55 protein-coding genes and 1 pseudogene are annotated in these 54,279 nt (G+C 69.3%); 24 read left to right on the top strand and 32 right to left on the bottom strand.

From position 1 onward, the window contains the following. Nucleotides 1-245: 245 nt before the first annotated feature. From A5622_RS15960 to hemE, 4 genes are read right to left on the bottom strand one after another with little or no spacing between them, the layout of a single operon-like run. Entirely contained in the window at nt 246-995 is a 750-nt protein-coding gene (locus A5622_RS15960) for a class I SAM-dependent methyltransferase (RefSeq protein WP_066879823.1), read from the bottom strand. A 49-nt stretch (nt 996-1,044) separates the two neighbouring features. Then, a complete protein-coding gene (hemQ, locus tag A5622_RS15955) occupies nt 1,045-1,740 on the bottom strand; it encodes a hydrogen peroxide-dependent heme synthase (protein ID WP_066860656.1) in 696 nt (231 codons plus the stop codon). Nucleotides 1,741-1,745: 5 nt separating this feature from the next. Continuing rightward, nucleotides 1,746-3,122, bottom strand: coding sequence for a protoporphyrinogen oxidase (locus A5622_RS15950; protein ID WP_066879801.1), 1,377 nt, complete (start codon nt 3,120-3,122; stop codon nt 1,746-1,748). After that, nucleotides 3,119-4,168 (bottom strand): uroporphyrinogen decarboxylase, encoded by a 1,050-nt coding sequence (hemE, locus tag A5622_RS15945; protein WP_066879798.1) that lies wholly within the window; start codon nt 4,166-4,168, stop codon nt 3,119-3,121. The genes A5622_RS15950 and hemE overlap by 4 nt, the downstream gene beginning before the upstream one ends. A 52-nt stretch (nt 4,169-4,220) precedes the next feature. Here hemE and A5622_RS15940 point away from each other — a divergent pair, with 52 nt between their 5' ends. The 3 genes from A5622_RS15940 to A5622_RS15930 all read left to right on the top strand — a co-directional run bounded on the left by A5622_RS15940 (nt 4,221) and on the right by A5622_RS15930 (nt 7,074). After that, a complete protein-coding gene (locus A5622_RS15940) occupies nt 4,221-5,015 on the top strand; it encodes an enoyl-CoA hydratase/isomerase family protein (RefSeq protein WP_066879821.1) in 795 nt (264 codons plus the stop codon). 132 nt (nt 5,016-5,147) lie between these two features. Beyond that, nucleotides 5,148-5,771 (top strand): DUF3000 domain-containing protein, encoded by a 624-nt coding sequence (locus A5622_RS15935; RefSeq protein ID WP_082972678.1) that lies wholly within the window; start codon nt 5,148-5,150, stop codon nt 5,769-5,771. A gap of 1 nt (nt 5,772) precedes the next feature. Next, nucleotides 5,773-7,074: a ribonuclease D gene (locus A5622_RS15930; protein WP_066879795.1), complete on the top strand. Its 1,302-nt coding sequence runs from the start codon at nt 5,773-5,775 to the stop codon at nt 7,072-7,074. Between the two features lie 52 nt (nt 7,075-7,126). On the opposite strand, the gene dxs is transcribed toward A5622_RS15930, so the two are convergent. The 4 genes from dxs to A5622_RS15910 form a co-directional block, all read right to left on the bottom strand. Then, nucleotides 7,127-9,052: a 1-deoxy-D-xylulose-5-phosphate synthase gene (gene dxs, locus A5622_RS15925; protein WP_066879793.1), complete on the bottom strand. Its 1,926-nt coding sequence runs from the start codon at nt 9,050-9,052 to the stop codon at nt 7,127-7,129. Nucleotides 9,053-9,105: 53 nt separating this feature from the next. Beyond that, on the bottom strand, nt 9,106-10,578 hold the full coding sequence (locus A5622_RS15920) for a cation:proton antiporter (protein WP_066879790.1): 1,473 nt from the start codon (nt 10,576-10,578) through the stop codon (nt 9,106-9,108). 231 nt (nt 10,579-10,809) lie between these two features. Beyond that, nucleotides 10,810-11,997 (bottom strand): class I SAM-dependent RNA methyltransferase, encoded by a 1,188-nt coding sequence (locus A5622_RS15915; RefSeq protein ID WP_066879787.1) that lies wholly within the window; start codon nt 11,995-11,997, stop codon nt 10,810-10,812. A 41-nt stretch (nt 11,998-12,038) separates the two neighbouring features. Continuing rightward, nucleotides 12,039-14,033: an APC family permease gene (locus tag A5622_RS15910; protein WP_066860676.1), complete on the bottom strand. Its 1,995-nt coding sequence runs from the start codon at nt 14,031-14,033 to the stop codon at nt 12,039-12,041. Nucleotides 14,034-14,149: 116 nt separating this feature from the next. On the opposite strand from A5622_RS15910, the gene A5622_RS15905 reads away from it, so the two are divergent. Further along, nucleotides 14,150-14,815 (top strand): TrkA family potassium uptake protein, encoded by a 666-nt coding sequence (locus A5622_RS15905; RefSeq protein WP_156748749.1) that lies wholly within the window; start codon nt 14,150-14,152, stop codon nt 14,813-14,815. A gap of 37 nt (nt 14,816-14,852) precedes the next feature. Further along, nucleotides 14,853-15,527 (top strand): TrkA family potassium uptake protein, encoded by a 675-nt coding sequence (locus A5622_RS15900; RefSeq protein WP_066860680.1) that lies wholly within the window; start codon nt 14,853-14,855, stop codon nt 15,525-15,527. A 56-nt stretch (nt 15,528-15,583) separates the two neighbouring features. Here the strand turns inward: A5622_RS15900 and A5622_RS15895 are convergent, their stop codons facing one another. After that, complete coding sequence (locus A5622_RS15895) at nt 15,584-16,240, bottom strand: DUF3159 domain-containing protein (RefSeq protein WP_066879784.1); 657 nt, start codon at nt 16,238-16,240, stop codon at nt 15,584-15,586. A gap of 53 nt (nt 16,241-16,293) precedes the next feature. Further along, nucleotides 16,294-16,662, bottom strand: a complete 369-nt coding sequence (locus A5622_RS15890; RefSeq protein WP_066860686.1) for an OB-fold nucleic acid binding domain-containing protein — start codon at nt 16,660-16,662, stop codon at nt 16,294-16,296. Nucleotides 16,663-16,799: 137 nt separating this feature from the next. On the opposite strand from A5622_RS15890, the gene A5622_RS15885 reads away from it, so the two are divergent. Further along, complete coding sequence (locus A5622_RS15885; RefSeq protein WP_066879818.1) at nt 16,800-17,498, top strand: hypothetical protein; 699 nt, start codon at nt 16,800-16,802, stop codon at nt 17,496-17,498. A gap of 72 nt (nt 17,499-17,570) precedes the next feature. On the opposite strand, the gene A5622_RS15880 is transcribed toward A5622_RS15885, so the two are convergent. Together A5622_RS15880 and dut are read right to left on the bottom strand one after the other, a co-directional pair. Continuing rightward, a complete protein-coding gene (locus tag A5622_RS15880; protein ID WP_066879781.1) occupies nt 17,571-18,338 on the bottom strand; it encodes a DUF3710 domain-containing protein in 768 nt (255 codons plus the stop codon). Then, nucleotides 18,335-18,799, bottom strand: a complete 465-nt coding sequence (gene dut, locus A5622_RS15875) for a dUTP diphosphatase (RefSeq protein WP_066879778.1) — start codon at nt 18,797-18,799, stop codon at nt 18,335-18,337. Before dut ends, A5622_RS15880 begins: the two co-directional genes overlap by 4 nt. 25 nt (nt 18,800-18,824) lie before the next feature. Between dut and A5622_RS15870 the strand changes: the two genes are divergently transcribed. Beyond that, nucleotides 18,825-19,310 (top strand): DUF3093 domain-containing protein, encoded by a 486-nt coding sequence (locus A5622_RS15870; RefSeq protein WP_066860695.1) that lies wholly within the window; start codon nt 18,825-18,827, stop codon nt 19,308-19,310. A gap of 9 nt (nt 19,311-19,319) precedes the next feature. Here A5622_RS15870 and A5622_RS15865 read toward each other — a convergent pair whose 3' ends face one another. Further along, on the bottom strand, nt 19,320-19,622 hold the full coding sequence (locus A5622_RS15865) for a DUF4193 domain-containing protein (protein ID WP_036468275.1): 303 nt from the start codon (nt 19,620-19,622) through the stop codon (nt 19,320-19,322). A gap of 193 nt (nt 19,623-19,815) precedes the next feature. On the opposite strand from A5622_RS15865, the gene cei reads away from it, so the two are divergent. After that, nucleotides 19,816-20,466 (top strand): envelope integrity protein Cei, encoded by a 651-nt coding sequence (gene cei, locus A5622_RS15860; protein ID WP_066879774.1) that lies wholly within the window; start codon nt 19,816-19,818, stop codon nt 20,464-20,466. A gap of 9 nt (nt 20,467-20,475) precedes the next feature. Here the strand turns inward: cei and A5622_RS15855 are convergent, their stop codons facing one another. After that, nucleotides 20,476-21,351 carry an inositol monophosphatase family protein gene (locus A5622_RS15855; RefSeq protein WP_066879771.1) on the bottom strand — a complete coding sequence of 292 codons (876 nt, stop codon included), beginning with the start codon at nt 21,349-21,351 and terminating at the stop codon, nt 20,476-20,478. A gap of 102 nt (nt 21,352-21,453) precedes the next feature. Here A5622_RS15855 and ppgK point away from each other — a divergent pair, with 102 nt between their 5' ends. From ppgK to A5622_RS15840, 3 genes are all read left to right on the top strand, one after another. After that, entirely contained in the window at nt 21,454-22,263 is an 810-nt protein-coding gene (gene ppgK, locus A5622_RS15850; RefSeq protein ID WP_066860703.1) for a polyphosphate--glucose phosphotransferase, read from the top strand. 176 nt (nt 22,264-22,439) lie between these two features. Then, on the top strand, nt 22,440-23,969 hold the full coding sequence (locus A5622_RS15845) for an RNA polymerase sigma factor (protein ID WP_156749224.1): 1,530 nt from the start codon (nt 22,440-22,442) through the stop codon (nt 23,967-23,969). A gap of 125 nt (nt 23,970-24,094) precedes the next feature. Beyond that, nucleotides 24,095-24,502 carry a RidA family protein gene (locus A5622_RS15840; RefSeq protein ID WP_066879765.1) on the top strand — a complete coding sequence of 136 codons (408 nt, stop codon included), beginning with the start codon at nt 24,095-24,097 and terminating at the stop codon, nt 24,500-24,502. Here the strand turns inward: A5622_RS15840 and A5622_RS15835 are convergent. After that, a complete protein-coding gene (locus A5622_RS15835) occupies nt 24,457-24,816 on the bottom strand; it encodes a DUF952 domain-containing protein (protein WP_066879762.1) in 360 nt (119 codons plus the stop codon). The two genes, A5622_RS15840 and A5622_RS15835, sit on opposite strands and share 46 nt — an antisense overlap. A 131-nt stretch (nt 24,817-24,947) precedes the next feature. Between A5622_RS15835 and A5622_RS15830 the strand changes: the two genes are divergently transcribed. Both A5622_RS15830 and A5622_RS15825 read left to right on the top strand, forming a co-directional pair. Continuing rightward, nucleotides 24,948-25,133, top strand: a complete 186-nt coding sequence (locus tag A5622_RS15830; RefSeq protein WP_066879815.1) for a hypothetical protein — start codon at nt 24,948-24,950, stop codon at nt 25,131-25,133. A gap of 66 nt (nt 25,134-25,199) precedes the next feature. After that, nucleotides 25,200-26,204, top strand: coding sequence for a YihY/virulence factor BrkB family protein (locus A5622_RS15825; protein ID WP_066860718.1), 1,005 nt, complete (start codon nt 25,200-25,202; stop codon nt 26,202-26,204). A gap of 1 nt (nt 26,205) precedes the next feature. On the opposite strand, the gene A5622_RS15820 is transcribed toward A5622_RS15825, so the two are convergent. Then, the gene (locus A5622_RS15820; RefSeq protein ID WP_044485021.1) at nt 26,206-26,445 is read right to left on the bottom strand and encodes a DUF3039 domain-containing protein; all 240 of its coding nucleotides are present in this window, start codon (nt 26,443-26,445) and stop codon (nt 26,206-26,208) included. Between the two features lie 70 nt (nt 26,446-26,515). On the opposite strand from A5622_RS15820, the gene A5622_RS15815 reads away from it, so the two are divergent. The 3 genes from A5622_RS15815 (at nt 26,516) to A5622_RS15805 (ending at nt 28,907) form a co-directional block, all read left to right on the top strand. Further along, nucleotides 26,516-26,962 carry a DUF3099 domain-containing protein gene (locus A5622_RS15815; protein ID WP_156752975.1) on the top strand — a complete coding sequence of 149 codons (447 nt, stop codon included), beginning with the start codon at nt 26,516-26,518 and terminating at the stop codon, nt 26,960-26,962. Nucleotides 26,963-27,128: 166 nt separating this feature from the next. Continuing rightward, the gene (gene sigB / locus A5622_RS15810; RefSeq protein ID WP_007774892.1) at nt 27,129-28,088 is read left to right on the top strand and encodes a sigma-70 family RNA polymerase sigma factor SigB; all 960 of its coding nucleotides are present in this window, start codon (nt 27,129-27,131) and stop codon (nt 28,086-28,088) included. A gap of 129 nt (nt 28,089-28,217) precedes the next feature. After that, the gene (locus A5622_RS15805) at nt 28,218-28,907 is read left to right on the top strand and encodes a metal-dependent transcriptional regulator (protein WP_066860726.1); all 690 of its coding nucleotides are present in this window, start codon (nt 28,218-28,220) and stop codon (nt 28,905-28,907) included. Between the two features lie 34 nt (nt 28,908-28,941). On the opposite strand, the gene A5622_RS15800 is transcribed toward A5622_RS15805, so the two are convergent. Further along, nucleotides 28,942-30,000, bottom strand: coding sequence for a DUF4192 domain-containing protein (locus A5622_RS15800; protein WP_066879812.1), 1,059 nt, complete (start codon nt 29,998-30,000; stop codon nt 28,942-28,944). A 112-nt stretch (nt 30,001-30,112) separates the two neighbouring features. On the opposite strand from A5622_RS15800, the gene sthA reads away from it, so the two are divergent. Beyond that, complete coding sequence (sthA, locus tag A5622_RS15795; protein ID WP_066860729.1) at nt 30,113-31,528, top strand: Si-specific NAD(P)(+) transhydrogenase; 1,416 nt, start codon at nt 30,113-30,115, stop codon at nt 31,526-31,528. Between the two features lie 123 nt (nt 31,529-31,651). On the opposite strand, the gene A5622_RS15790 is transcribed toward sthA, so the two are convergent. Then, a complete protein-coding gene (locus tag A5622_RS15790; RefSeq protein WP_066860732.1) occupies nt 31,652-32,488 on the bottom strand; it encodes a serine protease in 837 nt (278 codons plus the stop codon). A 227-nt stretch (nt 32,489-32,715) separates the two neighbouring features. Between A5622_RS15790 and A5622_RS15785 the strand changes: the two genes are divergently transcribed. The 3 genes from A5622_RS15785 to A5622_RS15775 all read left to right on the top strand — a co-directional run bounded on the left by A5622_RS15785 (nt 32,716) and on the right by A5622_RS15775 (nt 35,512). Continuing rightward, a complete protein-coding gene (locus A5622_RS15785; RefSeq protein WP_066860735.1) occupies nt 32,716-33,687 on the top strand; it encodes a proteasome assembly chaperone family protein in 972 nt (323 codons plus the stop codon). A gap of 62 nt (nt 33,688-33,749) precedes the next feature. Beyond that, nucleotides 33,750-34,781 carry an alpha/beta fold hydrolase gene (locus A5622_RS15780; RefSeq protein WP_066879756.1) on the top strand — a complete coding sequence of 344 codons (1,032 nt, stop codon included), beginning with the start codon at nt 33,750-33,752 and terminating at the stop codon, nt 34,779-34,781. A 44-nt stretch (nt 34,782-34,825) separates the two neighbouring features. Beyond that, a complete protein-coding gene (locus A5622_RS15775) occupies nt 34,826-35,512 on the top strand; it encodes a PhzF family phenazine biosynthesis protein (RefSeq protein WP_066879754.1) in 687 nt (228 codons plus the stop codon). Nucleotides 35,513-35,534: 22 nt separating this feature from the next. Here A5622_RS15775 and A5622_RS15770 read toward each other — a convergent pair whose 3' ends face one another. The 3 genes from A5622_RS15770 to A5622_RS15760 form a co-directional block, all read right to left on the bottom strand. Beyond that, nucleotides 35,535-36,020 (bottom strand): peroxynitrite isomerase, encoded by a 486-nt coding sequence (locus A5622_RS15770; protein WP_066879751.1) that lies wholly within the window; start codon nt 36,018-36,020, stop codon nt 35,535-35,537. Between the two features lie 111 nt (nt 36,021-36,131). Next, nucleotides 36,132-36,596, bottom strand: coding sequence for a transcriptional regulator NrdR (gene nrdR / locus A5622_RS15765; protein ID WP_066860744.1), 465 nt, complete (start codon nt 36,594-36,596; stop codon nt 36,132-36,134). Between the two features lie 98 nt (nt 36,597-36,694). Beyond that, complete coding sequence (locus A5622_RS15760; protein ID WP_066860747.1) at nt 36,695-37,189, bottom strand: LysM peptidoglycan-binding domain-containing protein; 495 nt, start codon at nt 37,187-37,189, stop codon at nt 36,695-36,697. Nucleotides 37,190-37,482: 293 nt separating this feature from the next. Between A5622_RS15760 and lexA the strand changes: the two genes are divergently transcribed. Then, nucleotides 37,483-38,181, top strand: a complete 699-nt coding sequence (lexA, locus tag A5622_RS15755; protein ID WP_066860750.1) for a transcriptional repressor LexA — start codon at nt 37,483-37,485, stop codon at nt 38,179-38,181. 11 nt (nt 38,182-38,192) lie between these two features. Here the strand turns inward: lexA and A5622_RS15750 are convergent, their stop codons facing one another. The 7 genes from A5622_RS15750 to A5622_RS15720 all read right to left on the bottom strand — a co-directional run bounded on the left by A5622_RS15750 (nt 38,193) and on the right by A5622_RS15720 (nt 47,266). Continuing rightward, complete coding sequence (locus tag A5622_RS15750) at nt 38,193-40,394, bottom strand: LGFP repeat-containing protein (protein ID WP_066860753.1); 2,202 nt, start codon at nt 40,392-40,394, stop codon at nt 38,193-38,195. A 554-nt stretch (nt 40,395-40,948) separates the two neighbouring features. After that, nucleotides 40,949-42,109: an acyl-CoA dehydrogenase family protein gene (locus A5622_RS15745; protein WP_007774924.1), complete on the bottom strand. Its 1,161-nt coding sequence runs from the start codon at nt 42,107-42,109 to the stop codon at nt 40,949-40,951. Between the two features lie 146 nt (nt 42,110-42,255). Continuing rightward, nucleotides 42,256-43,695, bottom strand: coding sequence for a GTPase HflX (gene hflX, locus A5622_RS15740; protein WP_066879749.1), 1,440 nt, complete (start codon nt 43,693-43,695; stop codon nt 42,256-42,258). Between the two features lie 46 nt (nt 43,696-43,741). Continuing rightward, nucleotides 43,742-44,614: a diaminopimelate epimerase gene (gene dapF / locus A5622_RS15735; protein ID WP_066879809.1), complete on the bottom strand. Its 873-nt coding sequence runs from the start codon at nt 44,612-44,614 to the stop codon at nt 43,742-43,744. Nucleotides 44,615-44,618: 4 nt separating this feature from the next. Beyond that, complete coding sequence (gene miaA / locus A5622_RS15730) at nt 44,619-45,563, bottom strand: tRNA (adenosine(37)-N6)-dimethylallyltransferase MiaA (protein ID WP_066879807.1); 945 nt, start codon at nt 45,561-45,563, stop codon at nt 44,619-44,621. Between the two features lie 5 nt (nt 45,564-45,568). Then, nucleotides 45,569-46,261: a hypothetical protein gene (locus A5622_RS15725; RefSeq protein WP_066879745.1), complete on the bottom strand. Its 693-nt coding sequence runs from the start codon at nt 46,259-46,261 to the stop codon at nt 45,569-45,571. A 27-nt stretch (nt 46,262-46,288) separates the two neighbouring features. Further along, nucleotides 46,289-47,266 (bottom strand): DMT family transporter, encoded by a 978-nt coding sequence (locus A5622_RS15720; protein ID WP_066860762.1) that lies wholly within the window; start codon nt 47,264-47,266, stop codon nt 46,289-46,291. Nucleotides 47,267-47,856: 590 nt separating this feature from the next. Here A5622_RS15720 and A5622_RS15715 point away from each other — a divergent pair. After that, complete coding sequence (locus A5622_RS15715; protein ID WP_066860765.1) at nt 47,857-49,185, top strand: DUF349 domain-containing protein; 1,329 nt, start codon at nt 47,857-47,859, stop codon at nt 49,183-49,185. 5 nt (nt 49,186-49,190) lie between these two features. Here the strand turns inward: A5622_RS15715 and A5622_RS15710 are convergent, their stop codons facing one another. Genes A5622_RS15710 through recA form a run of 4 tightly spaced genes read right to left on the bottom strand, consistent with a single transcriptional unit; the run spans nt 49,191 to nt 52,918 of the window. Next, the gene (locus A5622_RS15710) at nt 49,191-49,811 is read right to left on the bottom strand and encodes a hypothetical protein (RefSeq protein ID WP_066879742.1); all 621 of its coding nucleotides are present in this window, start codon (nt 49,809-49,811) and stop codon (nt 49,191-49,193) included. Continuing rightward, nucleotides 49,808-51,319, bottom strand: coding sequence for a tRNA (N6-isopentenyl adenosine(37)-C2)-methylthiotransferase MiaB (gene miaB, locus A5622_RS15705; protein WP_197508027.1), 1,512 nt, complete (start codon nt 51,317-51,319; stop codon nt 49,808-49,810). The genes A5622_RS15710 and miaB overlap by 4 nt, the downstream gene beginning before the upstream one ends. Before the next feature lie 59 nt (nt 51,320-51,378). Beyond that, complete coding sequence (recX, locus tag A5622_RS15700) at nt 51,379-51,900, bottom strand: recombination regulator RecX (RefSeq protein WP_066879739.1); 522 nt, start codon at nt 51,898-51,900, stop codon at nt 51,379-51,381. After that, the gene (recA, locus tag A5622_RS15695; RefSeq protein WP_066860775.1) at nt 51,866-52,918 is read right to left on the bottom strand and encodes a recombinase RecA; all 1,053 of its coding nucleotides are present in this window, start codon (nt 52,916-52,918) and stop codon (nt 51,866-51,868) included. The genes recX and recA overlap by 35 nt, the downstream gene beginning before the upstream one ends. Before the next feature lie 231 nt (nt 52,919-53,149). Here recA and A5622_RS15690 point away from each other — a divergent pair. Together A5622_RS15690 and A5622_RS15685 are read left to right on the top strand one after the other, a co-directional pair. Continuing rightward, a pseudogene (locus A5622_RS15690) lies at nt 53,150-53,808 on the top strand ((2Fe-2S)-binding protein). A gap of 54 nt (nt 53,809-53,862) precedes the next feature. Beyond that, on the top strand, nt 53,863-54,279 hold a 417-nt coding region (locus A5622_RS15685; RefSeq protein ID WP_232002985.1), incomplete at its 3' end, for an NAD(P)H-dependent oxidoreductase.

Here is a 54,279-nt window from a genome sequence, read left to right as displayed (position 1 = left end):
CACCGCCCACCCGGACGACCATCCACCCCAGGTCGTCGAGCCTGCGTAGCCGGCTCTGGTCACGCGCGTACTGCTTGCGGTTCGTGCGATGGTGATCGCCGACGACAAGCCGGACGACGTTGTGGGCCGCGTGCGCCGTGCGCTCATCCGTCGCGGATATCGCGACACTTAACCAGTTGCGACGACACGCCGAAAAGGATCGCAGCAGGTTAAGTTTCGCGGCATGGGGAGGGCGCGGACGGGCGTCAGTCCACCCGGGTGGCGTGCACTTCCCAGAACGGGGCGTGCGCCCGTTGACCCTCGAGCCACGGCTCGATCACCCGGAAGCGCTCCAGCAGCTTCTCGGCCTGATCGGCGATGTCGGGGTTGCGTTGGGCCATCGCCTCGATGGACTCGACGCTGACGTTGACCCGATACGTGGTGGTGCCCAGATAGGTGATCTCCCAGCCGCCGTCCGGAAGCACGTCACGAAAGTCGTTCTCGGACAACGACCGCAGCATCTTGAAGCCATTGACGTTGTGTTCGCCGAACTCGTACATGTACAGCCGGGCACCGGGCTTGGTGGCGCGGTGCAGCGCCCGCACGTACGAACTGCGCAGCTCGGGCTCGGTGCTGAAGGTGTGGTAGAAGGCGCAGTCGACCACCGTGTCGAACCGGCCGTCGAACCCGTCCAGCTTGGTGGCGTCGGCCAGCTCGAAATTGACCGTCACACCGGCCTTTTGGGCGTTCTCGCGGGCGCGCTCGATGGCGGTCGCCGAGCCGTCGATGCCGGTCGCCGAAAACCCCTTGGACGCGTAGTAGATGGCGTGGTGGCCCGGTCCGGTCCCCGGGTCGAGCACCTCGCCCTTGACCGCCCCGAGCGCGACGAGCTGCTGGACCACCGGCTGCGGGCCGCCGATGTCCCACGGTGTGGCGGCCGGCAGGCCGTGCGACGTCCGCTGGTCGCGGTACATCTCCTCGAAACGGGTGGGGTCGGTGGGGTCGAACGTCGTCATGTGGCGCCACTCCTCATCGCTTCGCTCTGCATCGTCGCCGGCGCGGTTGTCATGGCAGCGCATTCACCAGCTGCTCGACGGGCACCCGGGGGCCGGTGAAAAACGGCGTCTCCTCGCGGGTGTGCCGGCGGGCGTCGGTGGCACGCAGCTCGCGCATCAGGTCGACGATGCGGTGCAGTTCGGGAGCCTCGAAGGCCAAAATCCACTCGTAGTCCCCGAGCGCGAAGGCCGGGACGGTGTTGGCGCGCACGTCCTTGTACTCGCGCGCGGCCATGCCGTGCTCGGCGAGCATGCGGCGGCGCTCGTCGTCGGGCAGCAGGTACCACTCATAGGACCGCACAAAGGGATACACGCAGATGTAGGCGCCGGGCTCCTCGCCGGCCAGAAACGCCGGGATGTGGCTCTTGTTGAATTCGGCCGGCCGATGCAGCGCCACGCTGCTCCACACCGGGGCGCTGACCCGCCCGAGCGCCGTCGTGCGCCGGAAGTCGGCGTAGGTGGCCTGCAGCGCCTCGACGCGCTCGGCGTGGGTCCAGATCATGAAGTCGGCGTCGGCCCGCAGACCCGCGACGTCGTAGAGGCCGCGCACCACGACGCCGCGCTCCTCCTGCTGCTTGAAGAACGTCGACGCCTCATCGATGACGTCGCCGCGCTGGTCGCCCAGCTCACCCGGCTCGACGGAGAACACCGAGAACATCAGGTAGCGGATCTGGGAATTGAGCGAGTCGTAGTCGAGCTTGGCCATGAAACCTATCGTGCCACTTGCGCGTCGAAGCCTCCGATGGCCCCGATCACCCGCTCCGCCGCGCGCCCGGCCGCGCCCACGCAGGCCGGCACGCCGATGCCGTCCAGGTAGCTGCCGGCCACCGCCAGCGTCGGGGGCAGCCCCGCGCGCACCTCGGCGACCAGCTCGGCGTGGCCGGGGCCGTACTGCGGCATCGCGTCGATCCAGCGCTGGATGCGGGCGTCGACGGGGTCGACGGTCAGCCCGAACACGGTGGCCAGGTCGCCCAGCGCCCAGCTCAGCAGCTCGTCGTCGGGGGTGTCCGCCGCGACGCGATCGCCGAACCGCCCGAACGACAGCCGCAACAGCTGCGCGTCGCCGCGGACCCCCCATTTGCGCGACGACAGCGTGATGGCCTTGGCCCGCAGCCGCTCACCGGTCGCCACCAGCACGCCCGAACACTGCGGGAACGCGGTGTCGCCGGGCACGGCCAGCGCCATCACCACCGACGAGGCGCTGGTGATGCGTCCGGCCGCGGCGGCGCTGCGGGGGGCGATCCCGGCCAGCAGGCGGGCACACTCCCCCGCCGGGACGGCCAGGATCACCGCGTCGGCGGGCCAGCGAGTGCCGGCGTCGTCGACCACCGCCCAGCCGGCGGCGGCGGGCTCCAGCCGCGAGACCGCGGCGCGCACCCGGCGCGGGCGACCGCGCGCCACGAGCTCGTCGATCAGCACCTGGTAGCCGCCCTCGAGCGCCCCGAACACCGGCGCGCCGGTGGCCGGCGGCAGCGCCTGCCGGACGGCGTCGGTCAGGCTGGTCGCGCCGCGGTCCAGGGCCGCCGCGAGCGTCGGGGCCGCCGCGCGCAGCCCGATGGTGGCCGACGAGCCCGCATACACCCCGCTCAGCAGGGGATCCACCGACCGCGACACCACCTGGTCGCCGAACCGCTCGCCCACCAGGTCGGCCACCGCAGGGTCGCTGCCCGCCCGCCACGCCAGCGGGTGGCTGGGTTCGGCCTCGACGCGGGCCACCGTGGCCTCGTCGACCAGTCCCGCCACTGAGGCCGCCGACGACGGGATCCCGACGACGGTGCCCACGGGCAGCGGCCGTAACTCCTGGCGGCTGTAGATCAGTGGGCGTGCGCCGGTCGAAACCCGCTGGCGCTCAGTCAGATTCAGCTCCGCGAGCAGCGCCGGCATTTCGGGGCGGCGCAGCACGAATGCCTCGGCGCCCAGATCCATCGGCTGTCCGCCGACCGGCTCGGTGCGCAGCACGCCGCCGAGCCGGTCACCCGGATCGAACAGCGTGATCGCCGCGCCGTCGCCGGCGGCCGCGCGCAGCCGATAGGCCGCCGTCAGGCCCGAAATACCACCCCCCACAACGCAATACGAGGGGGAACTCATAGGGAGTGGACCAGCGACACCAGGTCGGTCAGCACACCGGGATCGGTTTCGGGCAACACACCGTGGCCCAGGTTGAAGACGTGGCCCGCGGCGCCGGCATCGATGGCGCGCCGGCCGTCGTCCACCACCGCGCGCGCCGCGCGTTCCACCACCGGCCAGCCCGCCAACACCACCACCGGATCGAGGTTGCCCTGCAACGCCGTGCCGGGTTGGACGCGGGCGGCCGCATCGGGCAGCGAGGTTCGCCAATCGACGCCCACCACGTTCGCGCCGACCGACGACATCGCGCCCAGCAGTTCGGCGGTGCCGACCCCGAAGTGGGTCATCGGGACGCCGTAGTCGGCCAGGGCGGCGAACACCCGGGCGCTGTGCGGCTGCACGTAGGTGCGGTAGTTCGCCAGGGACAGCGCCCCGGCCCACGAGTCGAACACCTGAATGGCGTCCACCCCGGCCTCCAGCTGCACCCGCAAGAAACCCACCGTGATGTCGGTCAGCTTCTCCATCAGCGCATGCCAGGTGTCCGGCTCGGCCAGCATCATCGCCTTGGTGCGCGCATGGTTACGGCTCGGGCCGCCCTCGATCAGATAGGACGCCAGGGTGAACGGCGCGCCCGCGAAGCCGATCAGCGGGACGTTGCCCAGCGCGGACACCAGCAGCGACACCGCGTCGGAAACAGGCTGAACCCGTTGCCGCTCAAGCGGTTTGACGGCGGCAACGTCGGCAGCGGTGCGCACCGGTGACTCGATCACCGGCCCCACCCCGGCGACGATGTCCAGGTCGATGCCCGCCCCGAGCAATGGCACCACGATGTCGGAGAACAAGATCGCCGCGTCGACGTCGTGGCGGCGCACCGGCTGCAGGGTGATCTCGCAGACCAACTCGGCGTCGAAGCAGGCCGACAGCATGTCGGTCTGGGCCCGCAGCGCCCGGTATTCGGGCAGCGAGCGACCGGCCTGGCGCATGAACCACACCGGCACCCGGTTGGGTTTGCGCCCGCTCACGGCCGCCAGATACGGCGACTCGGGAAGGTCGCGGCGAGTACTCATCAGCCTCAATGCTGCCATGGGGGCCGATGGCCGGTTGCGTAACATCAACCCGATGCCAGTCAACTACGACGAGTTTCCAAGCCTGCGCCGCGAGCTCGGGGACAACGGGGTGCTGACCCTGGTGCTGGACTCCCCCGGCCTGAATTCGGTCGGCCCGCAGATGCACCGCGACCTCGCCGACATCTGGCCGGTGATCGACCGCGACCCGGCGGTGCGCGCCGTTCTGGTCCGCGGCGAGGGCAAGGCGTTCTCCTCCGGCGGCAGCTTCGACCTGATCGACGAGACCATCAACGACTACGAGGGCCGGCTCCGCATCATGCGCGAGGCCCGCGACCTGGTGCACAACATGATCAACTGCGACACCCCCGTCGTGTCGGCGATCCGCGGGCCGGCGGTGGGCGCGGGCCTGGTGGTGGCCCTGCTGGCCGACATCTCGGTGGCGGGTCGCACCGCGAAGCTGATCGACGGGCACACCAAGCTCGGCGTGGCGGCCGGCGACCACGCCGCGATCTGCTGGCCGCTGCTGGTCGGCATGGCCAAGGCCAAGTACTACCTGCTGACCTGCGAGACGCTGCTGGGCGAGGAGGCCGAGCGGATCGGGCTGGTGTCCACCTGCGTCGACGACGACGACGTGCTGTCCACCGCCAGCCGCATCGCCGAGAACCTGGCGCAGGGCGCACAGAACGCGATCCGGTGGACCAAGCGCAGCCTCAACCACTGGTATCGCATGATGGGCCCCACCTTCGAGACCTCGGTGGGCCTGGAATTCCTCAGTTTCGGCGGCCCCGACGTGCAGGAAGGCCTGGCGGCCCACCGCGAGAAACGTCCCGCGCGTTTTACCCGCTGAGCGCCGTCTGAGCTGCACATATAGCTTTGGTGGAGGCCCGGTAACGGCTTGGTCGCGGCGGGTTTGAAACGCGGCGCGCCTGTCGCGGCGTGTCGGGCTGTGGGTCTACCGTCGATCCCTGTGACCCGTGCCGTGACGACGCAGAACGGTCGGGATGGACAGGAGCGGCGCCAAGTGACCTCATCCGAACCGGCCCCCTTCCGCGAGGCGGTAGCGGCGATGAACGCCGTCGTCGTGCGGCCGGAGATCGAGTTGGGTCCCATCCGGCCGCCGCAACGCTTGGCTCCCCACAGCTACGCCCTGGGCGCCGAGGTCAAACATCCCGACCGCGACATCATTCCCGAACGGTCCGACGGCGACGCCTTCGGCCGGCTGATCCTGCTCTACGACCCCGAGGGGGCCGACGCGTGGGACGGCACCATCCGCATGGTCGCCTACATCCAGGCCGACCTCGACCCCAGTGAGGCGGTTGACCCGCTGCTGCCCGAAGTAGCGTGGAGTTGGCTAGTCGAGGCACTGGAGTCACGTATGGAACAAGTCGTCGCCCTGGGCGGCACCGTCACCGCCACCACATCGGTGCGCTACGGAGACATCTCCGGGCCGCCGCGCGCCCACCAGCTCGAGCTGCGCGCGTCGTGGACCGCGACCTCACCCGCGGTCGGCGGTCATGTCGAGGCGTTCTGCGAGGTGCTGGAGCACGCCGCGGGCCTACCACCCGCTGGAGTCACCGACCTGAGCTCACGGTCACGCGCCTAGCATGGGCGAACCGGCGGCCGACGGGCCGGGCAGCAGCGTGCCCGGCGACGCGGGCACCGACCCGGCGCCCACCCCGCTGCCGCGCCCTTCCGAAGGCGTCCCGCCGATCTCGGTGAGCGTCGGCGACATCGAGGCCGCCGCGCAGCGGCTGGACCGCGGGCACGGGCCGTTCGCGGTGGACGCCGAGCGGGCGTCGGGCTTCCGCTACTCCAACCGGGCCTACCTGATCCAGATCCGGCGGGCCGGCTCCGGCACGGTGCTCATCGATCCGGTGAGCCACGGCGCCGACCCGCGCCAGGCCCTGCGCGCGGTGGCCGAGGTGCTGGGCAGCGACGAATGGATCCTGCACTCCGCAGATCAGGACCTGCCGTGTCTGGCGGAGGTGGGCATGCGGCCGCCGGCGCTGTACGACACCGAACTCGCCGGACGGCTGGCCGGGTTCGACCGGGTAAACCTGGCCACCATGGTCGAGCGGCTGCTGGGCTTCGGGCTGGCCAAGGGCCACGGCGCGGCCGACTGGTCCAAACGGCCGCTGCCCGCCGAATGGCTCAACTACGCCGCGCTGGACGTCGAGCTGCTCATCGAGCTGCGCGCGGCGATCGCCGATGTGCTGGCCGAGCAGGGCAAAAGTGATTGGGCCGCACAGGAATTCGACTATCTGCGCGAGGTGGGTTCGAAAGATCCGAGCGCCGCCACGCGCCGGGACCGGTGGCGGCGGACGTCGGGCATCCATCGGGTGCGCGATCAGCGCGGCCTGGCCGCGGTGCGCGAACTGTGGTTGACCCGCGACCGGATCGCGCAGCGCCGCGACATCGCGCCGCGCCGCATCCTGCCCGACTCGGCCATCATCGACGCCGCCCTGGCCAACCCGACGACCGTCGAGGAACTGGTCGCGTTGCCCGTGTTCGGGGGGCGCAATCAGCGGCGCAGCGCCGCGACGTGGCTGGCGGCGCTGGATGAGGCCCGGCGCAACAAAAACCCGCCCACCGACAGCGAAGCGCCGAACGGCCCGCCGCCGCCGTCGCGGTGGAGCAGGCGCAAACCGGAGGCCGCCGCCCGGCTGGAGGCCGCGCGCTCGGCGCTGTCGGAGGTGTCCGGGCGGGTCCACGTCCCCACCGAGAACCTGGTGTCACCGGACCTGGTGCGACGGCTGTGCTGGGACTGGGCGCCCGCCCCCGATCCGCTCGACGCCGTCGAGAACTTTCTGCGCGCCGGCCAGGCCCGGCCGTGGCAGCGGGAATTGGTGGACCCGGTGCTGGCCAAGGCGCTGCAGGCGCCGGAAGGCACCGAGCCCGCTGAATAGTGGCGATCGCGAGCACGGCGCAGCCGGGCGAAGCGGGTCGCCACCATCGGCACTAGTCGAGGTGCTCGCGGATCTCCGCTTCGGCGACGCCGCTGCCCAGCGCGGCGACCCAGCCGGTGATGCGGCGGGCCACGTCCTGGTCGGTCAGCGCCAGATCGGACAGCAGCTCACCGCGGGAGGCCTGCTCGTAGAACTGCTGCGGCAGTCCGACGTCGCGACACGGGACGTCGATCTCCGCGCGGCGCAGGGCGGCCGACACCGCCGAGCCGACGCCGCCGTTGACTCCGTTGTCCTCGCACGTGACGACCAGCTTGTGCTGCTCCGCGAGCTCGAGAATGCTCGGCGACACCGGCAGCACCCAGCGCGGGTCGATGACCGTGACGCCGATCCCCTGGTCCTGTAGCCGCCTGGCCACCGCCAGCGCCATCGGCGCGAACGCGCCGACGCCGATCAGCAGCACGTCGTGGTTGCAGCCGCCGGCCGGGACCGCGAGCACGTCAACGCCCGAGGTGCCGGCGCCGCGACGCTCGATCGCCGGGATGTCCTCGCCCACATCGCCTTTCGGGAAGCGCAGCGCCGTGGGGCCGTCGTCGACGTCGAGCGCCTCACCGAGTTCCTCGCGCAACCGGGTGGCGTCCCGGGGTGCGGCCACCCGCATGCCGGGCACGATGCCCAGCATCGACAGGTCCCACATGCCGTTGTGGCTGGCGCCGTCCGCACCGGTGATGCCGGCCCGGTCGAGCACCATGGTGACGGGCAGCTTGTGCAGCGCCACGTCCATCATGATCTGGTCGAAGGCCCGGTTGAGGAACGTCGAATAGATGGCCACCACCGGGTGCATGCCGCCCATCGCCAGCCCGGCCGCCGACGTCATCGCGTGCTGCTCGGCGATGCCGACGTCGAACAGGCGGTCCGGGAACTGCTGCCCGAACGGGGTCAGCCCGGTCGGGCCGGGCATGGCCGCGGTGATGGCCACGATGTCGCGGCGCTTGTGGGCGTAGCCGATGAGCGCGTCGGAGAACGTCGCCGTCCAGCCGGGCCCGGCGATCTTGGTCGCCTGGCCGGTGACCGGGTCGATGACGCCGCAGGAATGCATCTGCTCGGCCTCGTCGTCCTCGGCCGGGGCGAAGCCCATCCCCTTGCGGGTCACCACGTGCACGATCACCGGGCGGCCGAAACCGCGGGCGTGCCGCAGCGCGGCCTCCACCGCGCGCTCGTCGTGGCCGTCGACCGGACCCACGTACTTCAGTCCCAGGTCGGTGAACAGCAGCTGCGGCGACAGCGAGTCCTTGATGCCGGCCTTGACGCTGTGCATCACGCGGTAGGCGAGCCTGCCGACCAGCGGCAGCGCGCGCAGCGCGTCGCGGCCCTTCTCCAGGGCCTGCTCGTAGGCCGGCTGCAGCCGCAGCGAAGCCAGATGATCGGCGACACCGCCGATCGTCGGGGCGTAGCTGCGGCCATTGTCGTTGACGACGATGATGACGGGCCGGCCGGAGGCGGCGATGTTGTTCAGCGCCTCCCAGCACATGCCACCGGTGAGCGCGCCGTCGCCGATCACAGCGACCACGTGCCGGTTGCGGTGTCCGCTCAGCTCGAAGGCCTTGGCCAGGCCGTCGGCGTAGGACAACGACGCGCTGGCGTGGCTGGACTCCACCCAGTCGTGCTCGCTCTCGGCGCGCGACGGATACCCGGACAGGCCGCCCTTCTTGCGCAGGCTTTCGAAGTCGTGGGCGCGCCCGGTCAGCATCTTGTGCACGTAGGCCTGATGGCCGGTGTCGAAGATGATCGGATCGTGGGGTGAGTCGAACACCCGGTGCAGGGCGAGCGTCAGCTCGACCACGCCCAGATTGGGCCCCAGGTGTCCCCCGGTGGCAGCAACCTTGTGAATCAGGAACTCGCGAATCTCGGCGGCCAGATCGCGAAGCTGATGCGCAGAAAGGTGCTGCAGATCAGCGGGCCCGCGGATCTGTTCCAGCATCCAGTCAGTCTACGCAGCGCTGTGGAGAACACTACTGACGAACGTGGCGACGTTCATCGCTGCTGCGCGGGGCCGAACAGTCCGGCGAGCGTGTCATGAAGGTCGGGGTCGGCCAGGATGACGACCTCGTCCCCGGCCTCCAGTTCGGTGTCGCCCCGCACCGGCACCAGGCCGGTCGCGCGGACCACGATGCTCACCCAGATGTCACCGACGCGGTCGCCGAGACCTTCGACCGTGGAACGCTCGGCGACGGAACCGGTCGCGACGCTGAAGCGATGAACCCCCTGCGGCTCGTCGGCGAGTCGCACACCTATCTGCCATGGCCGGGTCTCCACCGTGCGCATGGGCAGGTGCAACAACCTGGCGACACCAGGCACCGAGCTGCCCTGCACCAGCACCGAGACAACGACGACGACGACCACGATGCCGTAGAGGCGTTCGGCGTCGGCGACGTGAGCAGCGCGCAAGAACTCGCCCAGCAGGATGGGCACTGCGCCCTTGAGCCCGGCGAAAAGAACGAAGGCCCGTTCGTTTCGCCGCAATCGCACGGGAACCAAGCAGGAGCCCACCGCCAACGGCCGAATCAGCACGGTTAGGGCCACGGCGAGGACGAGCCCGCAACCCCACACATCAGGATGGGCAAGGACATTGAGATCGACGGTCAAACCCAGAATGGCGAACGCGACGATTTCCGCAAGACCCGCCAGGGCGGCGTGGAATCGCTTGATCTCCGGCTTGTAGGGTGCGCGGGCGTCGCCGATCACGATGCCGGCGACGAACACGGCCAGAAATCCCGAGCCATGCGCGAGCGTGGCAATGCCGTACAACATCAGGCAGGATGCCAGCGTTCGTAGCGAATAGAGACCTTCGCTCGGCAAGGCGACGCGACGCATGAAGACGAGCAGGACGCGACCGCCGAGCACCCCGACGGCCAGGCCGACCGCCATCTGTAGAGCGAATTGTGTTCCCACGCTGGCGAATCCGGCTGCACTGAGGCCACCGGCGGCGATCAGGCTGGACATCAAGGAGATGCCGACCGGATCATTGGCACCCGACTCGCCCTCCAGGATGGTGCCACTGCGGCCGCTGATCTCGCGTTTGCCCAAAACGGAGAAAACCACGGCCGGATCGGTCGGCGCCACGGCCGTGGCCACGAGCACCGCGGGAAACCAGCTGATTCCGCATACGTAGTGCAGCACCAGTGTCGCCCCTGCTGCGGTGAGGGCGGTGCCCACGACGCCCACCGACAGGATCGGGGCCGCCGCCGCGCGGAAGCGCGCCGGCCCGATATGCATGCCGCCGTCGAACAACACCAGCACGAGCGCGATGGTGATGACCCGTTCCACGACCCGCTCGGAGGGAGGCTGCACCGCGGGCACCGCGTGCACCGCGACGGCCGCTCCGACCAACACGAGTAATGGCACCGGGACCTTGACCCGCTCGGTTAGCCGATTCGCCAGCACCGCAACCAAACCGACCGCGCTGGAGAGCAACACCAACAGCGCGTAACGAACAGTCTCGTTCACGACGGCAGCAACCCGGTGAGCACGTCCCGCGCACACGTTCGACAAGACTCGACAGCCACGGCCCGTTCTTTGATGGTATGCACGCGGGCCTTTCGATCGATCGACAGTGTTCCTTCAAGACATCGCCGACCAGACTTCCCGGCACACCGCGACGCAGTCTAGCCGGTCGTGACACTCACCCGGGCGGCATTGCGGTGATGCGCCGGGAGGACCGTCGTCGCGACAGACTCCCTAGCGGGTCAGCAGCGCCACGCATTCGGTGTGATGGGTCAGCGGGAACGCGTCGAACACCCTGATCTTCTCCACGGTGTAACCGTGTTTGAGGTAGAGCCCGACGTCACGGGCGAACGATGCTGCCTCACAACCGATGTGCACAACGCGAGGGACGCCGGCGGCGGCCAGCAGGTCGATGACCTCGCGCCCGGCTCCCGCCCGCGGCGGATCCAGCACCGCCACATCGGCTTTCGCGGCGCGGTCTCGTTGCGCGGCCAGCGCGCGCCGCACCGAGTCGGTGACGATCTGCACCTGGGTCAGATCGGCCAGGGCGACCCGCGCGGCGCGGGTCGAGCCGCGCGAGGTGTCGACGCTGAGCACCCGCCCGGAGCGGCCCACGGCGTCGCCGAGCACGGCGGCGAAAACGCCTGCGCCGCCGTACAAATCCCACGCGCGCATCCCAGCGCCGAGCTGTGCCCAGTCGGCGATCAGGTCGCTGTAGACGCCCGCCGCGTCGCGGTGCGCCTGCCAGAAGGCGGTCACCGGCACCTGCCAGGTGCGCCCGGCCACCCGCTGCACCGCCTCGTAGCGCCCCTGGATCACCTTGGTCGCCGTGTGCCTGCCCTGCCGCAGCGTGCGCACGACGTGGCGGGTGCCGTCGTCGTCGACGGCCACGTGCAGCTGCGCCGCCGGCGGCCACTCGATGTCGTCCATCCCGTCGAGCATGCCGGGCGCCAGCTGCGCACAGCGCAGGTCGGTCACCAGGTCGTCGCTGTGATACCGGTGAAAGCCGGGTCGACGGTCGGGTCCGACGTCGAGCCGGACCCGGGTGCGCCACCCCGTCGGCGCCGAATCCGCCAAGGGCTCGGCCTCACCGCTCCAGCGATGCCCGCCCAGGCGCTCGAGCTGGTTGGCCACCACTTCGGCCTTGAGTGCGCGGGCGACCTCGGGCGCCGCGAACGCCAGGTCGCAACAGCCGGCACCGCCCACCCCGGCGATCGGGCACTGCGACGCGGTGCGCCCCGGCGCCGGCTCGAGGACCTCGAGAACCTCTGCGTGCCAATAGGATCCACGATCCGCGGTGACCCGGACCCGCACCCGCTCGCCGGGCAGCGCGTACCGGACGAACACCACGCGGCCTTCGTGGTGGGCGACGCAGCTGCCGCCGTTGGCGGGGGCATCGGTGGTCAACGTCAGCTCCCCCACCGGGGGCGCCGACGCGCGCGACGCGCGGGTCGATTCGCGGGTCAATCGAAGATTCCCCGGCGAGCGTCACCCGGCGCCACGTGCGGCTGCAAGGTCTTGCGTCGTTCCGACGAACTCAATTGCCACGGAACCGAAGTCACCATGACGCCAGGCATGAACAGCAGCCGCCCCTTGAGCCGAAGGGCGCTCTGGTTGTGCAACACCTGCTCCCACCAGTGGCCCACCACGTACTCCGGAATGAACACCGTCACCACGGTGCGCGGGGACTCCTCCCTGGCCCGTTTGACGTATTCCAGGACGGGACGGGTGACTTCGCGATACGGCGAGGCGATGACCTTGAGCGGGACGCTGATATCGCTTTCCTCCCACTTGTGCACCAGGTCGCGGGTCTCGGCATCGTCGACGCTGACCGTCACCGCCTCGAGAACGTCGGGCCGGGTGGCCCTGGCGTAAGCCAGCGCACGCAGGGTCGGCAGGTGCAATTTCGACACCAGCACCACGGCGTGATTGCGGCTGGGCAGCACCACGTCGTCCTGCGCGGCGGCCTGCTCGGCCAATTCGCGGTTCACGGTGTTGTAGTGCCGGTGAATCATTTTCATCACGCCGAACAGCAGGCTCATCGCGAACAGGGCGATCCACGCGCCGGAGACGAACTTCGTCACCAACACCACCAACAGCACCGCGCCGGTGGACAGCAACCCGACCGTGTTGACCACCCGCGAGCGCATCATCTTGCGCCGCGCCCGCGGATCGGTCTCGGTGCGCAGCAACCGGCTCCAGTGCCGGACCATGCCGATCTGACTCAGCGTGAACGAAATGAACACCCCGACGATGTACAGCTGGATCAACGCGGTGACCTCACCGCGGAACGCGATGATCGCCAGCAGCGCCGCCCCGGACAAGAACAGGATGCCGTTGGAGAACGCCAATCGGTCTCCGCGGGTGTGCAATTGGCGCGGCAGGTAGCTGTGCTGCGCGAGGATCGAGCCGAGCACCGGGAACCCGTTGAACGCGGTGTTGGCCGCCAGCACCAGAATCAGGGCGGTCACCGTGGCGATCAGCAGAAACCCGATGTGAAAGCTCCCGAACACCGTCTGGGCGAGCTGGGTGACCAAGGTCTTCTGGTAGTAGCCCTTCGGCGCGCCGCCCAGCTGCGTCGCGGGGTCCTCGACCAGCTGAACCCCGATCTTCTGGGCCAGCACGATGATGCCCATCAAGAGCGTCACCGCGATGCCACCGAGCATCAGCAGGGTGGTCGCAGCGTTGCGCGACTTGGGTTTCTGGAACGCCGGCACCCCGTTGCTGATCGCCTCGACACCCGTCAGCGCCGCACACCCCGAGGAAAACGACCGCGCCACCAAGAACGCCAGGGCGAAACCGACGACCTGGCCGTGCTCGGCGTGCATCTGGAAACCGGCCGACTCGGCCCGCAGCGGATTACCCAACACGAAGATCCGGAACAGCCCCCAGCCGATCATCACCAGGACCCCGATGATGAACGCGTACGTCGGCACCGCGAACGCCACCCCCGACTCGCGCACCCCCCGCAGGTTCAGCGCCATCACCAGCAGGATGGAGGCCACACAGAAGAACACCTTGTGCTCGGCCACGATCGGGATCGCCGAGCCGATGTTCGCCATCGCCGAGGCCGTCGAGACCGCAACGGTGAGAACGTAATCCACCATCAGCGCGCTGGCGACCACGAGGCCGGCGGTGTCGCCGAGGTTCGTGGTGACCACCTCGTAGTCGCCGCCACCGGACGGGTAGGCGTGCACGTTCTGGCGGTAGCTGGCCACCACCACCAGCATCACCGCGGCCACCGCAAGCCCGATCCAGGGTGTCAGCGCGTACGCCGTCACCCCGGCCACCGAGAGCATCAGGAAGACCTCCTCGGGCGCATACGCCACCGAGGACAGCGCGTCGGAGGCGAACACCGGCAAGGCGATCCGCTTTGGCAGCAGAGTGTGACTCAGCCGGTCGCTGCGAAACGGCCGGCCGATAAGCAACCGACGAGTGGCGGTTGAAAGTTTGGACACGAGAGCCAAGAGTAAGCCCAGACGGGTTTGGCGGTAGCGTTCGTAGGAGAATGTTCGCCGACCGAAACGGCTGGCCGACGTGGGTTGCCGGTTGACGCGGCCGAGAGGACCTCAAGTTGCGAGTAGTGGTGATGGGCTGCGGCCGGGTCGGTTCATCGGTCGCCGACGGGCTCTCCCGCATCGGTCACGACGTCGCGGTCATCGACCGGGACAGCACCGCCTTCAACCGGCTCAGCCCTGAATACGCCGGCGAGCGGGTGCTGGGGCAGGGATTCGACCGAGACGTGCTGCTGAGGGCCCGCATCGAGGAGGCCGACGCGTTCGCCGCGGTGTCGTCCGGCGACAACTCCAACATCATCTCGGCCCGACTGGCGCGCGAGACCTTCGGCGTGAAGCGGGTCGTGGCCCGCATCTACGACGCCAAGCGCGCCGAGGTCTACGAGCGGCTCGGCATTCCCACCATCGCCACTGTGCCCTGGACCACCGACCGCCTGCTCAACGCGTTGCTGCGCGAGTCGGAGACGGCCAAGTGGCGCGATCCGACCGGCACCGTCGCCGTGTCCGAGGTCGTGCTGCACGAGGACTGGATCGGGCATCGGGTCACCGACCTGGAGCAGGCCACCGGCGCCCGGGTCGCGTTTCTGATCCGGTTCGGCGCCGGCGTGCTGCCGGAGCCCAAATCGGTGATCCAGGCCGGCGACCAGGTTTATGTGGCCGCGATCTCCGGCCGCGCCGCCGAGGCGGTGGCCATCGCCGCGCTACCACCGAGCGAAGAGCTGTGATGAATTCGACCGAACACCTTGTTGAGGAGCTGCGCCGATGAAGGTAGCTGTCGCCGGCGCCGGCGCGGTCGGGCGCTCGGTCACCCGGGAACTCATCGGCAACGGCCACGACGTGACGCTGATCGAACGCAACCCCGATCACGTCGACGTCGACGCGATCCCGGCCGCGCACTGGCGGCTGGGCGACGCGTGCGAACTGAGCCTGCTGGAGTCGGTGCACCTGCAGGAGTTCGACGTGGTGGTGGCCGCGACCGGCGATGACAAGGCCAACGTCGTGCTGAGCCTGCTGGCCAAGACCGAGTTCGCGGTCCCGCGGGTGGTGGCCCGGGTCAACGACCCTCGCAACGAGTGGTTGTTCACCGACGCGTGGGGGGTCGACGTGGCGGTGTCGACGCCGCGCATGCTGGCCTCGCTCATCGAAGAGGCCGTCGCCGTCGGAGATCTGGTGCGGCTGATGGAATTCCGCAAGGGCCAGGCCAACCTCGTCGAGATCACCCTGCCCGACGACACGCCGTGGGGCGGCAAGCCGGTGCGCAAGCTGCAGCTGCCGCGCGACACCTCGCTGGTGACGATCCTGCGTGGCCCGCGCGTGATCGTGCCCGAGGAGGACGAGCCGCTGGAGGGCGGCGACGAGCTGCTGTTCGTCGCCGTCGCCGAGGCGGAAGAGGACCTGCAGAAGCTGCTGCTGGGCAGCCACAGCCCGGGCGGCTAGTGGCGATCGCCAGCGCGGCGGAGCCGGGCGTAGCGGGTCGCCACCATCAGGACTGATCAGTCGGTGACGGCGCCGGGCTCCATTTCGACCGCGGGGGCATCGGCTGCGGCGATGGCGCGCTGCGCCGACTTGATCGCCGCATAGGTGGCCAGCGCGGCCAGCGCGGTCAGCGGCCAGCCCATCCCGATCCGCGCCGCCGCCAGCCAACCAGTCCGGTCGGCGTCATACAGCAGTCCCTGCACTACGAACCGCGCGGCGAACACCAGCACCCAACCCACCGACGCCACGTCGAAGGCGTAGACCGCCCGCGGCACCTCGCGCCAGCGGTCGCCGCGCCCGGTGGCCCAGCTCCACGCGTAACCCACCAGGGGCCGGCGGATGAGCACCGACGCCGCGACGACGACCGCCCACACCAGCGACATCCAGATGCCCAGCAGGAAATAGCCCTTGGACTCGCCCAGCAGGTAGGCGATCAGCGCGCACAGCGCGACCCCGAAGAAACCCGAGAACGCCGGCTGCGGGGAGTCGCGGCGGATCAGCCGCCACACCAGGATCAGCGCGGCCACCGCCAGCGCGGCCACGATCGCGGGAACCAGCCCCGAGACGCTCGAGGCGATGACGAAGACCACCACCGGCAGCGAGGAATAGATGACACCACTGACCCCGCCCGCCTGTGCGAGCAGGCGTTCCGGGCTGATGCGGTTGGTACTCATGAGTTCGGACGTGCCCGACTCTGGCGGGATTGCCCCCGGATCTTCGGGGTCAGTCACCGCTGAATTTCGTAGTGCGGGTTGTAGATCGCCTTGTTACCGTTCTCCAGCTTGCCGAGGCGTCCACGCACCCGCAGCGTGCGGCCCGAGTCGATGCCCGGAATGCGACGCTGCCCCAGCCACACCAGCGTGACGGTGTCGCTGCCGTCGAACAACTCGGCACGGACCCCGCCGGAACAGGCCCTGCCGTTGCACTCGACGCTTCGCAGCGTGCCCACCATCGTGACCTCCTGGCCCCGCTGGCAATCAATCGCGCGTTGCGCGCCGGTGCTTGCGACCTCGTCGGACAGTTCCTCCGAATCGAGTTGCTCCGGATCCTCCGTCAACCGACGGGTCAGCCGGCGCAGATACCCTTGGGCCCCCATGGCCACTCCTGACAATGCTGATAAGCCTCGACGCTTCCATTTATGCCAACGGACACCGTAGACCTCTTGGTTCCCCAGCGCCAACCGACTCAAACCTCGTGTTGGAGGGCGCATGAACGGCGGGGCACTATCTAGTGGTGGTGGTCGATCTGCGCGGTGTCACGACGGTGTTGTTGCCCGGAACCGGCTCCGACGACGACTACGTTCACCGGGCGTTTTCCCGTCCCCTATCCGAGGTTGGGGCGTTGCTGGTGACCCCGCCGCCGCGGCCCGACCGGTTGATCGAGGGCTATCTCGCGGCGTTGGACGGCGCGGCGCACGGCGGGCCGGTCGCGGTGGGCGGGGTCTCGATCGGCGCGGCGGTGGCGGCCGCCTGGGCGCTGGCCCATCCCGACCGGACGGTCGCGGTGCTGGCCGCGCTGCCGGCTTGGGCCGGCGCCCCCGGGGCGGCGCCCGCGGCGCTGGCGGCGCGGTATTCGGCGTCACAGTTGCGCGCCGACGGACTGGCGGCCACCACCACGCAGATGCGGGCGTCCAGCCCGCCGTGGCTGGCCGACGAGCTGACCCGGTCGTGGGGCGCCCAGTGGCCACACCTACCCGACGCCATGGAAGAAGCCGCCGCCTACGTCGCGCCGAGCTGCGACGAGCTGGCCGGGCTGGCCGCGCCGCTGGGGGTGGCGTCCGCCGTCGACGACCCGATCCACCCGTTACAGGCCGGAATCGACTGGGTCGCGGCGGCGCCGCGCGCGGCGCTGCGCACGGTGACGCTCGATCAGATCGGGGCCGATCCCGCCGCCCTGGGTGCGGCCTGCCTGAGCGCGCTGGCCGACCTCTAGCCCGCTGGTGGCGACCCGCAGCGCCCGGCTGGGATGTTGCTGCCGCATCCGCGGCAGCGCCACGAAGCCGGCTCAGCCGCCGGTCGTGGTGCGCAGCTGCTGCATGGCCGACCCGTCGGCGCTGCGGCGCGCGGCCGGCTCGTTGGACGGCGCCTGCTGCCCCTCGGCCTGCTGCTGGGCGGCCTGCTGCTGCGCGGCGGCGGCTTCGCGCAGCTGCTGGGCCATGGGCTCGGGCAGCTGCACGGTCAGCGGCGTGCGCACCGGCAGCGGCGTGTCGCCACGCCGAACCACGGTGTCCGCCAAGGCCGCTCGCGCCTCCTGCTCTAAGGCTTCCATCGTCTCGTGGGGGCCGTTGATGACGCAGCGGATCATCCAGCGATAGCCGTCGACGCCGATGAAACGCACGACGCCGGTGGCGGTGCCCACCACCTCGCGACCCCACGGGCCGTCCTTGATGCTCACCTGGGCCGAGTCGTTGCGCAGCGATTCGGCGAGCTCGCTGGCCACTTCACGCCACAGGCCGCCCGTCTTCGGCGCGGCATAGGCGGCGATGGTGAACCGGCCGTTGGGCGTGACGACCCAGACCGCGCTCGGCACACCGGTTTCGGTCAGCTCGACCTGCAGCTGCCCGGCCTCCGGCATGGGAATCAGCACCGAGCCCAGGTCGAGGCGGGCCAGCTCTGCGACCGCCGGGTCGTCGAAGTCCTCGATGTCGAACGGTCCCTCGAGCTCCTCGGGGGCCGGCTCGTCGGCGTCGTTGGCCGCGACCTCGCCGGCCGCCGAGGTGTCGGCGCTGGTGGCGTCGTCGTCTTTGGGAGTGCGCTTACCGAATGCCATCACAAACTCGCATGTCCGCCGGAGGAACCGTGACCACCATCGCCACGGGATGTTTCGGCCAGCCCGGCCTTGTCGAACGACGACACCTCGACCAACTCCACTAATTCGACTCGCTGCACCAGCAACTGGGCGATGCGATCGCCGCGGTGCACCACGATCGGATCGGTCGGATCCAGGTTGATCAGCGCAACCTTGATCTCGCCGCGATAGCCCGCGTCGATGGTACCCGGGCTGTTGACGATCGAAAGTCCCACTCGCGCAGCCAAACCCGACCGCGGATGCACCAAGCCGACCATGCCGAACGGGATGGCGACTGCGACCCCCGTTCGCACCAGGGCGCGCCGCCCCGGCTCGAGTTTGACGTCTTCGGCGCTGTACAGATCGATCCCGGCGTCGCCCTCGTGGGCGCGGCTGGGCAGCGGAAGCTCGGGGTCAAGGCGCACGATGGCCAGACTGGTCGACACGGGGGCACAGACTACCCTTGACTGCGTGTCCGATACGCGCGTCGCGCCGCACAACGTGCGGTATCGCGAACGATTGTGGGTCCCGTGGTGGTGGTGGCCACCGGCCTTTGCGCTCGCGGGCATCATCGCTTTCGAATTCAACATGGGCGTCACCCGCCAATCGACCTGGTGGCCGTACGCGGCGCTGTTCGCGGTGGCGGCCGCGGCGCTGTTGTGGCTGGGCCGCATCGAGATCCGGGTGACCGGCGACCCGACCGTGCCCGGCGAAGTGCAGCTGTGGGCCGGTCCGGCGCACCTGCCGGTCACCGCGATCGCCCGGTCCGCGCAGATAGCCCCGTCGGCCAAGTCCGCGGCGCTGGGCCGCCAGCTCGACCCGGCCGCGTACGTCCTACACAGGGCATGGGTGGGGCCGATGATCCTGGTCGTGCTCGACGACCCGGACGATCCGACGCCGTACTGGCTGGTGAGCTGCCGTCACCCCGAGCGGGTGCTGTCGGCCCTGACACGGTAGGTGCAGCTATCAGGCCGCGCAGTCGGTACAGATCATCACGCCGTTCTTCTCGCTGGCCAGCCGACTGCGGTGTTGCACCAGAAAGCAGCTCGAGCAGGTGAACTCGTCGGCCTGCTTCGGAATCACGCGCACCGACAGTTCTTCCCCGGACAGGTCGGCACCCGGCAGTTCGAAGTTCTCAGCGGATTCAGATTCGTCGACGTCGACGACGGCCGAAGCCGCCTCGTTCCGTCGCGCTTTGAGCTCCTCCAGCGAGTCCTCCGAAACGTCGTCCGTCTCGGTGCGCCGTGGAGCGTCATAGTCGGTAGGCATATCTCTTCCCCTGCCCTATTGCCTCTGCATGCCCGCGATATCCAAGCATCGCTTTGTACCAGCGTCGAACGCATCCACCAAATGATTCGTGCCCGTATCGCGGCCCATTAAGGTGTGATTTACGTCACACCTCTATTTTCGCCCTTGCGCTCGTCTCTGAACAGTGGGTTTAGCGTGCGGCTAGAGTGCACCTGTGGTCACGCAAATCACCGGGGGTACAGCGTTTGACAAGCACGGTCGGCCTTTTCGGCGCCGCAACCCCCGGCCCGCCATCATCGTGGTGGTTCTTCTCGCAGTGGCCACCGGCGTCGTCTGGACGATCGCGCTGACGCGCCCCGCCAAGGTGCACGAGGCCGCGGTGTGCAATCCCCCGCCGCAGTCGGCCGGTTCGGCGCCGGCCCAGCTCGGCGAGCAGGTGTCCCGTAGCGCCATGATGGACGTCACGCCCGCCAAGCTGGCCGACACCAAGGTTCGCGTCCTCAACGCCAGCGGCCGGGGCGGCCAGGCCGGCGACGTCGCCGGCGCCATGAAGGACCTCGGCTTCGCCCAGCCGACCGCCGCCAACGACCCCCTGTATGCGGGCACCAGGCTCACCTGTCAGGGCCAAATCCGTTTCGGCACCGCCGGACAGGCCACCGCGGCCGCCGTGTGGCTGGTCGCGCCGTGCACCGAACTGTTCAACGACAACCGCGCCGACGACTCCGTCGACCTGGCGCTGGGCACCGACTTCAGCGCGCTGGCGCACAACGACGACATCGACGCCGTGCTCGCCACCCTGCGTCCCGGCGCCACCGAACCCTCAGATCCCACGCTGCTGGCCAAGATTCACGCCAGCAGCTGCTGACGCGGGCGGTCAATCCAGAATCGGATCCAGGCCGTTGAAGCGCTCCAGCACGGCCAGCAGTTCGTCGGCGATTCCGGGCGCGGCGGCCAGCGCCAGGCCCGCCCCGGCCGCTCCGGGCGCGGGCAGGACCACCCGAGCTCCCGCCTCGGAGGCGATCAGCGCCCCCGCGGCGCGATCCCACACCTGCAGACCGTGCTCGTAGAAGGCGTCGAGCCGGCCCGAGGCGACCATGCAAAGATCCAGTGCCGCCGAGCCGATCCGGCGGACATCGCGGACCACCGGCAGCATGCGCGCCAACAGCGCCGCCTGTGCCGCGCGGCGCTGGCGCGAATAGCCGAAACCGGTGCCCAGCAACGCCATCGACAGATCGTCGACGGCGGCGCTCTGCAGCGGCTGCGTCCCCTCGTCGTCGGCGACATGCGCGCCCAGGCCCAGCGCCGCCGAGTACACCCGGTTCCCGACGACGTCGGCGACCGCCCCGGCCACCGATTCGTCGTCGACCTGGGCGCCGACCGACACGGCGTAGGCGGGGATGCCGTAGACGAAATTCACTGTGCCGTCGATGGGATCGAGCACCCAGGTAACCGTCCCGGCCGGCGTGCCCGCCGGATCGTCGGGACCGCCGCCTTCCTCGCCGAGAATCGGGTCCCCAGGCCGTAATTCGGCCAGCCGGTCGCGCAGCAGCCGTTCCGTTTCGGTGTCGACCACGGTCACCGGGTCGGTCGGGGTGCTCTTCGATCGCACCGCGCCACTGTCGGAGGTCTGCAAGCCCGCGTCGGCGCCGAAAACCTCTGCCCGCCGACGCCTCACGAACGCGGCGGCCTCCGCGGCCAAGGTTTCGGCGACCGATCGCAGCCCCACAAGCTCGTCATCGGAAGGGGTCACCGGTCTATCCGATCACAGTCGCCGGGGGTCGCGCAGACGCCGCGGGCCGCACCGCCGCGGCGCTAAGGTGAGCGGACAGCCCAGTCACGCCGAGGAGATTCGATGACCAGCACCGACTCGACCACGGAGACGCCCGGCATCGCCGCCGGCGACGGCAGGCCACAGCGCCGCGGATTCGGCATCGACGTCGGCGGCAGTGGCATCAAGGGCGGCATCGTCGACATGGACACCGGGCAGCTGATCGGCGAGCGGGTGAAGCTGCTGACCCCGCAGCCCGCGACGCCCGCGGCGGTCGCCAAGACCATCGCCGAGGTGGTCGACGCCTTCGGCTGGACCGGCCCGCTGGGAGTGACCTATCCCGGGGTCGTCACGCACGGCGTCGTGCAGACGGCGGCCAACGTGGACAAGGCGTGGATCGGCACCAACGCGCGCGACATCATCAGGGCCGAACTGGACGGTCAGGACGTCGTCGTCCTCAACGACGCCGACGCGGCCGGGCTGGCCGAGGAGCACTACGGGGCGGGCAAAGGCCAGTCGGGACTGGTGGTGTTGCTGACCTTCGGCACCGGGATCGGTTCGGCGGTGATTCACAACGGGACGCTGATTCCCAACACCGAGTTCGGCCATCTCGAGGTCGGCGGCAAGGAGGCCGAGCAGCGGGCCGCGTCCTCGGTGAAGGAGCGCAACGGCTGGTCCTACGAAAAGTGGGCCAAGCAGGTGACCAAGGTGCTGGTGAGCATCGAGAACGCGGTATGGCCTGACCTGTTCATCGCGGGCGGCGGCATCAGCCGCAAGGCCGACAAATGGGTACCGCTGCTGACCAACCGCACCCCGGTGGTGGCCGCGGCCCTGCTCAACACGGCCGGGATCGTCGGCGCGGCGATGGCCGCCACCTCGGACGTGACGCACTGATTTCGCCCGGCAGAGCCGTAGGACCCCGCACTGTCGTTACAATGGTGCTCGGCGAATGCCCAACCGACAGCGTGCGACTACTCACGCTGATACCAACGCCGACATCGACATAGCAGACACTTTCGGTTAACCATGCCCACTACCCACCGAGAGTGAGCCCAAACGAAGGGGTGTAAGTGGCAGCGACGAAAGCAAGCCCGGCAACGGATGGGCCGGTGAAACGCACCGCCACGAAGTCTCCGTCGTCCCCCGCCAAGCGACCGGCGGCCAAGTCTGCCAACGGCTCGGCGCCCGCGAAGCGGGCCGCCAAGGCGGCATCGCCGTCCACCGAGGCCGACGATCCCAAGAAGACGCGCGCTGCGGCCAAGGGCGCCGGCGCCAAGACGCCGACCGCACGCGGAACCAAGGCGGCCAAGGGCGGCCCGGCGGATCCCGACGCCCTCGATTCCGACGGTGCCGTCGAGGATCTGGACAACGAGCCCGACCTCGAGGGTGAGCCCGGCGAGGACCTCGACATCGACACCGACCTGTCCCTCGACGACCTCGAGGAGGACGTAGCGTCCGACGGCGAGGACGCCGAGGAGGTCGAGGCCGACGAGGCCGAAGGCGAGGACGAGCCCGAGGAAGAGGCCGCAGCCAAGCCCGCCAAGGCCGCCGACGCCGCGGCCGAGGAGGACGAGGAGATCGCCGAGCCGTCCGAAAAGGACAAGGCCTCCGGCGATTTCGTGTGGGACGAAGACGAGTCCGAGGCGTTGCGGCAGGCCCGCAAGGACGCCGAGCTGACGGCCTCGGCCGACTCGGTTCGCGCCTACCTCAAGCAGATCGGCAAGGTCGCGCTGCTCAACGCCGAGGAAGAGGTTGAGCTGGCCAAGCGGATCGAGGCCGGGCTGTACGCCACCCAGCTGATGACCGAACTTGCCGAGCGCGGCGACAAACTGCCCGCCGCCCAGCGTCGCGACATGATGTGGATCTGCCGCGACGGTGATCGCGCGAAGAACCATCTGCTGGAAGCCAACCTGCGACTGGTCGTCTCGCTGGCCAAGCGCTACACGGGTCGCGGCATGGCGTTCCTGGATCTCATCCAGGAGGGCAACCTGGGTCTGATCCGCGCGGTCGAGAAGTTCGACTACACCAAGGGTTACAAGTTCTCCACGTACGCGACGTGGTGGATCCGGCAGGCCATCACCCGCGCCATGGCCGACCAGGCCCGCACCATCCGTATCCCGGTGCACATGGTCGAGGTCATCAACAAGCTGGGCCGTATCCAGCGCGAGCTGCTGCAGGACCTGGGCCGCGAGCCCACGCCCGAGGAGCTGGCCAAGGAAATGGACATCACGCCCGAAAAGGTGCTGGAGATCCAGCAATACGCCCGCGAGCCGATCTCGCTGGACCAGACCATCGGCGACGAGGGCGACAGCCAGCTGGGCGATTTCATCGAGGACAGCGAGGCCGTGGTGGCCGTGGACGCGGTGTCGTTCACGCTGCTGCAGGACCAGCTGCAGTCGGTGCTGGAGACGCTCTCGGAGCGCGAAGCGGGCGTAGTACGCCTGCGGTTTGGCCTCACCGACGGCCAGCCGCGCACGCTGGACGAGATCGGGCAGGTTTACGGCGTGACCCGTGAGCGCATCCGCCAGATCGAGTCCAAGACGATGTCGAAGCTGCGCCACCCCAGCCGCTCCCAGGTGCTGCGCGACTACCTCGATTAGCCGTTCGCACCGAAACGATTGGCGCGCAAGCCATCTCGACGTCGGTGTGACCCGGTAAGTCAAACGCGCGCTGCCGCCGAGAAATTCGGCTGCGGTGGCGGCTCTGCCGTCGTACCGTGAGGCGCATGCCTACCAACCGCACAATGGTCTCGTCCGGCTCCGACTTCGAGTCGGCGGTCGGCTACTCGCGCGCGGTGCGCGTCGGGCCGCACGTGGCGGTGGCCGGAACGACCGGCGCCGGGCCCGCCGGCGACATCGCCGCCCAGACTCGAGATACGTTGCGCCGCATCGAGATTGCGCTGGGCCAAGCGGGGGCGGCGCTCACCGACGTGGTGCGTACCCGCATCTACGTCACCGACATCTCGCGCTGGCGCGAGGTGGCAGCGGTGCACGAGCAGGTCTTCGGCGCGATCCGGCCCGCGGCCACCATGGTCGAGGTCTCGGCGCTCATCGCGCCCGAGTTACTGGTGGAGATCGAAGCCGACGCCTACGTCGACACCGGCGCGAAGGTGCCGTCGTCGGCCGGCGGGTAGGCGGTGACGCGGACCACGGCGGCCACCGGCAGCGGGCCGTACAGATGCGGGAACAACATCGACTCGGGATCGGTTGGTACACCCGGCTCCCACCGCACCGGCGCGGCGAGCAGCGCCGGGTCGATGTGCAACAGGACGAGATCGCCGCGGCCGCGGTAGAGCCGGTTGGCCGGCAGGTGCACCTGCTCGGGCGTCGACAGATGGATGAACGCACCACCGCCGGCGTCCTCCGGCCGGATGCCGCCCAGCCGGCGGGCCCGCGCCCACTGCTCGGTTCCGCACAGATGCACCAGGACGTCCGAGGCGAAGGTCACACTTCGAACCCTAGAGATCGCCCAAACCAAACCTGACCAGGCCGTGAGAAACGACACACCCGATAACGATCGGGGAACAAGGCGAAAACGCCATACGTCTGAGAAAGTGAATGTACGAGAACGGAGAAGCCATGAATGCAACTCTGACGAGTCCAGAACTGACCCGGGCCGACCGCTGCGACCGCTGCGGTGCTGCGGCCCGAGTGCGCGCCAAGCTGCCTTCCGGACTGGAGCTTCTCTTATGCCAGCACCACGCCAACGAGCACGAGGCGAAGCTGACCGAGCTGGACGCCGTGCTGGAGTTCAGCGAAAGCTAAGCCGCGGCGAACTCGCCCATCGCCAATGTGGGCGGTGCGAGCGATCTTCGGTAATGCTGGACGGGTATGAGCGAGCAGGTCGCAAAACCGTCGCGCCACCACATTTGGCGAATCACCCTGAGGACTCTTTCCAAGAGTTGGGACGACTCGATTTTCTCGGAGTCGGCTCAGGCTGGTTTCTGGTCGGCGCTGTCACTTCCGCCGTTGCTGCTCGGGCTGCTGGGCACGCTGGCGTATGTGGCTCCGCTGTTCGGCCCCGACATGCTGCCCAGCATCCTGCGTCAGCTGATCTCGACGGCGCACAGCGTGTTCTCCCGCAGCGTGGTCAACGAGATCATCGAGCCGACCGTGCGCGACATCGCCAACAACGCCCGGGGCGAAGTGGTGTCGCTGGGTTTCATCATCTCGCTGTGGGCGGGGTCGTCGGCAATCTCGTCGTTCGTTGACTCCGTGGTCGAGGCGCACGACCAGACGCCGTTGCGCCATCCGGTGCGCCAACGCCTGTTCGCGTTGTTCCTGTACGTGGTGGGGTTGGTGTTCGTGGTGGCGACGGCGCCGTTGGTGGTCCAAGGGCCACGCAAGGTGGGTGAGCACATTCCGGTCAGCCTGGCCAACGCGCTGCGCTACGGCTACTACCCGGCCTTGATCCTCGTCTTGATGATCGGGGTCGTGATCTTGTACCGCGTGTCGTTGCCGGAGCCGCTGCCGACGCATCGGCTGATCTTCGGCGCGGCGCTGGCCACCGCGGTGTTTGTGATCGCCACTCTGGGCCTGCGGATCTACCTGCAGTGGATCACCAGTACGGGCTACACCTACGGCGCGCTCTCGACGCCGATCGCATTCCTGCTGTTCTCGTTCTTCGGGGGCTTCGCGATCATGATCGGCGCCGAACTCAATGCCGCCATCCAGGAGGAATTCCCCGCGCCCAGGACGCATGCGCACAGGCTGCGCAGATGGCTGCTGTCGCGCTCGCCCGCGCTGGCGAAGGCGGCGGACACGCTGTCCAATCCGGTGACCAAGAATCCCATCACCGCGCAACGCGAGGTCGCGCCGGCGGAGCCGCCCGGCTAGGTCAGTCCTTCTTCATCCGGTCGTAGATCTGCTTGCAGTCCGGGCAGACCGGTGAGCCCGGCTTGGCCGCCTTGGTGACGGGAAATACCTCGCCGCACAACGCCACGACGTGATTGCCCATGACCGCGCTCTCCGCGATCTTGTCCTTCTTGACGTAATGGAAGTACTTCGGGGTGTCGCTGCCGGTCCCGTCGTCGACGCGTTCGTCGGTCTCGGTGCGTTCGATCGTTTGGGTCTGCATATCTGACATTGTGCACTGCTCGCCGGGCGCTGCGCGCGGCCCAGAAACCGTCCGAGCCGGAATCGGCGAGTTGTGGGACAGTGGAGAAATGAAGCACGGCTCCGATCCGGGGTTCGACGACCGGTTCGATGACTTCGACGGCCACAAGAGCCGCCCGGTGCTCATCACCGCCGCCGCGACCTCGTACGAGGAGCAGCATCGCGCGCGGGTCCGTAAGTACTTGACTTTGATGGCATTCCGCATCCCGGCGCTCATCCTGGCCGCGGTCGCCTACGGCGCGTGGCACAACGGGCTGATCTCCCTGGCGATCGTGGCGGCCTCCATCCCGTTGCCCTGGATGGCCGTGCTGATCGCGAACGATCGGCCGCCGCGCAGCGCCGAGGAGCCGCGCCGGTTCGACGACGCCCGCCAGCGCATTCCCCTGTTCCCGCGGGCCGAACGTCGCGCGCTCGAGGCGCCGCGACCGCCGCAACCGGACTGGCCTCCCGGCGCCCGCGGCGGAATTGATCCCGACTAGCCGTCGTTTCGCCGAAGGTGCCGCCGTCGCGGACTTCTCAGGACTTTCTCAGGTCGACGGCACATTTCTGCACGTCAAGACGTGTGAGATAGGGAATCGCTGGGAACTCTCAGAGCTGATCTGTCGTTGAACTCGATGACAGAACAAAGCCGAACGGGAGGTCGCTATGGCGAACGCCAGCACGAGCAGATTTGACGGCGATCTGGATGCTCAAAGCCCCGCAGCGGATCTAGTGCGCGTATATCTGAACGGAATCGGTAAGACGGCACTGCTCAATGCGGCGGGTGAGGTCGAACTCGCGAAGCGCATCGAGGCCGGGCTCTACGCCGAACACCTGCTCGCAACGCGTAAGCGCCTCGGGGAGAACCGTAAACGCGATCTAGAGGCCGTGGTGCGGGATGGTCAGGCGGCGCGTCGTCACCTGCTGGAAGCCAACCTGCGTCTGGTGGTGTCGCTGGCCAAGCGGTACACCGGTCGCGGCATGCCATTGCTGGACCTGATTCAAGAGGGCAACCTCGGGCTGATCCGCGCGATGGAAAAGTTCGATTACACAAAGGGATTCAAGTTCTCGACCTACGCGACGTGGTGGATCCGTCAGGCGATCACCCGCGGCATGGCCGACCAGAGCCGCACCATCCGGCTGCCGGTCCATCTGGTGGAGCAGGTCAACAAGCTGGCGCGGATCAAGCGCGAGATGCACCAGAACCTGGGACGCGAGGCCACCGACGAGGAACTGGCCGCCGAGTCCGGCATCCCGGTGGAAAAGATCAACGACCTGCTCGAGCACAGCCGCGACCCGGTGAGCCTCGACATGCCGGTCGGTTCCGAGGAGGAAGCACCGCTGGGTGACTTCATCGAGGACGCCGAGGCGATGTCGGCCGAGAACGCGGTGATCGCCGAGCTGCTGCACACCGACATCCGCAGCGTGCTGGCCACCCTGGACGAGCGTGAGCACCAGGTCATCCGGCTGCGTTTCGGCCTGGACGACGGTCAGCCGCGCACCCTGGACCAGATCGGCAAGCTGTTCGGCCTGTCCCGCGAGCGGGTCCGCCAGATCGAGCGGGACGTAATGTCCAAACTCCGCAACGGGGAGCGCGCCGACAGGCTACGGTCGTACGCGAGCTAACACCTCACTCGAGCTAGGTAGCAGACGGTATGCCCGCCGCGTCCGCGGCGGGCATACTGCTTGCCTGGGAGGCGTTACAACCATTCGCGCAGCTGGCCAAGTAGACTCAGCGTCGACGGAGGGTGCTGAATGAACGACCTGGTTGACACCACCGAGATGTACCTGCGGACCATCTACGACCTCGAAGAAGAGGGCGTGACGCCGCTGCGTGCCCGAATCGCCGAACGCCTGGATCAAAGCGGGCCGACTGTCAGCCAAACCGTGTCGCGCATGGAGCGGGACGGTTTACTTCACGTGGCCGGCGACCGCCACCTCGAGCTCACCGACAAGGGCCGGGCGCTGGCCATTGCCGTGATGCGCAAGCACCGCCTCGCCGAGCGATTGCTGGTCGACGTCATCGGGCTGCCCTGGGAAGAGGTGCACGCCGAGGCGTGCCGCTGGGAGCACGTGATGAGCGAGGACGTCGAGCGCCGGCTGGTGAAGGTGCTCAACAACCCGACCACCTCGCCCTTCGGCAACCCGATCCCCGGGCTCCTGGACCTGGGCGTGGGCCCGGAGTCCTGGTCCGAGGACGGCCCCCTGGTCCGGCTGACCGAGCTGCCCGCCGGCGCGCCGGTGGCGGTCGTGGTGCGGCAGTTGACCGAGCACGTCCAGGGCGACATCGACCTGATCTCCCGCCTGAAGGACGCCGGTGTGGTCCCGAACGCGCGCGTCACCGTCGAGACCAGTGCCGCCGGGGTCACCATCGTCATCCCGGGCCACGAGAACGTCACCCTGCCGCACGAGATGGCGCACGCGGTCAAGGTCGAGAAGGTCTGACCCCGGCGCTTGGCGCCCGTCGCCGCGCTTGCCACTACCCCACCCTGCGACCGAACGGCCGGCGCGGTGGCAGCCGCACGCCGAACTGCTTGGCCAGCCGGTAACCGGTCAGCGCCAGCTCCCTGATGTCGTCGGGCCGCAGACCGGATTGCAACGCGGTGTCCAGCATCCCCGCCATCCGATGGTCGGGGTCACAGCGCAACGCCTCCGCCAGCGACACTCCGGCGAGCGGGCCGTCGCCGCGGGCATAGGCGCTGAACGCGATCAGGACCAGCGCCTCGACCCGCCAGGGCGAGGGCAACGTGCGCGCCAGCAGTGCCCACAGCGACTCGGCCTCGCCGGCGCTCTCCCCCACCGCCAGGGCATACAGGATGTCGCGCACCTGTGCGTCGCACAGGGCACAGCCCAGCGTCGCCACCTCCGCGTCCGATAGCGATTCCCCGCCCGCGACCCGGGAGGCGGCGGCCATCGCCGCCTCCACGTCGCGGCGGGTGCAGCGCACCGGATGCGCACGATGCGCCGCCCGGCGCCGGGCGGCCTGTTTGCCGACCACGGCGGCCAGCGCCGCGCTGCGCGCCGGGTCGTCGGGCGCGATGACCGCCTGCAGGTCGGCACGACGCGCATAGAGCCGCCTGCCCTCCAGCACCGCCGCGGCCGCCAGCGGCGAGGCCGCGGGATCTTCGACCACGCCGCTCGACCCGCAGCCCTCGGCGCAATGCCACCGCCCGCCGAGCGCCACCTGGTCCACCACGTGGGTGGCGTAGAGCTCAATGTCGTGCTCCGACAAGGCTTCTGCCAGCGCCACCGAGAGCTGACGGTATTCCTCGTTGCAGCTTGGGCAGTAGGCGCCGTCGGCGTCGACGATCACCGCGATCACGGCCTCGGGGGCCGCCGCCGCGGCGACCTCCGCCAGGTGTCCCACCCGGTCGATGACCTCCTCGGAGAGGTCGACGCGCATCACCGACCCGAGTTCACCGTCGCCCAAAGACACTAATATCAATGAATTTTCGGGAACGAAGCCGAGAACGGCCGGCAGCGCCGCGATGAGTGCGCCGGGGCGGGACAGTTCGAAGTCTGCTCGATGCGTCGTCATGGGCACCACGCTGACGGCGGCCACCGTCAGGCGGTGCTCAGGTGCGCGGGTGCGGCGGCGGACCTGTGGATGAACCCAGCACTGTGCGTTGTGCTGCCTTACTGTTTAAGCCATGAGTTCGGCGCAAGAGTACGACATGGTGGTCATCGGGTCCGGGCCCGGCGGCCAGAAGGCCGCCATCGCCTCGGCCAAGCTCGGAAAGTCGGTCGCCGTCGTCGAACGCGGCCAGATGCTCGGCGGCGTGTGCGTGCAGACCGGCACCATCCCGTCAAAGACATTGCGCGAGGCGGTCCTCTACCTCACCGGGATGAGCCAGCGCGAACTCTACGGCGCCAGCTACCGCGTGAAGGAGAAGATCACCCCGGCCGATCTGCTGGCCCGCACCCAGCACGTGATCGGCAAGGAAGTCGACGTGGTGCGCAACCAGCTGATGCGCAACCGGATCGACCTGCTGATCGGTCACGGGCGTTTCATCGACCCGCACACCATCGAGGTCGAGGACCCGTCGCGGCGCGAAAAGATAACCATCACTGGTAAATACGTCGTCATCGCCACCGGCACCCGGCCGGCGCGGCCCTCCGGCGTCGAGTTCGACGAACACCGGGTGCTCGACTCCGACGGGATCCTCGATCTCAAGTCGCTGCCCACCTCGATGGTGGTGGTCGGCGCCGGCGTCATCGGCATCGAGTACGCCTCGATGTTCGCCGCGCTGGGCACCAAGGTCACCGTCGTGGAGAAGCGCGAGGACATGCTCGACTTCTGCGACCCCGAAGTCGTCGAGGCGCTGAAGTTCCACCTGCGCGACCTGGCGGTGACGTTCCGGTTCGGCGAGGAGGTGACCGCGGTCGACGTCGGGTCGGCGGGCACCGTCACCACCCTGGCCAGCGGCAAGCAGATTCCCGCCGAGACGGTGATGTATTCGGCCGGGCGGCAGGGCCAGACGGATCATCTCGATCTGCACAACGCCGAACTGGAAGCCGACAACCGCGGACGGATTTTCGTCGACGACAACTTCCAGACCAAGGTGCCCCACATCTATGCCGTCGGCGACGTGATCGGCTTCCCCGCCCTGGCCGCCACGTCGATGGAGCAGGGCCGCCTGGCCGCCTACCACGCGTTCGGGGAGGCGAGTGACGGCATCACAGAGCTGCAACCGATCGGCATCTACTCCATCCCCGAGGTCTCTTACGTCGGCGCCACCGAGGTGGAGCTGACGAAGAACGCAGTCCCCTACGAGGTCGGCGTGGCCAGGTACCGCGAGCTGGCCCGCGGCCAGATCGCCGGCGACTCCTACGGGATGCTCAAGCTGCTGGTGTCCACCCAGGACCTCAAGGTGCTCGGGGTGCACATCTTCGGCACCAGCGCCACCGAGATGGTGCACATCGGGCAGGCGGTGATGGGCTGCGGCGGCACGGTGGAGTACCTGGTGGACGCGGTGTTCAACTACCCCACGTTCTCCGAGGCGTACAAGGTGGCGGCGCTCGACGTGATGAACAAGGTCCGGGCGCTCAACCAGTTCCGCCACTAGCCGTGGCGACCCGCCACTAGCCCGGCTGCGAACTGGAGTGGCGACCCGCTGCGCCCGGCTGCGCCGCGCTGGCGATCGCCACGGCCGCGCTGGCGATCGCCACGGCCGCGCTGGCGATCGCCGCTAACAGGCGTCTTGCAGGTCGCCCGCGACCGGATCGCCGGGGCCGCCGGCCTCGGCGCGGGCCAGCAGTTCCGCGGTGTGCGCATCGAACGGCGCCGAATACGACATGTTCGCCGCGCAGCCACCCCGCTCCAGACCGCCGATCACCCCGATCAGCGTCGTCCCGCTGACCCAGGGCGCGCCGCTGGTGCCGTCCACCAGCCCCTCGCAAGCCAGCGCAGGAAACCCGGTGTCGGTGACCGACGTGCTGGCCTGACACCCGATGGGCGAGCCCCCCACGCCGGCCGGATACCCCAGCACGGTGACGCGGCTGCCCGGCGGAGGCGTCACACCCAGCGTCAGCGCCAGGCCGACCCGCGACTCGACCGGGGCACCTGCGTCGTTGCTGACCCGCGCGATCGCATAATCGGCGTGCGGGTCTTTGCTGGCCGTCCAGCGCGGGTCCAGGTAGACCGCGTCGGCCTTCCACACATCGGCGGGACCGGGCGGGGCATCGCCGGCGAAACCGGGAACGAACGTGATCAGCGACGCTCCGGCCAGGCAGTGCGCGGCGGTCATGATCAGGTTGCCACCCGTCGAATGCACCACGGAACCGGTGCACACGTGCAGCGGGCCGCCATCGATGAAGATCGCCCCGATGCGCCGATCCGGCTCGACCGGACCGGCGACGGCCTTCTGTTCGGGCTGGCTGAGCCGCTGCACAGGACCGCCGACGCGCGGGGCGGATACCGGCGCACCCGAAACATGCTCGACGGGCCGGTGACACGACGTCAGCGACGTCGCCACCCCCAGCACCGAGCAGAGCATCAGGATCCGAATGCGCATCGCCTTCATCATGCCTGACCGGGGGGCGGCAAGCCGACTCACACATGTGGCGGTGCGCCGCGCGGTTTGCTGGCGCGCCCTCGGGTGAGGCTTCGCCGTTGCTTGCGGATTACGCCTGAGACTTATCACGTTTCAGCTATAAGCGTGACGCAAAGTTCGCTGAGCGATGTGGGTGCCGCCTGATTCGGGGGACACTTGGTAGGGCACCCTGGAAGGACCCCGAGAGGAGGCGATCGCAGATGGCTCACCACCAAGACCCAGCTGACCGGTACCAGCCGGGGCAGGCCGGGATGTACGAGCTCGAGCTGCCGGCGCCGCAGCTGTCGACGTCCGACGGCCGCGGTCCGGTGCTGGTGCACGCCCTGGAGGGCTTTTCCGACGCCGGTCATGCCATCAAGCTGGCGTCCGCGCATCTGAAGGCGGTGCTAGACACCGAGCTGGTCGCGTCCTTCGCGATCGACGAATTGCTGGACTACCGGTCCCGGCGGCCGCTGATGACGTTCAAGACCGATCACTTCACCCACTACGAAGAGCCCGAGCTGAACCTCTACGCGCTGCGCGACACGGTCGGCACCCCGTTCCTGTTGCTGGCCGGCATGGAGCCGGATCTGAAGTGGGAGCGCTTCATCACCGCGGTGCGGCTGCTGGCCGAGCGCCTCGGCGTCCGCCAGACCATCGGCCTGGGCACCGTCCCGATGGCGGTTCCGCACACCCGGCCGACCACCATGACGGCTCACTCGAACAATCCGGAGCTGATCGCCAACTTCCAGCCGTGGATCTCGGAGATCCAGGTTCCCGGCAGCGCGTCCAACCTGCTCGAATACCGGATGGGCCAGCACGGTCATGAGGTGGTCGGCTATACCGTGCACGTCCCGCACTACCTCACCCAGACCGACTATCCGGCCGCCGCGCAGGCGCTGCTCGAGCAGGTCGCCAAGACCGCGTCGCTGGAGCTGCCGCTGACCGCGTTGACCGAGGCGGCCGAGGTGATCCGGGCCAAGATCGACGAGCAGGTCGAGGCGAGCGCGGAGGTCGCTCAAGTGGTGACCGCGCTGGAGCGCCAGTACGATGCCTTCATCGACGCTCAGGAGAACAGATCGTTACTGGCTCGCGACGAGGATCTGCCTAGCGGCGATGAGCTAGGCGCAGAATTCGAGCGATTTCTGGCCCAGCAAGCGGAGAAGAAGTTCGACGACGACGACCATGCCTGACCCCCGCAGCACCAGCCCCTAGCCAGACCGCCTTAGCCCGGCCCGACACCAAGGTTGGCGATATGACCGAGCGGAAGCGCAATCCCACGCTCCGCCCGGTGCGTGAAGTGACCGCACCCAAACTCGAGTTCCGCACCATCCACGGTTACAAGCGGGCCTACCGCATCGCCGGTTCCGGGCCGGCGATCCTGCTGATCCACGGCATCGGCGACAACTCGACCACGTGGAATACCGTGCAGGCCAAGCTCGCCCAGCGATTCACGGTGATCGCCCCGGACCTGCTGGGGCACGGGCGATCGGACAAGCCGCGCGCCGACTACTCGATCGCGGCCTACGCGAACGGGATGCGTGACCTGCTCAGCGTGCTCGACATCGAGCGGGTGACGATCATCGGTCACTCGCTGGGCGGCGGCGTGGCCATGCAATTCGCCTATCAATTCCCGCATTTGGTGGAGCGGCTGATCCTGGTGGGTGCCGGTGGCGTGACCAAGGACGTCAACTTCGTCTTGCGGTGGGCGTCGCTGCCGATGGGCAGCGAGGCGATCGCCCTGTTGCGGCTACCGCTGGTGCTGCCGACGGTTCAGCTGATGGGACGCGTTTTGGGCATGGCGCTGGGCAGCAGCGGCCTGGCCCGCGATCTGCCCAACGTGCTGCGCATCCTCGACGACCTGCCCGAACCGACGGCGTCCGCGGCGTTCAGCCGGACGCTGCGGGCGGTCGTGGACTGGCGTGGGCAGATCGTCACCATGCTCGACCGATGTTATTTGACCGAGGCCATCCCGGTGCAAATCGTCTGGGGCACAAAGGATGTGGTGGTCCCGGTCCGACACGCGTGGATGGCGCACGCCGCGATGCCCGGCTCGCGGCTGGAGATCTTCGAAGGCTCCGGCCACTTCCCCTTCCACGATGACCCGGCCCGTTTCATCGACGTCGTCGAGCGCTTCATCGATTCCACCGACCCCGCCGAATATGATCAGGCCAATCTGCGCAGCTTGCTGCGCACCGGCGGCGGCGAGCGGGCCGTCTCGGGCCCCGCGCCCACTCGCGTCGCCGTACTGAACGCCATGGGGTCCGACGAACGCAGCGCCACCTGATCTTATGATCGATGCGGACGCCTTCGGCGCCGTACAGTCGGGCCATGGGGATCGACGTGACGGTGTTGCGGGTGTTCACCGATTCGGACGGCAATTTCGGTAATCCGCTGGGCGTGGTCGACGCGCGCCGGGTCGACCATGCCCACCGGCAGCGGCTGGCAACCCAATTGGGCTACAGCGAGACGGTTTTCGTGGACCTCCCGGCCACCGGTTCCTCAACCGCACACGCCGCCATCTACACGCCGCGCACCGAACTGCCGTTCGCCGGCCACCCGACCGTCGGCGCGACGTGGTGGCTGCGCGAGAACGGTTCGCCGATCAACACCCTGCGGGTACCCGCGGGCCTCGTGCAGGTGGGCTACGACGAAGACCGCGCCCGCATCAACGCCCGCGCGGATTGGGCGCCCGACTTCGCCCTGCACGAGTTCGCCTCGGCCGACGAGGTTCTCGCCGCCGACCCGGCGGACTTCCCCGACGACACCGCGCACTACCTGTGGGCCTGGACCGACCGGGCGACCGGATCGCTGCGGGTGCGGATGTTCGCCGCCAACCTCGGCGTGGTCGAGGACGAGGCCACCGGTTCGGCGGCGATGCGCATCACCGACTACCTGAGCCAGAGCCTGCGGATCACCCAGGGCAGGGGCTCCGTCATCGAAACGACGTGGAGCGCCGAAGGCTGGGTCGGGGTGGCCGGGCGGGTCGTCAACGACGGTGTGCGACACCTGGATTGACGGCTCGGGCCACGCGGGCGGTCTAGCCTTGCCGGTGCAGCACCGCGGCGAGGTGGTCCTGCAGTGGTTGCCCGACCGCGCCCATCCGCACGGTGTAGGACAGTTCGTCGCCGTCGATGCGGAACGAACGGCCAAGCGCCGTCACCTCTTTGGCGCTGGGGGTCAGCCCGACGGCCGTGGTGGCCATCTGCATTTCGATGACGTCACCGCTGACCGAGTAGGTGCCCACCTCGATTTCGGTGATGCCGCTGGGATGCGCCAGGACCAGCTCGACGTGGCCCGGTCGGGGCACCCGGAGATATCCGGTTTCGGCGTGCAGCGGCTTGCCGTCGGCCACCGCCTTGGTTTTCTGCCCGTAGGCCAGAAACGGTTTACCGACGTGGGCGAACACGACTTCCTCGAGGTAGTCGAACGGCGGGATCGTCGGGTACTTTCCCGCGCCCTGGCCGGACCAGGTCCCAAGGAGCGGGGCCAGCGCCGCGAGGTCGGGATGCAAGTCAGGGGGCATGAATTTGAGCCTAGCCGGGCGACGATGCGGGCCGGGACGGCCCGGGGAGGAGCCGGGCGATTCAGACCTAGCCGGGCGACGATGCGGGCCGGGACGGCCCGGGGAGCGCTGTCAGCCCGGGGTGGCCACTCCGCGGTGATCCCGGAGCGCCTGGATCTCGCGTTCGAAATCGGCTGCGGACTCGAATGAGCGATACACCGAGGCGAACCGCAGGTAGGCCACCTCGTCGAGGTCGCGCAGCGGCCCGAGGATGGCCAAACCCACTTCGTGACTGGGGATCTCCGGGGAACCCGCGGCGCGCACGGTGTCTTCCACCTGCTGGGCCAGCAGGTTCAGCGCGTCGTCGTCGACCTGGCGGCCCTGGCAGGCGCGGCGGACGCCGCTGATCACCTTTTCCCTGCTGAACGGCTCGGTGACGCCACTGCGCTTGACCACCGCCAGGACCGCGGTCTCCACCGTGGTGAAACGTCGTCCGCACTCGGGACAGGAGCGGCGCCGGCGGATGGCCTGGCCTTCGTCGGTTTCGCGCGAGTCGATCACCCGGGAGTCGGGATGACGGCAGAACGGACAGTGCATGACCGCTCCTTCACCGTGCCGACAAACAACCGCAGGACTTTGAGCGTACCCGCGCGCCGATCTGCACGGCTAACGAAGCCGTTTTCGCACAACGGTTGTCAGCCGACCGGAGCGATCAGGGTCTGGCCGGCCATCAGGTTGGGCGAGTGCAGGTCGTTGAGTTCGCGGATACGGTCGGCGACCTGGGTGGTCGGCGCGTCGGGCGCGACCCGGTGCGCGAAGTCCTGCAGCGACTCCCCCGCGTCGACGCGGACGACCGCGAGCCGGTCGGGAACGTGGGCCGCGGAGTTGGCGGAGTCGCCATTGAGCACCTGCCCGACGTTCGCGACGAGACCCAGCCACAGCGTGATCGCTCCGGCGGCCACTGCCAGCCCGATCGTCGACGCCCAGGTGGTGGCCCGCCTGCGGTGCGGAGCGACCGACATCGCCACCCCGGTGCCGTAGTAGCGCGTCGCCGCACCCGCCGGGCGGGCCGGCGCGGGCCTGCGAGACCGGGCCAGTCCGTCACGTCCGTACCGAACGCCTTGGACGGGTCCGTTGATCGGGCGCCGAAGACTGCTGATACGCGGCGCAGGCGTGTGGATGACTGTCATCTTCGTTCCTCCGGTCAACTAGCTCTCGCTCGTGTGTTCGACACTAATCGCTTGTGTGTTCGAAACCCGAACATTTGAGCGAAGCGTGTCGCACGAGCAAACGCTAGATCACACCACCGACAAGTTCGTCGGCCTCTACCACTGTCACGAGGCCCAGATACCCGATATCCCGAAGAGTTACACATTTGTGATTCACCCGACTTTGGGCCTTCTCCGCCGGCGTTCCATCCGGGGCGACACGCCACTCGAACACATGTTTGATTCTTGTTCGTCGGGCGGCTACATTCAGTGCCATGGGCGACAGCAACGACATTTCTCCGCCCGGCCCCGAAGGCCGGTTGCACTCCGTGGATCCTTCGCTGACCGAGCGGCAGCGCACCATTCTGAATGTCATCCGCGCGTCGGTCACCAGCCGCGGCTACCCGCCGAGCATCCGCGAGATCGGCGACGCCGTCGGCCTGACGTCGACCTCATCAGTGGCACACCAGCTGCGCACCCTGGAGCGCAAGGGATACTTGCGGCGCGATCCCAATCGTCCGCGAGCGGTCGATGTCCGCGGGGCCGACGACGAGGTGGCGGCGCCCGCCACCGAGGTGGCCGGCTCGGATGCCCTGCCCGAACCCACGTTCGTCCCGGTGCTCGGGCGTATCGCGGCGGGCGGACCGATCCTGGCCGAGGAGGCCGTCGAGGACGTCTTTCCCCTGCCGCGCGAATTGGTCGGCGAGGGAACGCTTTTCCTGCTCAAGGTGGTCGGCGATTCGATGGTCGACGCCGCGATCTGTGACGGCGACTGGGTGGTGGTGCGTCAGCAGAACGTCGCCGACAACGGCGACATCGTCGCGGCGATGCTCGATGGCGAAGCAACCGTCAAGACGTTCAAACGCGCCGGCGGTCAGGTCTGGCTGATGCCGCACAACCCGGCGTTCGACCCCATCCCCGGCAACGACGCGAGCGTGCTCGGCAAGGTCGTCACGGTCATCCGCAAGGTCTGACGCGCGAGGAGTCAGTCGGCCCGGGTGAAGCCGTTGGCCAGCGCGACTTCCTCGCTCGACAACCAGATTTCGGCGAGCGTGTCCTGATACAGGTCGCTGCCCGGCGTGTAGTACAGCCCGTAACGCGCACTGGCCTTGATCGGGTATCCGTCGGGCGCCTGGTACGGGTCGTCGAGCGGCAGATGGATCGTCGGCCGGCCGTCCGGGCCCGCCAGACCGTTTTCCGAGCCGTCCTCGGCGTCGTCGGCGGCGGCGTGCCGACCGCTACGCGCCGGCGTCCCCGCGGCGACCGCACCGGCGCCCACGGCGTCCGCCGCGTCGGCTCCCGTGGCGCTGGCGGCCCCCGACTCGACGTCGGGCTCGGGCGTGGCGACGTCGAGGTAGTCGTCCTCGGGCTCGGCGGTCTCCAGGGCGCCGGTCACGGCGTCGGTGTCCGGTGGGGTGCGGGGAACGACGACGTCGGGATACTCGTCGTCCGGGTAGGCCTGGCGCGCATAGTCGGCGTCGGGGTCCTCGGCGTCGACGTAGGCCGCGTCGTCCGCGGTCTCGGGCTCGGCGAGCTCGGGGACTTCGTCGGCGTAGTCGGTGTAGTCGGACTCGGCCGCGGGATAGTCGGCCTCTGACAGCATCTCCTCGGAGACGACGGGGATGGAGTCGGTGTCGACGGCGTCGGGGTCGTCCTGCTCGAATCCGTAATCGCTCTCGGCCGGAGCCTGACGTTGCCAGCTGACCCGCCCGACGTCCGGCGCCGGTTCGGCCGGCGCGCTCAGCGGCGCGAACGACTCGGCGTCGTGCTCGGAATCGTCGTGCCCCCACGGGCCGTCGGCGTCGTAGCCGAAGTCGCGGCCGCGGTCGGGCGCATAGCCCGCAACGTCGGGTTGGCCGGGCCGGCGCCGGCGCCAGCCGAACAGCACCCACGCCAGGAGTACGAGCAGCACCAACACCGGAATGGCGGCCATCAGCCACCACCAGTGCCAGGTGAACTTCTTGGCGTGCGCCGGCATGGCCGAATTGCTGGGCTGGTTCTGACCCGACACCTGCAGGCCGGACAGCAGGGGCGCCAGGTTGGCCGGTTCCGTGCTGAACGTGTTCTTGGCCCGGTTCCATGAGATCTTGCCGCCGGTGAACTGCTGCGAAATCACGTCGCCGTTCACGGTTTGGTCGCCGACCGGCGCGCCGAGCTTGCCGGCGGGGGCGCGGAGCTTGTCCCACGCCGCCTTCATCGCGCCGCGGATGACGAACGCGCCGTGCTCCGACGTCCAGAAGATGACCGGCTTGTCGGCGGCGGAGAAGGTGCAGACCTTGCTGGAAGGGCCTATGCCGCCGTCGGTTTCGTTGGTGGTGGGGAATCCGAGGTCGCTGCCCACCGGGCCGCCCAGCGACTCGTATTTGGCCAGGATGTCGCTCTCGACGGCGTTCGCGCCGGTGGCCGGCGTGAAGAACACCTTTCCGCCGGCGAAGTTCTGAGCGATCCCGTCACCGCCGACGGAATATTGGCCGCCCTGCTTGGCGCCCAACGGCCCGCTGGGTCCGCCCGCCGCGCGCCACGCCGTGTTGATCGCCGCGGTGGGATCGATCGCCACCTGCAGACCCTTCAACTGATCGGCCAGCGCCGGCGGTTCGGTGGTGAACTGCTTGGTCTGCCGGTTCCACGAGACCTGGCCGCCGCTGAATTTCTGCGAGGACACCTCGCCGCTGTAGGTCTCGTCGCCGACCGGCACGCCCAGCACCCCGCCCGAGCTGCCCAGCTTGTCCCAGGCGGTGTTCAGCGCGCCGCGCACCACGAACGGGCCGTGCTCGGGTGTCCAGAAGATCACCGGCTTGTCGCTGGCCGAGAAGGTGATCACCCGGCTGTCGGGGCCGGATAGACCGGGCACTTCGTTGATGGTCGGGAAGCCCAGGTCGCTGCCGGCCGGCCCGCCGAGCTGCTCGTATTTGTCGAGGACGGGCCCGTAGGCGAACTTGGCTCCGGTGGCCGGGGTGAAGAACATCTTGCCGCCGTCGAAGTCCAGGGCGAAACCGTCCCCGACGGGGTACACGTCGCCCTTGCGAGCGCCCAATGGTGAGGTGTCGCCGCCGGCCTTGTCCCAGGCGGCCATGATCGCGGCTTCGGCGTCGCCGATAGGACTCGCTACCGCGGTGGGGGCCAGCAGCACGGCGGCCAGTGCGGTGGTCGTCAAGCTGACCAGCGCGCTTCCGATCAGCTTGCGCATGTGACCTCTCTGCACCTTCACCAAGCCTCCCAGCCGGCGGATAGGGATCTATCTGCGGCTATGCCCTTACCTGCATAACCGGCGAGCGGGCCGTGCTTGCGCGGAAAATGGACCCGCGCACGATCAGCCTTACCGCCGGGCTCGCATAACTTTGCTCCAACCAACAAGAAATGCGAAGTCAAATCACGAATTTTACAAAAACGGATACCACACCGATGTCGAAATGATGCGTGCCCATGGCCCAATCGCGACCCGCCGGGCCACCGTTCGCGCTGTGTTGCGGATATCGCACAGAAAAGCGGCCGGAGCGCGCGCTCGAGGAACGCCGCCGGACTGCCGACTCGCACAGCCGAATTGCGCCGGACGCGGCCGCCCGCGGTGCAGGAGGCGTCGCCCGCGGGGCGATCGCGGGCCTGACTATGCGCGACGACGCGCCCGGCGTACCCGAGACACATCCGCCGACGGTATGGGAACCACCACCGAATTCACGCCCGCACCGACCGCTGGTCGACAAATTCGACCGCGGCTGCCGAAGCTACCCAGCAAACGAAACGCTATACACCGAGGCTGCGGCCGATGATTTCCTTCATGATCTCGGTCGTGCCGCCGTAGATGGTTTGCACCCGCGCGTCCAGATAGGCACGGGCAACGGGATATTCACGCATGTAGCCGTAACCGCCGTGCAGCTGCAGGCAGCGGTCGATCAGGTGCACCTGCTTTTCGGTGCAGTACCACTTGGCCATCGCGGCCTGTTCGGCGGTCAGCTTGTGGTCCAGGTGCAGGCGCACGAACTCGTCGACCATCATGCGGACCACGGTCGCCTCCGTCGCCAGCTCGGCGAGCACGAACCGGCTGTTCTGGAAGCTGCCGATCGGCTTGCCAAATGCCTTGCGCTCCTTGGTGTATTGCAGAGTCTGCTCCAGCACCTGTTCCATGGCCGCGGCCGCCATGATGGCGATCGAGATCCGTTCCTGCGGCAGGTTCTGCATCAGGTAGATGAACCCCATACCCTCCTGGCCCAGCAGGTTTTCGGCCGGCACGTGCACGTCGGTGAACGACAGCTCGGCCGTGTCCTGTGCGTCCAGCCCGATCTTGTCCAGGTGCCGGCCGCGCTCGAAGCCCTCCATGCCGCGCTCGACGGCGAGCAGCGAGAAGCCCTGTGCGCCCTTTTCCGGGTCGGTCTGCGCGACCACGATCACCAGGTCGGAGTTGATTCCGTTGGTGATGAACGTCTTTGACCCGTTGAGCACGTAATGGTCGCCCTGCTTGACCGCGCGGGTCTTGATGCCCTGCAGATCGCTGCCGGTGCCCGGCTCGGTCATCGCGATCGCCGTAATCAACTCTCCGGTACAGAATTTCGGCAGCCAGCGCTGCTTCTGCTCCTCGGTGGCCAGGGCCAACAGGTACGGCGCCACGATGTCGTTGTGCAGGCCGAAACCGATGCCGCTGTAGCGGCCCGCGGTGGTCTCCTCGGTGATGATCGTGTTGTACCGGAAGTCGGGGTTGCCGCCGCCGCCGTACTCCTCGGGCACCGCCATGCCGAGGAAGCCCTGCTTGCCGGCCTCCAGCCAGACGCCGCGGTCGACGATCTTCGCCTTCTCCCACTCGTCGTGATAGGGCGCGACGTGGCGCTCGAGGAAGCCCCGGTAGGACTCACGGAACAGGTCGTGCTCTGACTCGAAAAGAGTGCGCTGGTATTTGATGGCGCTGCTCATGGAAGACCTCCGGCGACTGGGATTCTGCAGCCCAACATATACCAACCGGACGGTTGGTCGGCGGCTGGCGAGGTCGGCTACCGCCCTCGTCGGGGGTCTCGGGCGCCGCGACGCAGCACATCGCCCGGTCGTGGGGCAAACGCCCGTTAGTCGGCCGAGAACTCGCGCAGCCGGCCGGCCAGGGCCGTCGGGACCCGGGCCCTGATCCGGGTGCCCTCGGCGTTGTGCTCCTCGGTCTGGACGCGTCCGTCGGCGTGCAGGCGCGCCACCAGGTCGCCGCGGTGGTACGGGATCACCACGTCCACGGCGGTGTCGGCGGGCACAGCGAGCTCGGCGATCCGGCGGCGCAGCGCGTCGATCCCGTCGCCGGTGCGCGCGGAGACGAACATGGCGTCGGGCAGGGCGTGGCGCAGCTTGGCCAGCGCCAAATCGCTTGCGGCGTCGACCTTGTTCACCACCACCAGCTCCTGAGGGGCGCCGCCGTCGTGGTCGGTCCCATAGTCGGCGACGACGTCGGAGACCACCTGGCGGACCGCGTTGATCTGCGCCAGGGGGTTGACGTCGGAGCCGTCGACGACGTGCACCAGCAGGTCGGCGTCGACGACCTCTTCCAGCGTGGAGCGGAACGCCTCGACCAGTTGGGTGGGCAGGTGCCGGACGAATCCGACGGTGTCGGTGAGCACGAACGGCCGGCCGTCCTCGAATTCGGAGCGCCGGGTGGTGGGCTCCAGGGTGGCGAACAACGCGTCCTGTACCAGCACCCCGGCCCCGGTCAGCGCGTTGAGCAGGCTCGACTTGCCGGCGTTGGTGTAGCCGACGATGGCGATCGCGGGCAGGTCGCTGTGCACCCGCCGGCTGCGCTGGGTATCGCGAACCTGCTTCATGTCCTTGATCTCGCGGCGCAGCTTGGCCATCCGCTCGCGGATGCGCCGCCGGTCGGTCTCGATCTTGGTTTCACCGGGACCGCGCAGGCCCACGCCTCCCCCGCTGCCGCCGGCGCGTCCACCGGCCTGCCGCGACATTGATTCACCCCAGCCGCGCAGCCGCGGCAGCATGTATTCCATCTGGGCCAGCGTGACCTGCGCCTTGCCCTCCCGGCTGGTGGCGTGCTGGGCGAAGATGTCGAGGATCAGCGCGGTGCGGTCGATGACCTTGACCTTCACGGCCTTCTCCAGGGCGGTCAGCTGCGCCGGGGACAGCTCACCGTCGCAGATGACGGTGTCGGCGCCGGTCGCCAGCACCACCTCGCGGAGCTCCTGGGCCTTGCCCGAGCCGATGTAGGTCGACGGGTCGGGCTTGTCGCGGCGCTGGATCAGCCCCTCGAGCACCTGGGAGCCGGCGGTTTCGGCCAGGGCGGCGAGCTCGGCCATACTGGCCTCGCTGTCGGCGGCGGTGCCGTCGGTCCACACGCCCACCAGGACGACCCGCTCGAGCCGGAGCTGGCGGTATTCGACCTCGGAGATGTCGGTGAGTTCGGTGGACAGGCCGGCGACGCGGCGCAGCGCCGACCGATCTTCGAGGGCGAGTTCGCCCGTGCTGGGCTCCGGTGCGGCCGGAGAGTGATCGCGGAATTCGGGATGTGTCATAGGCAATACAAGATGATGCACGCGAAAAAGGTTTTGTGCACTCGATTTAACGCTGCTGTTCGCGCCACCATTCCTCGCTGAGTTCTCCTTGGGCCACCAGCACGGACGGTCCGCGCAGGAAGCTGGTGGCCTCGGTGATGGTGACGACGACCTCGCCGCCGGGCACCCGGACGGTCAGGGCGCCGGTGGCCGCACCGGCACCGGCCAGCGCGGCGACGGCGGCCGCCACCGTTCCGGTGCCGCAGGAGCGCGTCTCGCCGACTCCCCGCTCGTGCACGCGCATGTGCACCGCCCCGTCGGCGGGTGCGGTGACGATCTCGACGTTCACCCCGTCCGGGAACTGGGTCGCGTCGAAGCTGACCGGCGCGGCCACGTCCAGCGCCGCCAGCGCGTCGGGCGTCAGATCCGGGTCCACACAGGCCAGGTGCGGGTTGCCGACGTCGACCGCCAGGCCGGAGAACCGCCGCCCCCCAACCACCGCGTTCCCTGGGCCCAGGGGGTTGGCCTTGCCCATGTCGACGCTGATGTCGGCGGTGGCCGCGTCGGCGCGGTGCACGACGACCGGCCGCGGGCCCGCCAGCGACCCGACCACGAACTCGTCGCGGGACTCCATGCCGCTGGCGCGCAGGTAGTGCGCGAAGACCCGCACGCCGTTGCCGCACATCTGGGCGACCGATCCGTCGGCGTTGCGGTAGTCCATGTACCAGTCGCCAGGGTCCACACCGTCGGGCACCCGGTCGAGCACGCCGGCCGAGCGCGCCGCACCGGCGGTGGTGACCCGCAGCACCCCGTCGGCGCCCAGCCCGCGGCGGCGGTCGCAGAGCGCTTCGACCCGCTGCGCGGTCAGGCTCAGCTGGGCCTGCGGGTCCGCCAGCACGACGAAGTCGTTCTGGGCGCCGTGGCCCTTGGCGAATTTCACCTGCTCAGGATACGTGGCGCCAGGCCCGCACGGCGGCGTCGACGAGCGGGGCGCGATCGGCGGCATCGAGCCACTGCACCCGGTGGTCCCGGCGAAACCAGGACCGCTGGCGCCGCACGTAGCGGCGGGTGCCGACGAAGGTCTGCTCGCGCGCCTCGCGCAGCCGATCCGCATCCGGGCCCGCGGGACCGCCCGCATCCAGGGCGGCGAGCACCTGCGCGTAGCCCAGCGCACGCGACGCGGTGACCCCGTCGCGCAAACCCCGCTCCAGCAGTCCGATTACCTCGCCGACCAGACCCTGATCGAACATCGCGTCGGTGCGCCGCGCCAGCCGGTCGTCGAGAATCGTTGTGTCGCAATCCAACCCGACGATGGCCGTGTCCCACCGCGGCGCGCCGATCCGCGGCGCGGAGGCGGCGAACGGCTGACCGGTCAGCTCGACCACCTCCAGGGCGCGCACGGTGCGCCGGGCATCGGTGGGCAGGATCGCCGCGGCCGCGGCGGGATCGCGCCGGGCCAGCTCGGCGTGCAGCTCGCCCACCCCCACCTCGGCCAGCCGCTGCTCCCAGCGGGCGCGCACCGCGGGATCGGTGGCGGGAAACGACCAGTCGTCGAGCAGCGACTGGATGTAGAGCATCGAGCCGCCCACGATGACGGGCAGCGCGCCCCGGGCCGCGATCGCTTCGACGTCGGCCGCCGCGGCGCCCTGATAGCGGGCGACGGTCGCGGTCTCGGTGACGTCGAGGACGTCGAGCTGGTGATGTGGGATGCCGCGGCGGGCCTCGACGGGCAGCTTCGCCGTGCCGATGTCCATGCCGCGATAGAGCTGCATGGCGTCGGCATTGACGATCTCGGCGCTTACACCGAGCCGCTCGACCCGGTCGGCGAAGTCGAGGGCCAGCTGCGACTTGCCGGTGCCCGTGGGCCCGATGATCGCCAGGGGGCGCACGGCCGTCACAACTGCCAGGCGCCGGCGAAATAACCCACCCCGTAGGGCGCTCCGCGGTACAGCTGCTTGGCCGATCGGGGCCCGGGACCGGCCAGGCCGGCCAGCACCTGGAACGCGACCCGTCCCAGGATCTGGTCCGGCAGCTGGCGCAGGGCGGTGACGTCGCCGCTGGCCAGCGCGTCGTCCAGGGCCTCTTGCGCGGCGGCGTTGTCGGGGTCGTACCCGCCGGGGGCGGCCGGTGTCAGTGTGTTCGCGCCGTCGGCCACCACCAGCACCCCGACCGGCTCGGGTGACCGGTCGATCTGCGCGCGCAGGCGGTTGCCGAGCTTGCACGCGGCGGCGGCGTCGCGGTCGCCGCGGTAAACCCGGACCCGTGCGCTGGCCTGCGGCTGCGCCTGGCCACGCACCCACCCGGCCAGCAACGCGCACACGGGAAGCGGCACCGGCGTCGCGGTGTCGTGGGGCCGCGGAGACAACTGGACGGGCACGTCGACGCCGAAACCGGCGAACGTGCCCACGGTGTCGGGACCGAACTCGTCGTCGTCAGGACCCGTTCCGATCGCCACCCAGCGGTCGGGCAACAGCGCCGCCGCGGCAAGCGTCGCGGCGAGAAGCTCGGCCACCTCGGAGGCGGCCGCTCCGGCCAGTTCGGGCACCAGGACCGGCGCCGACGGGACGATCGCGATCGCGCTGAGCACGCCACCAAACTAACGTGGCCGCAAAGGTCACCACCCGGAGGTGTCGGCCACCACCAGACGGTCACTGAAGGGGCCGAAGTCGCCTTCGGTCGGTGCCGCCCGGGGCGGCACTTTTCGCGAGGCACCGTCTCCGCGGGAATCGGACTGATCGATGCTGGCGGCCTCGCCGCGGGCCAGGGCGATCGTGGCGCCGATGACGACGGCGACCGCGCCCACCAGCACGAACGCCTTGGGGCCATGGGCATTCAGCGTCTCACCCAGCACCAGCACCCCGAGCAGGCCGGCGACCACCGGCTTGGCCACCGTCATCGTCGGCAACGACGCGGTCAGCGCGCCGGCGCGGAACGCCGATTGTTGGAAGATCATCCCGCACAGGGCCACCAGCAGCCAGGGCACGAACTCCGGCGAGGTCAGCACGGCCACCGGGCCGCGCTCGGACATCTCGACGACGCCCTTGGTCAGCACCGCAAACAGCGCCAGCGAGGAGCCCGCCACCACCGCGAGCAGGACGGCCGCGAACGGGCTGCCGGCCCGCAGCCGCGCCGTCACCACGCAGGCCACCAGCAGCGGCACCATCACCAGGGCGACGATGATCCAGGTCTGCAGCGGCGCCCGCTGCACGCCGGCCGCCGGATCCCCGACGATGATGACGACCGCCAGCGCGGCCGCCAGGATGAGCGCCCACATCCACTCCCGGGGTTGCACCCGGTGATGGGCGAGGCGCGCGTAGATGGGCAGCGCGAACAGCAGCGCGGTCACCTGCAGGGCGGTCACCAGCACCACCGAACCCCAGGCCAGGGCGGCGGCCTGCAGGCTGTAGTTGGCGATCGCGGCCAGGCCGCCCAGCCACCATCGGGCGTCCCGCAATGACATGCGGAACAGTTCCAGATGGCCGACCGGCTTGTCGGTGATCTCGTGCGCGGAGCGCTGCCGGATCACGTCGCCGACCGCGGATGCCAGCGCCGCGCACACTGCAAGCAACGCCGCGACATCAACCTTCGACATTCTCGACCCCTCCGCCCCTAGACTGTCCGACCCAGCTTTCCCCGGGGCGCAGGCAAATACACGCACAATTTGCGTTCAGTTCAACTACAAATCTATGACGTTCCACACGTTGCTAACTGCGCCGCAGGTAACCGTTTCAACTACTACTTCAGCAATCTATGCAACGCGTGGGATAACTCTAAGAGAACTACACAGGTAGCTGTGCGCGATGGCAAAGGCCTTTCGCTGCCAGCGTCTTTCGCCCGCCGCGCGCCGCCCCGGATGGGACAAGTGTCACAACATCTCCCCGCCCGCCCGGCGCGCCGCCGGTCGCGGTCCTCAAGGCGGCTACGCGCGCGGTCGCGGGCCGGCGGGAAGGCGATGGCCACCGCCGCCGGAGCATCCACAGGGTGCCGGCGCCGTGCTGGTGCCGGTCCGGTCAGGAATGCCAAGGTGGCGGCGTGGCACAGGGCAAGCTGCTTGAATATCGTTAGACGGCTGTTGGGCGAACCCTGGGGGTTCCGGCAGCTGCAGGACTATGGTGCCGCTACGCGCGGCAGGTGCGCGGGACTCGGACCGCGCGGAAGGTTGCGAAAGGTAGTGACGAGCGCATGACGTCTGACGAGCCTCGCGACGATTCGGCTCGGCCAGTGCCGCGCCCGGGGCCGCGTCCCGGCCCCCGGCCGACACCGCGACCCACCACCGCGCACCCGCTGGTGATGCCGCCGCCCAGCAATCCGCACCAGTTCGGCCGCGTGGACGACGACGGCACAGTGTGGCTGATCAGCAGCGCCGGCGAGCGCATCATCGGCTCCTGGCAGGCCGGCGACCGGGAGGCGGCGTTCGCCCACTTCGGCCGGCGCTTCGATGACCTGGCCACCGAGGTCACCCTGATGGAGGAGCGCCTGGCGTCGGGAAGTGGTGACGCGCGCAAGATCAAGGCGCACGCGGCCGAGCTGGCCGAGACGCTGCCGACGGCGGCCGTGCTGGGTGACATCGATGCGCTGGCGGGCCGGTTGACCACCATCGCCGAGCACGCCGAGGCGACGGTCGCCGCGGAGCGCTCCCGCCGTGAGGAGCACCGGGCCACCCAGACCGCCCGCAAGGAGGCGCTGGCCGCGGAGGCCGAGGAGTTGGCCGCCAACTCGACGCAGTGGAAGGCCACCGGCGACCGGTTCCGCGCGATCCTCGACGAGTGGAAGACGATCACCGGCGTGGACCGCAAGGTCGACGACGCGTTGTGGAAGCGCTATTCGGCGGCTCGGGAGGCGTTCAACCGGCGGCGGGGATCGCACTTCGCCGAGCTGGACCGGGAGCGCTCGGGGATCCGCCAGGCCAAGGAACGCCTATGCGAGCGGGCCGAGGAGCTGTCCGACTCGACCGACTGGACCGCGACCAGCGCGGAATTCCGCAAACTGCTGACCGAGTGGAAGGCGGCCGGGCGGGCGACGCGGGAGGTCGACGACGCCTTATGGCGGCGTTTCAAGGCCGCCCAGGACGTGTTCTTCACCGCCCGCAACGCCGTGACGGCGGAAAAGGACGCGGAGTTCCGGGCCAACGCGGCCGCCAAAGAGGCGCTGCTGGCCGAGGCGGAGAAGCTCGACACCAGCAACCACGACGCCGCCCGCGCGGCGCTGCGCGCGATCACCGAGAAGTGGGATGCGATCGGCAAGGTGCCGCGCGAGCGGTCCGCCGAGTTGGAGCGGCGGCTGCGCGCGGTCGAGAAGAAGGTGCGCGACGCCGGCGACGTCGGCTGGTCCGACCCGCAGGCGCAGGCCCGCGCCGAGCAGTTCCAGGCCCGCGCCGAGCAGTACGAACAGCAGGCTCAGAAGGCCGCCGCGGCGGGCCGGACCAAGGAGGCCGACGAGGCTCGAGCCAACGCCGAGCAGTGGCGGCAGTGGGCGCAGGCGGCCGTTGAGGCCCTGACCCGCAAGCCTTAGCGCCCTCAGGCGCCCTTGGTCGTTCCGGGGTCGTCGGTGGTCTCGGCGGCGGGCTCGTCCAGACCGTCCAGCAGCGAGGTCGACTGCTGCGCGGCCGCGACGCGGCGCCGCTGCTCCTCGGCGGCCAGTTGCACGATGGTGCGCGACCAGACCACCCGCGCCCAGTGGTAGGTCAGCACGAGCACGGTCAGCCAGGCGACGATCAGACCCCAGCCCGGCCCCGGGTGGCCCGCGGAGACGGTCTGGCGCGACCAGATCGCCAGCATGCCCGCGGCGCCCGCGATGGCCGTGCCGGCCAGCGCGACCCAGGCCAGCGCCCAGCGCCGCGTCACCAGCGCCAGCATCGAGAAGCCCACGCCGAACACCAGCGCCAGCCAGGCGAACACCCGCGACGGCAAAGCCACGGCGGCCGCACCGGCGTGGTGGCTACCGAACAGCACGTCCCAGCCGCGCACGTCGCCGGTGTGCGGCAAGACAAACGACGCCAGCAGCACGAACACCAGGATCGACACGAAGAAGGCCCGCGGGCCCGGGTCGATTCCGCGAGCCACCCGGCGTTCGGCGGCCTCGATCTCGGTGCGCAGGGCGCCGAGCTGCAAATCTTCGTTGTTCGTCTCTTTTTTCATCGTGCACATCCAAGGGGTTCGGCCGGGCCGACTGGCGGCCCGACGGCGGGCATGCCAAGGCCGATGCCGCGCGGGCGCTGCCCGGCGGCCTGGGCATCACCCGCCCGGGTGCGGCGATGGGTGAGGACGCCCGCGTCGGCGATGAGGTGGTGGGGCGCGGCCCCGGTGATCGCCGTGGTGACGATGTCGCCGGGCCTGATGTCGCCCGGTGTGTCGACGGCGAAGTGCACCAGCCGGCCGTCGCGGGCCCGCCCGCTCATCCGGGCGGTGCGGCTGTCCTTGCGACCTTCGCCGGTGGCGACCAACAATTCGACGGTCTGACCGATCAACGCCTGGTTGCCCTCCAGCGAGATCGCCTCCTGCACCTCGATCAGCCGGTCATAGCGTTCCTGCACAACGGCTTTCGGGATCTGCCCGTCGAGTTCAGCGGCCGGGGTGCCGGGCCGCTTGGAGTACTGAAAGGTGAACGCGGCCGAAAAGCGGGCCGCCCGCACCACGTCCAGCGTGGCCGCGAAGTCCTCTTCGGTCTCACCGGGGAACCCGACGATCAGGTCGGTGGTGATGGCGGCGTGCGGCATGGCGGCCCGGACCCGGTCGATGATGCCGAGGTAGCGCTCGGCGCGGTACGAGCGCCGCATCGCGCGCAGCACCCGGTCCGACCCGGACTGCAGCGGCATGTGCAGGGCGGGGCAGACATTGGGCGTCTGCGCCATGGCCTCGATGACGTCGTCGGTGAATTCGGCCGGGTGCGGCGAGGTGAACCGCACCCGCTCCAGCCCGTCGATGTCGCCGCAGGCCCGCAGCAGGCGGGCGAAGGCGCCGCGGTCCCGCGGCAGCGCCGGGTCGGCGAAGGACACCCCGTAGGCGTTGACGTTCTGGCCCAGCAGCGTGACCTCGAGCACGCCGTCGGCCACCAGTGACCTGACCTCGGCCAGGATGTCGTCCGGGCTGCGGTCGACCTCCTTGCCCCGCAGCGACGGGACGATGCAGAACGTGCAGCTGTTGTTGCATCCGACCGAGATGGAAACCCAAGCGGCATAGGCGGATTCGCGAGCGCTGGGCAGTGACGACGGAAACTCCTGCAGCGCCTCGGCGATTTCCACCTGGGCGACCTGGTTGTGCCGGGCCCGCTCCAGCAGGGTGGGCAGCGACCCGATGTTGTGCGTGCCGAAGATGACGTCGACCCAGGGCGCCTTGCGCAGCAGCGCGTCGCGGTCCTTTTGGGCCAGGCAGCCGCCGACGGCGATCTGCATCTCGGGATTGCCGCGCTTGCGGGGCGCCAAGTGGCTGAGGTTGCCGTACAGCTTGTTGTCGGCGTTCTCCCGGACCGCGCAGGTGTTGAACACGACGACGTCGGCGTCGGCACCCTCGGCCGCGCGTCGGTATCCGGCCGCTTCCAGCAGGCCCGCCAACCGCTCCGAGTCGTGGACGTTCATCTGGCAGCCGTAGGTGCGGACTTGGTAGGTGCGCGCCGGCGCGGCGTCCGCCGCCACGGTCTCTCGCACCATCGAAGTCACCCGGCCATGGTACGGCGGCCGGTCGGCACGCGAGAAACCGCACGTCAGGGCTAGACCCGGCGCCGCTCCCGCTCGGCGGCCAGCTCGGCGAAGACGACCTCGCACGCCATGTTCTGGCTGTAGCCACGGCGCGCCAGCATCCCCACCAGCCTGCGGGTCACCCGGGCATCGTCGTCGTTCAGCGTTTCCCGGCGCAGCTTGGACCGGACCAACTGCTCCGCCCGGTCCCGCTCGGCGCCGGCGTCGATCCCGGCGAGCACCGAGGTGATCACGTCGTTGTCGATGCCCTTGGTGTGCAGTTCGGCGGCCAAGGCGCGCTTGCTTTTCCCGGCGTGGGTCCGGCGGGACTGCACCCACTGCTGGGCGAAGTCGGCGTCGTCGATCAGGCCGACGGAGGCCAACCGGTCGAGCACCCGCGCACTGACGTCGTCGGGATAGCCGCGCTTGGCCAGCCGGCCGCGCAGTTCGGCGCGGGTGCGCGCTCTCGCGGTGAGCAGGCGCAGGCACAGCGCTCGCGCCTGCTCCTCGCGGGAGGGCTCAGAAGTCGACGGGGGCGGGCAGGACGCTGTCATCGGACAAGCCATCGGTCACGACCGCGCCAATGCCGAGCTTTTCCTTGATCTTCTTCTCGATCTCGTTGGCGACTTCGTCGTTTTCCTTCAGGAACGTGCGGGCGTTCTCCTTGCCCTGGCCGAGTTGCTCGCCTTCATAGGTGAACCAGGAGCCGGACTTGCGGATGAAGCCCTGCTCCACGCCCATGTCGATCAGCGAGCCTTCCCGGCTGACCCCCTGGCCGTAGAGGATGTCGAACTCGGCCTGCTTGAAGGGCGGCGCCACCTTGTTCTTGACGATCTTGACCCGGGTGCGGTTACCGACCGCGTTGGTGCCGTCCTTGAGCGTCTCGATCCGGCGCACGTCCATGCGCACCGACGCGTAGAACTTCAACGCCTTTCCACCCGTGGTGGTTTCGGGGCTGCCGAACATCACCCCGATCTTCTCGCGCAACTGGTTGATGAAGATCGCGGTGGTGCCCGAATTGTTCAGCGCGCCAGTCATTTTGCGCAGCGCCTGGCTCATCAGCCGGGCCTGCAGCCCGACGTGGCTGTCGCCCATCTCGCCTTCGAGCTCGGCGCGCGGCACCAGCGCGGCCACCGAGTCGATGACCAGGATGTCCAGCGCGCCGGAGCGGATCAGCATGTCGGCGATCTCGAGGGCCTGCTCCCCCGTGTCGGGCTGGCTGACCAGCAGGGAATCGGTGTCCACGCCGAGCTTCTTGGCGTACTCCGGGTCCAGGGCGTGCTCGGCGTCGATGAAGGCGGCGACGCCGCCGGCGGCTTGGGCGTTGGCCACCGCGTGCAGGGCGACCGTGGTCTTACCCGAGGATTCCGGGCCGTAGATCTCCACGACCCGGCCACGGGGCAGCCCGCCGATGCCCAGGGCCACGTCCAGCGCGATGGATCCGGTGGGGATGATCGAAATCGGCTGACGCGTCTCGTCGCCGAGACGCATCACCGAGCCTTTGCCGTAGCTCTTTTCGATCTGGGCCATCGCCAGTTCGAGAGCCTTCTCGCGGTCGGGGGCTTGCGCCATGGTGTCTCTCCTATAGTCGGTGTTCGTCTGACCGGTATCGGTCGGTTGGCGGTGACACTAGAGAAGGCCACCGACAAGTTGACTGGCCGAACGCTCACCACACTAGCCGAACAGGTGTTCGATTCAAGTTCGACACGCCGTTGCGCCCCGGCGCGTGTGGCAACATCGGCGATCGAAAGGCGCCGACGGGCCTCTTCGGGGCGGATCCCCCCGAGAGGCGGTCGCGAACCCATGGACATCTCCCCCCAGCTGGCCGAAACGGCTTCCTACGGAGGCTTTTTCGCGCTGACCGTGGGTGGGGACCCGGCGGGATGGCATCCGGTCGCGCGGTCCTACGCCGACGGCTGCGCCGACCTGATCGACGCCACCGCCCGCCGCTACCACACGACGGACCTGCGGATCGGCGCGTCGCTGGTCCACCTCGCCCACGCCACCCGGCTGTGGTCACCGGTGCTCGCCTGCGCGATCGGCCACGGCGTCGTCCCCGACCTCGATGAACTGCAACGCGCCGACGACGACGCCCGGTTACGACTGCCCAGGCCCGTCGGGCAGCCCGTCGATTCGCACGACGCGCTGTACCGGGTGGTCGTCGAAGAACACCTGCAACCGCTCGCCGCCGGCCTGCGGGTCAACCTGGCGCCCGCCCTGCTCGCGGGCAACATCGCCTCCGCGCTGGTGGGCGCCGCACGGGCCCTGGTGGCGGCGCGGCCCGACCTGCACCGCAAGACCACCGAGCTGACCGGGTCGCTGCTGGACACCGGCGTGCTGGCCGGATCCGGTGTCATCACCGGCCCGCAGCTGGGATCCGGCGCCGCAGCTGCTGCCTCTTCTATCGGCTGCCCGCGGGTTCGCTGTGCGGTGATTGCGTGCTGCACCGGGTGCCGGGATAGGCCGCTCGGGCGCGGGCCTCGTTTGTCGTTGCCCGGTCGGGGTACGTGAGCACCATGTCCTCAGCCGCAACCCCGTCCCTGCGCGCCATCGCGTTGGTCTGCTCGTTGAAGAAGAGCCCGGCGCCGTCCAGCAGCGAACTGCTCGCCGACCAGTTGCTCGATCAGCTGCGCAGCGCGGGCGTCGAGGGTGAGAAGGTGCGCTGCGTGGACCTGGCGCTGCTGCCCGGGGTCGAGGCGGACATGGGTCCCGGCGACGAGTGGCCGGCGCTGCTGGACAAGATCAAATCGGCGGACATCGTCATCGTGTCGACGCCCACCTGGGTCGGCCACGATCTTGTGCGCCCCGTCCTCGTTGCCCACGACCGCGGCCAGCGCCACCTTGCCCACCATCGCCGGTCGGCCCGCGTCGTCGGTGTCGGACAGCTCGGCATCGAGGCGCTCCAGGACGCGCTGGGCGACGCTGGACATGTG

Origin of the sequence: Mycobacterium sp. 1245801.1 (assembly GCF_001673055.1) — a bacterium.
In the GTDB taxonomy this organism is placed as follows: domain Bacteria; phylum Actinomycetota; class Actinomycetes; order Mycobacteriales; family Mycobacteriaceae; genus Mycobacterium; species Mycobacterium europaeum_A.
Note: the sequence above shows the minus strand (reverse complement) of the source record. Positions and strands in the feature narration are given on the sequence as shown.

What these genes read in the sequence shown, in the direction of transcription:
- lexA (WP_066860750.1), top strand. Translation starts at nt 37,483, where the DNA reads ATGGGCGACAGCAACGACATTTCTCCGCCCGGCCCCGAAGGCCGGTTG.
- A5622_RS15825 (WP_066860718.1), top strand. Translation starts at nt 25,200, where the DNA reads ATGAGCGAGCAGGTCGCAAAACCGTCGCGCCACCACATTTGGCGAATC.
- A5622_RS15830 (WP_066879815.1), top strand. Translation starts at nt 24,948, where the DNA reads ATGAATGCAACTCTGACGAGTCCAGAACTGACCCGGGCCGACCGCTGC.
- A5622_RS15840 (WP_066879765.1), top strand. Translation starts at nt 24,095, where the DNA reads ATGCCTACCAACCGCACAATGGTCTCGTCCGGCTCCGACTTCGAGTCG.
- A5622_RS15930 (WP_066879795.1), top strand. Translation starts at nt 5,773, where the DNA reads ATGGGCGAACCGGCGGCCGACGGGCCGGGCAGCAGCGTGCCCGGCGAC.
- A5622_RS15775 (WP_066879754.1), top strand. Translation starts at nt 34,826, where the DNA reads ATGGGGATCGACGTGACGGTGTTGCGGGTGTTCACCGATTCGGACGGC.
- hflX (WP_066879749.1), bottom strand. Translation starts at nt 43,695, where the DNA reads ATGACACATCCCGAATTCCGCGATCACTCTCCGGCCGCACCGGAGCCC.
- A5622_RS15865 (WP_036468275.1), bottom strand. Translation starts at nt 19,622, where the DNA reads ATGCCTACCGACTATGACGCTCCACGGCGCACCGAGACGGACGACGTT.
- A5622_RS15785 (WP_066860735.1), top strand. Translation starts at nt 32,716, where the DNA reads ATGGCTCACCACCAAGACCCAGCTGACCGGTACCAGCCGGGGCAGGCC.
- A5622_RS15960 (WP_066879823.1), bottom strand. Translation starts at nt 995, where the DNA reads ATGACGACGTTCGACCCCACCGACCCCACCCGTTTCGAGGAGATGTAC.
- A5622_RS15745 (WP_007774924.1), bottom strand. Translation starts at nt 42,109, where the DNA reads ATGAGCAGCGCCATCAAATACCAGCGCACTCTTTTCGAGTCAGAGCAC.
- A5622_RS15820 (WP_044485021.1), bottom strand. Translation starts at nt 26,445, where the DNA reads ATGCAGACCCAAACGATCGAACGCACCGAGACCGACGAACGCGTCGAC.
- A5622_RS15780 (WP_066879756.1), top strand. Translation starts at nt 33,750, where the DNA reads ATGACCGAGCGGAAGCGCAATCCCACGCTCCGCCCGGTGCGTGAAGTG.
- A5622_RS15760 (WP_066860747.1), bottom strand. Translation starts at nt 37,189, where the DNA reads ATGACAGTCATCCACACGCCTGCGCCGCGTATCAGCAGTCTTCGGCGC.
- nrdR (WP_066860744.1), bottom strand. Translation starts at nt 36,596, where the DNA reads ATGCACTGTCCGTTCTGCCGTCATCCCGACTCCCGGGTGATCGACTCG.
- A5622_RS15940 (WP_066879821.1), top strand. Translation starts at nt 4,221, where the DNA reads ATGCCAGTCAACTACGACGAGTTTCCAAGCCTGCGCCGCGAGCTCGGG.
- sigB (WP_007774892.1), top strand. Translation starts at nt 27,129, where the DNA reads ATGGCGAACGCCAGCACGAGCAGATTTGACGGCGATCTGGATGCTCAA.
- A5622_RS15720 (WP_066860762.1), bottom strand. Translation starts at nt 47,266, where the DNA reads ATGTCGAAGGTTGATGTCGCGGCGTTGCTTGCAGTGTGCGCGGCGCTG.
- A5622_RS15800 (WP_066879812.1), bottom strand. Translation starts at nt 30,000, where the DNA reads ATGACGACGCATCGAGCAGACTTCGAACTGTCCCGCCCCGGCGCACTC.
- A5622_RS15710 (WP_066879742.1), bottom strand. Translation starts at nt 49,811, where the DNA reads ATGAAAAAAGAGACGAACAACGAAGATTTGCAGCTCGGCGCCCTGCGC.
- recA (WP_066860775.1), bottom strand. Translation starts at nt 52,918, where the DNA reads ATGGCGCAAGCCCCCGACCGCGAGAAGGCTCTCGAACTGGCGATGGCC.
- hemQ (WP_066860656.1), bottom strand. Translation starts at nt 1,740, where the DNA reads ATGGCCAAGCTCGACTACGACTCGCTCAATTCCCAGATCCGCTACCTG.
- A5622_RS15750 (WP_066860753.1), bottom strand. Translation starts at nt 40,394, where the DNA reads ATGCGCAAGCTGATCGGAAGCGCGCTGGTCAGCTTGACGACCACCGCA.
- A5622_RS15950 (WP_066879801.1), bottom strand. Translation starts at nt 3,122, where the DNA reads ATGAGTTCCCCCTCGTATTGCGTTGTGGGGGGTGGTATTTCGGGCCTG.
- A5622_RS15790 (WP_066860732.1), bottom strand. Translation starts at nt 32,488, where the DNA reads ATGATGAAGGCGATGCGCATTCGGATCCTGATGCTCTGCTCGGTGCTG.
- recX (WP_066879739.1), bottom strand. Translation starts at nt 51,900, where the DNA reads ATGACAGCGTCCTGCCCGCCCCCGTCGACTTCTGAGCCCTCCCGCGAG.
- A5622_RS15895 (WP_066879784.1), bottom strand. Translation starts at nt 16,240, where the DNA reads ATGAGTACCAACCGCATCAGCCCGGAACGCCTGCTCGCACAGGCGGGC.
- ppgK (WP_066860703.1), top strand. Translation starts at nt 21,454, where the DNA reads ATGACCAGCACCGACTCGACCACGGAGACGCCCGGCATCGCCGCCGGC.
- A5622_RS15900 (WP_066860680.1), top strand. Translation starts at nt 14,853, where the DNA reads ATGAAGGTAGCTGTCGCCGGCGCCGGCGCGGTCGGGCGCTCGGTCACC.
- A5622_RS15770 (WP_066879751.1), bottom strand. Translation starts at nt 36,020, where the DNA reads ATGCCCCCTGACTTGCATCCCGACCTCGCGGCGCTGGCCCCGCTCCTT.
- sthA (WP_066860729.1), top strand. Translation starts at nt 30,113, where the DNA reads ATGAGTTCGGCGCAAGAGTACGACATGGTGGTCATCGGGTCCGGGCCC.
- A5622_RS15890 (WP_066860686.1), bottom strand. Translation starts at nt 16,662, where the DNA reads ATGGGGGCCCAAGGGTATCTGCGCCGGCTGACCCGTCGGTTGACGGAG.
- hemE (WP_066879798.1), bottom strand. Translation starts at nt 4,168, where the DNA reads ATGAGTACTCGCCGCGACCTTCCCGAGTCGCCGTATCTGGCGGCCGTG.
- A5622_RS15805 (WP_066860726.1), top strand. Translation starts at nt 28,218, where the DNA reads ATGAACGACCTGGTTGACACCACCGAGATGTACCTGCGGACCATCTAC.
- miaB (WP_197508027.1), bottom strand. Translation starts at nt 51,319, where the DNA reads ATGGTGCGAGAGACCGTGGCGGCGGACGCCGCGCCGGCGCGCACCTAC.
- dxs (WP_066879793.1), bottom strand. Translation starts at nt 9,052, where the DNA reads ATGCTGGAACAGATCCGCGGGCCCGCTGATCTGCAGCACCTTTCTGCG.
- A5622_RS15715 (WP_066860765.1), top strand. Translation starts at nt 47,857, where the DNA reads ATGACGTCTGACGAGCCTCGCGACGATTCGGCTCGGCCAGTGCCGCGC.